Source organism: Gordonia sp. NPDC003585 (assembly GCF_040610755.1).
Taxonomy (GTDB): Bacteria; Actinomycetota; Actinomycetes; order Mycobacteriales; family Mycobacteriaceae; genus Gordonia.
Genome location: NZ_JBEXMX010000019.1, coordinates 1 through 56,438, shown reverse-complemented (window position 1 = coordinate 56,438; position 56,438 = coordinate 1). Strand labels below are relative to the sequence as shown.

Genomic DNA, 56,438 nt, shown 5'->3' with positions numbered 1-56,438 from the left:
CTCCTTTGGGCGCACACACGTTCATCTGGTATTACCGGGATCTGCCCGCCGAGGAACCCGTGCCGTTTCACGAAGAGATCCTGCATGCCGACGACGACCTCGTCGTGATCGACAAGCCACACTTCTTGCCGACGACGCCCGGCGGCCGGTACCTGCGCGAATCGGCGCTCGTCCGGCTGCGCATCCGCCTCGACAACCCCGATCTGACACCGATCCATCGACTCGACCGTGCGACGGCGGGCCTGGTGATGTTCTCCGCCCGACCGGCCACACGCGGCGCCTACCAATCGCTCTTCGAGAAGCGACAGGTGGCCAAGGTGTACGAGGCGGTGTCGGCCCGGCCGCCGGACTGGGACCCCGACCGTCCGATGCTGGCCGGACGGCCCCTTCCGCTGGTCTATCGCAATCACATCGAGGCACGACGCGGCGAGTTGCGCGTCGTCGTCGACGAGTCACGAGTGCCCAACTCGGAAACGGAGGTCGACGTGCTCGGTTACGGAGTGAGCGCGTCGGGACGGGCTGTGCTGCATACGATTCTGCGCCCGCACACCGGGCGGATGCACCAGTTGCGCGTGCATTTGGCGGCGCTCGGGGCGAGCATCCTGGGTGATCGGTGGTACCCGGATCTCCTACCCGAAGAGCCCGACGATCACTCACTCCCCCTCCAGTTGCTGGCTCGGCAAGTGGACTTCACCGACCCGCTGTCGGGGGCGCCCCGGCGATTCGTCACACATCGCACACTCAGCGAGGCGCCCATGCGCCCAACACCGTGAAATCCTGACACCATGGATGTACTACGCAGCGTCGTCGTGCTTGTGCACATCGTCGGTTTCGCGATCACCTTCGGCGCGCTCGTCGCCGAGGCAGTTGCGGCGCGCTGGCGCTTCACGAAACTGATGGACTACGGCCTGCTGCTATCGCTGATCACAGGGCTCGTCTTGGCCACGCCGTGGCCCGACGGTGTCCATCTCAACTACGTCAAGATCGGTGTGAAGCTGACGATCCTCGTGATTCTCGGTGGAATCCTCGGCATGGGTGCCGCCCGCCAACGCAGGACCGGCGTGGCTGTTCCGCGGCCACTGTTCGTCACCGCCCTGCTGCTGTCGCTGTCGGCTGCAGCCATCGCCGTGATCTGGTGATCGTCGGCGAGTCTGAACGTTTGGCGAATCAACCGCGATCGGCGCCGACCCGTGCTTACCGTGGGGATCCGTACGTGTCGAGGGCGTGCGTCCCAACAACCGAGGAGAAGTCATCGTGTCTGTGAAATCCGTCTGGAAGGGCGCACTCGCCACCGTAGGCGTCGCCGTCGGCGCAACCGCATTGACCATCGGGCTGGCAGCTCCGGCCAACGCGGCGGTCACGTCGGTCAGGATCATGCCCACGGGTCAGACAGTCAGTTCGTCGGACGCGATGGTCGGGACGAGTTGCACGTATGCCGTCAGCGCCAAGGTCACCAATGACCGGCCCGTCACGGTGGTCGCGGCCCGACGGCTGGGCCCCAATCAGGCAGCCACCGTGTTCCTGGCCACCAACAAGCGACCCATGAATGGCATGTTGACCGCCTACTGGACACCCAAGGTGCCGGGCACCTACTACGTGAGCGCCTTCCACTACGGCGACCGCTCACGGCCGCCGATCAAGACGATCAAGGTCGGCTCGGGCATCAACCTCTCCGGCACCTGCATCGTCCTCTGACGCCGTCGGACAGAGCACAACCAATCACCCCCTCCACCCACGGGTGGACATGCAACTCCATCCGTGGGCGGAGCGAGATTCCACCTGCAGCCCGCTGATCCGACCGGACCACCGCATTAGCGTCGATGCCAAGCGCCGCAGAAGTCGGCACCTTGGAAGGAGATCGGCTGTGTGGGTTCTCGTTATCGCCGTGTTCGTGCTTCTCGCTATGGCCGCCCTGCTGCACGATCGCCACGGGCTGGACATGAGGGCGCGAGAGTTCAGCGCCGCCCTGAACGCTCGTGACGCAAGGCGATCATGACCACCTACGACCTCCGAACCACTCTGTCGTTCACGAAGGCACCCCGACGCTGGCACCTCGCGGCCGCCGATTCCCCGTCGGGTATCACCGGTGCTGACGACGACGCCGGTCCGATCGACATTCCCCGTCGCTCCGCTCGCCCGGTCGCCGACGAGCCGGCACCGAACGCACCGGCCACCTACCTGCGGCCGAATACACTCTGGACCTCACTGCAGATCGTCACCCGTCAAGGCGACATGTTCTTCGCCGATGCGGCCGAGCACGGCGACCTGTTGCGCTACAAGTTCCCGGGAGGTCCGAATTCGGTTGCCGTGCTGACCAATCCGTCGCACATCAGGTCGGTCATGACCGCTGACCCGGACATCGCGCCGTCGGCCACCCGGCAGTCGCCGCTGCGGCCGATCGTCGGACCGAATTCCGTTCTCACCTCGATCGGGCCGCGGCATCGTCGTCAACGGACACTGCTCATGCCGCGTTTCCACGGCAAGTCCGTGGCGGCATACCGCGAGAGCATCGAGACCGCGACCGCCACACATATCGACTCTTGGCCCGTCGGCCAACCCATACGGCTCGCCGATATGGCACAACAGCTCACTCTCGACGTCATCATGGCCGCTGTCTTTGGTCTGCCCGACGGTGTCCCGAACACCGAAGCCGAACACGCGCTTCGGTCGTCGATGGTCCGGATGCTTCGGTGGTCCACTCATCCATTGGCGACGGTTGCCCAGTTGGCCAACAGTTTCAACGAGAATCCGGTCGGGATCACCAAGCTCATCTTGCGGCCGGTCGACGCGGCGATCGCCGCGCTGCTGGCCGAACGGCGCGCCGAATCGTCGTCGGTCGAGCGCACCGATATCGCAGCGCTCCTGCTCGCAGCACGGACCGACGATGGTATGCCGTTGCCGGACAGCGAAATCCGCGACGAACTACTCACCCTCGTCCTCGCCGGGCACGAAACCACCGCCAACACCGTCGCCTGGACCTTCGAACGCCTCACCCGTAACCCCGACGTCTACCGCGATGCGCGGGATGCCGCGAGAGCGGGCGACGACGACTACATCGAAGCGTTGCTCAACGAGTCAATGCGCGCGCGGCCGGTGGTACCGCTGGTAGCTCGGGAACTCTTGCAGCCGTGGCAGTTCGGTGCGTATCGCGTTGATCCGGGCACGGTCGCGTTGATCAGTATCCTGTTGCTCCACCACCGCGACGACATCTATCCGCGTCCCTTCGAGTTCACCCCGGAACGCTTCCTCGGCGTCCGGCCCGCGTCGCACACGCTGATGCCGTTCGGCGGCGGCAACCGGCGGTGTCTCGGAGCGACCCTTGCCATGGCCGAGCTCCGGATCGTGGTCACCGAGATCCTGCGTCGCGTGGACCTCGAACTCACCGACCGCGCACCCGAGCGGCCCCGGCACCGCAACGTCACCATGATCTCCCGCGACGGTGGACTGGTGCGCGCCAACGCCATTCGCTGACTCCTTCGCTGACATCCTGGGTCGTACCCGAGAATCTGCGTGCTGCAGCGTACAGATTCTCCGACAGAACACAGAGTGCTACCGACGCGTGGTCAGGCCGGTTGACGCATCACACCGAAGTGCCGCACCGATCCGGACAATCCGGGAAGCAACGTCCTGCTCGACCAGGTACGCATCCCGTCGGTGCTGTCGGAGTAATAGTACTTACCGTCGCGGTACGCGTCGAAATAGATGCGCCACGCGCCGCTGGGCAACTGAACCACAGCCGGCCCCTCGACAAAGGTCCCCCAATTCCCTGGTGGGATAAACCGGTACGGCCCGGCGAGTGATCTGGCGACCGCGTGCTGGATGAACTTCTTGGTCTCGTTCTTGGTGAAGGCGTGATACACCGAGCCGACCTTCACGACGGTGGTGTCGATGTGGTCGGCGCCGATCCCGGCGATCGGGGTCGGGATGCTCCACACGCGGAAGTCGGAGCTGAGCGCCGTCATGAGGTAGGGCACAAAGCCGCCGCCGGTCGACATCGACAGGATGACATGGACTCGCCCGCCTTCCACAAACCATTCGGGCGCCCAGGCCTTGGTGGTGAACGGCGAGAGCGACGGACCGTCGCTGGAGCCTGCCGACCCGGACGAACCCGGCCCGCTCGACGAGCCGAGTCCCTTACCGTCGCCGGTGCCGGGCAGGAACGCGCAACAGAACGGAACCGGATAGTTGTGCATGAACGCCCAGTGGATACGGTCGCGGCTGCGCGCGAAGCCGATGTTCGCGCCATCGACCGTGGTGTAGGTGACGTAGTACCAACCGTCGGCGTTGCGGAAGATGCTGGGGTCACGCACGCGCCCCGACGGCGGCCGATACGCCGGCTTCGCCAGCGGGCTGAACTGGGTGCCATTAGACGACTGGTAGACGTCCATGTAGACGTCGCTGGTGTTGCTGAACCCCACGAGGGTGTAGCGCCAGCCGCTCGGCGCGGCGTTGGCGCCGGGTTGGGTGGCCATCAATCCCGCGACCGCGATCAGCACCGCCGAAACGGCGAGCGCAGCGCCTCGCTTCAATACCATCATCGGTGCAGTATCACCGACAACGACACACCACGCATAACTTTGGCCACACGCGCACCACCTTTTACGCAATCTGTGCCTGGAGCTCACGAATCACATCGCCCAGGATTCCGCGCGACATCAGGCCCGGCCCCAGCGGTCCGGAGGAGTCGCTACCGACCGGCGGAAGCTGCCGCAAGATCGATTGTTCTTCGTCGGTCAACGCCGCCAACTGCCACGCAATCTCGTCGGTCACCGCCTCGGGTCGAGCCGGATTGGCCAACGACATGGCCTTGACCGCGTAGGCGGCCGCGCCCAACGCATGCGCACCCATGTGGGCGACCGAGGCAGCCTGGGCAACCGACCGGGCAGCCGCCGCCCCCTGCGGGGTGGTCGCGGCCTTGGCTGCCTTCACCGCGACAAGTCGCTTCCGGATCTCCTCGGCCGCAGTACTCGACCCGGCACTGAAGGCCCGGGTGCGCACGACCGCATCGCGAATCTGCTCCTGCGCCATCGGTTCGGCGTCGAACATCGGGAGTACGCGTTCGGCGCAGGTCACCGCCCATCGCGCAACGACGCGACGCTCCTCCTCGGTCAAGGTCTGAATCGATGCCACTCACGCACACTCCACCGTCGAACTCCACATGGCAAGCAGTCGGGATTCCCATTCCGGCATCTCCTCGGTGAAGACGGCAGGCAATCCGACGACGCAAGACGGGATTCGATCTCGTCGCGATCTCGACGGCGAGGAAATCGATTGCCTACCCCGACGATCCGCAAAGCGAATGATTTCGCCGCCCGGCAGAGTTCCGCGGATTTCACACGCGCGCACCGCGGATGTCGTGTTTCGATCGCGGACCCGCTTAGGGTGAGGTGGGTCCGCATCACCGCACCGCACACGACAGGACGAACGCATGACGGTGGCCGCCATCTATCTCGTCATCACCTTCGGGCTCGGTGGCCTGGCGATGGTGCTGCGGCTGCCCCCGTTGGTCGGATTCCTGGCGGCCGGCTTCGTTCTCAACGCGATCAACGTCGAAGACCTGCCGCAGTTGGAGACGCTCGCCGACCTCGGGGTCACCCTGCTCCTGTTCGCGATCGGTCTCAAACTCAACGTGCGAACCCTGCTGCGCCGCGAGGTGTGGCTGACGACGTCGGTACATATGCTGTGCAGCGTCGTCCTCGGCGGTGCGCTGATCTGGCTGGCAGCGGTGGCCGGGGTGTCGATGCTGGTCGGACAAAGCCTGCAGACCATAGCCCTGCTGGGCTTCGCGTTGTCATTCTCCAGCACCGTCTTCGTGGTGAAGATCCTCGACGAGCGAGGCGAATCGACCTCCCTCTACGGCCGCGTGTGTATCGGCATCCTGGTGATGCAGGATCTCATCGCCGTGATCTTCCTGACCGCGACCGCCGGGCACGCCCCCAGCCCGTGGGCGCTCACGCTGGTGGGCTTGTGGCCGCTCACGTTGGTGGCACGTCGGGTGTGGGGACGCCTGGGCCACGGCGAGATGCAGTCACTGTTCGGGATCGTGATGGCGTTGGTCCCGGGATACGTCTGGTTCTCGTCGGTCGGCCTCAAGGGCGATCTGGGTGCCCTGATCGTCGGCATGCTGCTCGCGTCGCATCCGGCAGCCACCGAACTGTCCCGGTCGTTGTTCCACATCAAGGAACTGTTGCTGGTGGCGTTCTTCGTGTCGATCGGGCTCACCGGCCTGCCCGACATGCCCACGATCGGCGTCGCCCTTCTGATGATGGTGCTGCTGCCGATCAAGGCGGCCGGCTACACGGCGTTGTTGACGTTGATGAAGCTGCGATACCGGACCGCAATCCTGGCCGGCCTGGGCCTGATGAACTACTCCGAGTTCGGCCTGATCGTCGTCTCGGTCGGGGTGAGTGCTGGGCTCTTGACTCATACATGGCTGGTCGAACTGTCCATTGCCGTCGCTTTGAGCTTCGTCATATCCGCGGTGGTCAACGGCCGTGGGAACCAGCTCGCGGAACGGATCGTCGCGCGCCTGCCCGTCCAAGACGAACACAACCTGCAGCCCGAAGAGCGGCCCGGGGACGCGGGTGACGCCGAGGTCGTCGTCATCGGAATGGGCCGGGTTGGATTTGCCACCTATCAGCGCCTGACCGAGCGGTATCGAATGCGGGTGGTCGGCGTCGACTACGACGAAAGTCGAATCCAGCGACTCACCGACCGAGGCGTCCGGGTCATCGAGGCCGACGCGACCGACCTGGACTTCTGGGTCCGTCTGCGACGTTCTGATTCGGTGCGGCACGCCGTGCTGGCGATGCCGAATCACAGCGCCAACGTCGTCGCGCTCGAATGCCTGCGCAAGTCGGGTTTCAGAGGTCAGGTCGCTTCGGCGGCACGCTATGAAGACGAAGTGCACTGGGCCACCGACAATGGCATCGGCATTGCGTTCAACGTCTACGCGGGCGCCGGGTTGGAGTTGGCCGACCAGGTCGCCGCTGCCGTTGAACCACCACCAGACGAACCCGGGGGCGACCCCGCGGAGGGCGATGCTCCGGAGCGGTGAGAGCGCTCTGCCGCGTCCTTCCCGAGGGTGAGACTGGTCACTCACCCCGGCTCGACGCTCCTCGGATTCGATGCGCGACAACGCTTCTCGACCGCGGAGACGACGCCCTGGGATCACTCAGCCTCGCGGTGCTGTGCCCACTGCCACCGCTATTCGCCTGCGTGACGGTGCTGATGGCCACACGACGCCACGTCGACGCGGACGTCGAGGCCGCGGCACGGTCGTGACTGCGTGACCGACTGGGTTGTCCTCACCAGATTGCTGCCCCACTTGTGACCTGGCCCTGGCGTCAGTCTATGCAGAGCCGTGAAACCCACGGTGCGACAGCGTGTGTCGGCCACGCCTGTGGTCGTCGACGACTCATCGCCGAACGTGTACTGGCGGCCGAGTCGATGACTGAGATCGGGCCCGTGAGGGCGGTCCTCCGGGAATATCCCGGAGCCGGGCACTGAGGAGCCGATCTCAGTCACGCGTCGAGCTGAGCCAGATAGTCGGCGTCGTCAATAGACCGCCGCGATTCGCCCGCGTCACGTTTCACCCCACGATCTCCTCTACCCGCGCACCCACCGCGTCGTAGGTAGGCCGTGCCCGGGCATCGCGCGTGATCAAGACGGCGTCGTTCTCTCGGGCCGCCAATGCGACCAAAGCATCGTAGGTCGCCCCACCGGCTATTCCGAATCGGGCAAGGAGCCGATGAGCCTCGGCCACAACACCTTCGGGGAGCCCAAGCGTCTCGACGAAGTTGTCGTCGATCAGCAGCACCGCATCCGGCGGAGCCACTCGCGCGTCGCCAGGCAGGCGAGTCAGCACTGAATAGGTCTCCAGCAGAGCATGCCCGCTGAGCGCAAGCGGCCGGCCGCCAATCCGGGATCTGACAACTTCATGAGCAGCATGGGAAGCCACGAGAAACGGCACCGCAACGCTTGTGTCGACGGCGAATCGTTGACTCACGCTCACCGTCTGCTGGAATCGATCAATCCGAACATGACCTCGTCGGTCACCGCGGTTTCAGACTCGGCGACCAGATGCCCGTCGGCTCCCTTGACCAGCCGCGCGGTTCGTCCACCCGGGGTCACCTGGAGACCCCCGCCATACAGCGAAATGTCGACGGTGGATCCGGGCGCGATTCCCAAGTGCTCGCGAAGGGCTTTGGGCAAGAGCAGTCGTCCGCCCGAGTCGATCGTGGCTTCCATGGGAACAGGCTACCAGTGGAATCCCATCATGGCCGCTGGTTGTCGAGCAGATCGACTCACGCGGACCACGGTTCGTCGATAACGTCACTCACGGACTGGTTGAACTCCCACTACCACGCACACCGTCCTCAGACGCTCGTCCCTCGTCCATAATGTGGCGCCCGAATCGATTGGGCCCCAACGCTGAAGATGTCATGGCGAGGGTGCGACGTACTCGCATTGCAAATCCGACACCCTCGCGATGTGCTCGAAGTCGTGGTCCGCGGCGAGCACCGTCGCATCGTTGACGATGGCGTAGCCGGCAATCAGGATGTCGAGCGAGCCCGCTGCACGGACCAGCCCTGTATTCCATAGTGCGGCTTGAATGTCGAGCACGAGCGATTCGTCAGGCGCGTGCTCAAGCGGAAATCCGAGGGAGATCTGTTCGCGGTAGCGCAGGTGCTCCTCGCGTGTCCGGGCGCTGTGGCAGAACTCGAGCGCCTGGGGCGGACACGTGACGAACAGGTCCGCCGGCGCTCGCTCAATGCGGCGCAGCCTCGCAGTGACGCCCGGGTCCCCGGTGGCCAGTCTCGCCCAGACCGAGTTATCGACCAGGTAGTCGGTCACACAGACTCGACATCACCTGGTGAGGCCACAGGCGCGCCGAGTTCGCCTTCAAGATCGGTCAGTCCTGCGATTCCTTCGATCATCGCGGCCTTCTGTTTCGAGGCGACGAGCCTGCGCAACGCGAGGTCGATCACGGCCCGGTTCGATCGCTCACCCGTGAGGGCTCGGGCACGCTCAATAAGCTTCGAATCCAGATCAACACTGGTGACGGCCATCACTGCCCTCCTAACTATATATCCGACTATATAGTCAAGCTCCCTGCGCGGCCACCCATCGCTCCACAGACCTGACACGCGACCATCAGCGAGCACTTTCGGTGTTGCCGAAACGAAACTCAGCTAAACGTTGAACCTGAACTCCACCACGTCCCCGTCAGCCATGACGTAGTCCTTGCCCTCCATCCGCACCTTGCCTGCGGCCTTGGCTGCGGCCATCGATCCGGCGGAGTCGAGGTCGTCAAAGGAGACGATCTCGGCCTTGATGAAGCCCTTCTCGAAGTCGGTATGGATGACACCGGCCGCCTTGGGCGCGGTGTCGCCGCGGTGGATCGTCCAGGCGCGGGACTCCTTTGGACCGGCGGTGAGGTAGGTCTGCAGGCCCAGGGTGTGGAACCCGGCTCGGGCCAGCGAGCGCAGGCCGGGTTCGGTCTGGCCGATCGAGTCGAGGAGTTCCTGGGCATCCTCCTCGTCGAGTTCGAGGAGTTCGCTCTCCACCTTGGCGTCGAGGAAAACGGCGTCGGCCGGTGCGATCGCGTCGAGCAGTTCCTTCTTGCGAGCGTCGTCGGTCAGCACCGACTCGTCGGCGTTGAAGACGTAGAGGAACGGCTTCGCGGTCATCAGGTGCAGCTCGCGAACCGCGGCGAGATCGAACGAATCCTTCTGCGAGAAGAGCGTTTTCCCGGAGTTGAGGATCTCTTGCGCCTTCTGCGTGGCCGCTACGGTCTCGGCGAGATCCTTGTTCTTGCGGGCGTCCTTCTCAAGACGCGGCAGCGCCTTCTCGATGGTCTGCAGGTCGGCGAGGATGAGCTCGGTCTCGATGACACCGATGTCCGACAGCGGGTCGACACGGCCGTCGACATGGACGACGTCGTCGTCGGCGAACACCCGGACCACCTGGCAGATGGCGTCGGCCTCCCGGATGTTGGCCAGGAATTGGTTCCCCATGCCCTCGCCCTCGGACGCGCCCTTGACGATCCCGGCGATGTCGACGAAGGACACCGTCGCGGGCAGGATGCGTTCGCTGCCGAAGATCTCGGCAAGCCGATGCAGGCGTGCGTCAGGCAGTTCCACCACACCGATGTTCGGTTCGATGGTCGCGAACGGGTAGTTCGCCGCCAGGACGTCGTTACGGGTCAGCGCGTTGAACAGGGTGGATTTGCCGACGTTGGGCAGCCCAACGATTCCCAGGGTGAGACTCACGGGCGACCAGTCTATCGGTTGGCATTAGCCGAGATCGCGGTGCGTCAGGCAGGCTGCGCACCGGCGGGTGTATCGGGTGGCGGCTCCTCGTCGGGCACACCCACTTGCTCGGTCACGGGCATACCCTCGGGCGGCAGGGTCTCGCCCGCTCGCGCCGCGATCTGCTCGTTCAGGTAGCGCAGCACGACGGCGATCGCCGACGCCGCCGGGACGGCGAGGAAAGCACCGGTGATCCCGAACAGGGTGCCGCCCAGGGTGACCGACAACAGGACGATCGTCGCGTGCAGATCCATCGACTTCGACTGCAGCCACGGCTGCAGGACGTTGCCCTCGAGCTGTTGCACCGCCAGGATCACACCGAGCAGGATCAGGGCCGAGGTCAGGCCGTTGGACACCAGCGCGATCAGCACGGCGAGCGCTCCGGCGACGAAGGCACCCACGATCGGTATGAACCCACCGAGGAACGTGACCACGATCAGCACACCGGCCAGCGGGACGTCGAGGATCACCAGGCCGACACCGATCAGCGCGGCATCGACGAAACTGACCAGCGCCTGGGTCCGGATGAAACCGCCGAGACTGGCCCACATCCGCAGCAGCACCTCGCCGACGTGCAGGCCGGAGGGCCTACCGAGGGTTCGATGGAGCCACGGCACGAACTTCGGGCCGTCCTTGAGAAAGAAGAACACCAGGACGAGCGTGGTGAAGATGGTGACCAACGCCGACGTCGCGGTGCCGACACCGCTGAACACACCCTGCGCGATGGTCGTTGAACTCGATTGCAGCTTCTGGGTGATCGTGTGGACGATGTTGTCGAGCTGCTCGTCCTGCACGTTGAGCGGTGGACCCTGAATCCAGTCCTGCAGCTTCTTCACACCGTCGGTGGCGCGGTTCGCGAGGTCGGGCGCCTGGTCGACGATCGACGGCACGATCGCGCCGATCACACCGGCGAACACCCCCACCGCGACCAGCATCATGACGATCGATGCCGCGGCCGCCGGAACCCCGCGTTGCCGCATCCAGCGCACGGGTGGCCACAGGATGGTGCACAGAATGATCGCGAAAAGGATGGGCAACAACACAACCCACAACTTGGCGAGCACCCACATCAGCACCCACACCGCGGCCACCACGAGGATGATCTCGAGTCCCACGATCGCGCTCGATCGGAGGCCGGACATCATCACTTTGCCGCGAGATGGGAACTCGGTGGTCGTCGACGATTCCGCACCCACTGCGGGTGCGGGATTCTCCGGTTGATCGGGGCTGTCTGAAGTCTCGGCATCGCCCGGTGTGTCTGTCACGCAATGATCCTCACACACCGGCGTCGATCCGACGACGCAGCTCACCGTTCATGTCGGTCGTTCAAGCGCCACACGCTTCGATCAGCGACGCACGCGCCGACGTCGTCGGCGATCGTGGAGGCGGGGAGAGCGCGGCCTCGTCGCAGAAACCGCACTTGTCGCCAGAAACCTCAGGCGTGGCCAGAAACCGCTGGTGCGCCTCGGGATTCTGACCAGACACGCGGTTTCTGAAACCGCGACACGCCGACGACGCGCCTCGGAGGTCGGCGAAACCGCCGCCGCGGTCAACCATCACAGAGGTCCCTGGCGAGCGCAGACCTCGGACTCCGAACATCGTCATCAAGCACAGAAGGCGCTCTTTGCCGCCCAAGTAACCAGGGGAAGAAAACTCGTCCCCTTCCCTTGGAGTCGTCCCCTATAAATTTCCAGGGGACGGCTGTGAACCCCGGGGAAGAAACTCTTCCCCTAGATTTTGCAGGCGAGGCGTATCCACATGGCCGCAGCTCAGAGGCCGAACTCTTCGAGGCAGCGACCCACCCGCCGGTCGATGAAGACCCAGCTCAGTGCCGACGGAACTTGCGTTCGAGGTAGCGCACCAACGCGTTCATCGCCTCGAGTTCGACGATCAGCGGACCGGGGTCGGCGGCCGGGCGCTGGACCTCTGGGTGTGCCACATCGACCGGCTTCTCGACGCAGCGCGTCTCCGAGTCCGTACCGCGTGCCGCAGGTACCAGGGGTCTGCGTTCCACCCCGACTGCCTGCTCCTCGGCGCACGCCTTTTTGATGGTGTCGGGCCCGTACAGGCCCATCATGAGCTCCAGTCCCCACGCCGGGAGTTCCGACAGCGGGGTTTCGTCACGCCGACCACGCAGTCGGTGTCCCTCGAACGACATGGCCCATATGGTGCCAGCGAATGTTACGTACGTCACGTTTTTCGCCCGATCAGTGGGACAACCAGCCATGTCCGATTCCCGCCAGCATGGACCCCCGCCAAAGTGTCACAGTGAATGGGTGAGCATCGATCTGGCGCCTGAGACCCTGACAGCCCAGTTGGACTTCGACCGCTGCTATCGAGCGCTGAGCGCCCGCGACACCCGCTTCGACGGCCAATTTTTCGTGACCGTCGCAACCACGGGTATCTATTGCCGACCGTCGTGTCCCGCACAGACCCCGAAACCCCAGAACGTCTCGTTCGTACTCACCGCGGCTGCTGCCCAGCTGCGAGGTTTCCGCGCGTGCCGCCGTTGTCTGCCCGACGCCGTTCCGGGTTCACCGCGTTGGAACGCCGGCGCCGACACCGCGTCGCGCGCCATGCGGCTGATCGCCGACGGGGTGGTCGAGCGCGAGGGCGTCGGGGGCCTCGCGGATCGTCTGCGCTACTCGCCGCGCCATCTCAACCGTGTCCTGACCGACAACCTCGGCGCAGGACCGCTTGCGCTGGCACGGGCACATCGGGCCACCAATGCCCGCATCCTCGTGCAATGCACGACGATGCCGATGGCCGACGTGGCGTTCGCCGCCGGTTTCAGCAGCGTCCGACAATTCAACGACACCATCCGCGCGGTGTTCGGGCTGACCCCGACCGAGCTCCGTCGACTGCGCTCGCGGCATACCGTGACACCCGCCACCGCCGACGGGGTGACGTTGCGACTGGCCTACCGCCGCCCGTACCGGTGGGCGTGGATGCGCTGGTTCCTCCAGTCGCACCTGGCGTCCGGCGTCGAAGCCGTGCTGGACGACGGAACCGGCTGGCGGTACTGCCGTGTCCTCACGCTCCCGCACGGACCGGCGGTCGCGGTGATCGAGCCGATGTCCGATCACGTACGACTCTCGTTGCACCACATGGACATGCGCGATCTCGGTGTCGCGGTCAACCGGGTGCGGCGCCATCTAGACCTCGACGCCGACATCGACGCCGCCGAAGACTCGTTGCGCAACGATCCAGCCTTGGCCGCGCTTGTCGACGAGGCGCCGGGCGTTCGGCTCGCCGGCAGTCTCGACCCCGCCGAGACCATCATCCGTACCATGATCGGCCAGCAGATCAGTGTCGCGGCCGCACGGACCCACATCGACGAGCTCGTCAACCAGCTGGGATCGCGGCTCGATCCGGCCGCGACGCTCGGCGAGGCCGGACGCATGCCCTCCACGCAGTTCCCCACTCCGGCCGCGATCGCCGAACACGGCGGTCGGGTGCTCCGCGGTCCGCGCCGACGAATCGACGCCATCGTGGCGGTCGCCGCGGCGCTCGCCGACAAGTCGGTGGAACCGCACACGGGGTTGGCTGCGTCTGACTTACGTGACCAACTTCTCGAACTGCCCGGCATCGGACCATGGACGGCCAATCTGGTGGCGATGCGGGTGACCGGCGACCCCGACATCGCACTCACCGACGACCTTGTCGTCGTCCGCGCGATGGCCGACCTCGGCATCGAACCTCGGCACGCCGACCGGTGGTCACCGTGGCGGTCCTACGCGTCGATGCACCTCTGGCGGCATCGCCTGGCATCCACCGGCGCACCCGTCTGACGCCCGACCACAAACCCGATCCGATCTCCACCGACCCCGATCCCGATCCCACCGACCCGATTCCCACCGACCAAGGAGCATGCCTTGTCCACAGCCGAGATCTCCGAAACGACACCATCGAGCCCCGCAGGCGCCGCAAACGCCGAGGTCGCCGACTGGGCAACAATCGCGACCCCCGACGGTCCCTTCACCGTGATAGCCGACGACGCGGGCGTCGTCCTGGCCTCCGGATGGACCGAAGACGCCGGATACCTCGCCGTGCTGATCAACCGCGCCATCCGCCCCACGACGCTGCGGGCAGGGCGTGATCTGGCTGCTGTCACCGACCCGGTCGAGGCGTACTACTCGGGTGAACTGACCGCGATCGATGCGGTCGCCGTCGCCCAGCGGTCTGGACCGTTCCTCGAGCGCGCCTGGGCTGCACTTCGGACCGTCCGCGCGGGCGGACAGGTCAGCTACACCACATTGGCCGAGATGGCCGGCGAGCCCGCGGCCGTGCGCGCCGCAGCCGCGTCGTGCGCCCGCAACGCAGCAGCGCTGTTCGTGCCGTGCCATCGGGTCCTGCGCAGCGACGGGACATTGGGCGGATTCCGATACGGGCTCGACATCAAACGGTCCCTTCTCGACCGGGAGTACGACGCGTAGGCGGTAGTTGTCGTAGGCCATGTGCACGGTCGTCGTGTGATCGCAGCAGCAGTCTCGTTGGTACTCGGTGTCCTACTCGGCGCCGCAGTGGGCTGGTTCGCCCATTCCGCGCGCACGAGTGGGTCCATTTCCGCGGCCCAAGCCCAGGTCGACGCTCTGCGGGAGTCCCGCGACAGCGTCACGGCCTCGATGTCGTGGGCCACCGAGGATGCCGCGCGCCGACAGTCCTCGGCGATCGGGTCGCAGGTGAACCACATTGTCGAACCCCTGCGGTCGACGCTGACGCAGCTGACCGACGAGTTGCGACGCGTCGAGCACAACCGGGTCGGCGCCTACGCCGGACTCGCCGAACAGGTGCGTGGGATGCACGCAACGTCGATGGCGCTCGGCGATCAGACGCGGCAACTGGCGAATGCCCTGCACAGTTCGCATGTGCGCGGCCGTTGGGGGGAAATCCAGTTGGAGCGCGTCGTCGAATTGGCCGGGATGACCCGGCACTGCGACTTCAGTACGCAGGTAACTGCGCGATCGGACGAGTCGGGCACGGTTCGTCCCGACGTCGTGGTGCACCTCGCGGGCGGACGGTCCATCGTCGTCGACGCGAAGGTGCCCCTCGACGCGTACCTCCGTGCGGCGGATACCGCCGACGACGCCGAACGCGACCGACGACTCGCCGACCACGCACGATCGGTGCGCGCGCACATCGGCAGGCTGTCGTCGAAGGCCTACTGGACGGCTTTCGACAACACACCCGAAATGGTCGTGCTGTTCCTCCCCGCGGAGGCCGTGCTCGAGGCGGCAGCTCGCATCGATCCCGAGCTCATCGAGTTCGGCTTCGGCAAGAATGTCGTGATCGCCACACCGACAACGCTGGTGGCACTGCTGCGGACAGTCGCACTCGGGTGGCGTCATGACGCGATGGCACGCGACGCCGCGGTCATTCACGAGCTCGGTACCACGTTGCACCACCGCCTCAACAGCGTTCTGCAGCATTTCGAGAACGTCGGAACGTCGCTGCGTAAAACGGTTGAGTTCTACAACTCGGCGGTCGGCGTGGTGGAGAACCGACTCGGCGTGACCGCGCGCCGCCTGGCCGACCTGGAAGCCCTCAGCACTTCCGGCGAACCGCCGACACCTGCCGTGATCCACACCACATGTAGAACCATCGATGCGCCGCCGACCACGACACCGACGCCGGGCGGTTAACCGTTTTCGGCCGATGAACCGGTAGCGTGACGTTGTGCCTTCCCCACAACTCACTGGAGCAGCGGTCCCCCTGGACCAGCAGTCCGTGCTCCCGAGCGTCCGCGGTGTGCCGTGGTGGGGTGCAGTTCTGCTTGCCACCGGCCTCACCGCGCTCGGCGCCATCATCGACGCCTACCGGATCGGTGACCTCGGCGGCGGCTACAAGTTCCTGTACCTCGTGGGATGTGTGGCTGCCGCGCTCGCCGTGCGTCGGCGCGGGCTGTTCACCGCAGCGGCGCAGCCACCACTGGTGGCGTTCGCGGTCAGTGTCGTCGCGCTCTACCGGATGAACTCCGACCAGGCGTCGGCGAATCCGCGCAGTTTCGTCTTCAAGGTGATGTTGCCGATCGCCGCGAACTTTCCGTGGATGGCGACTGTCTTCGTCATCACTCTCGCCCTCGTCGTGCTCCGCTGGTACCTGACTCGCGACAAGACCGACGACCGTCGGCGTGACCGGTCGAAGTCGCCACGCTCCGACTCCGGAAAGAAGACGAGCGACAGCACGGTTGACGCCGCGGCGAACCGCGACGACAAGAGCAACGCCGAGAAGCAGCGTCCACGCCGTGAACGTTCCGCCAAGCCGTCGACAACGCAGCGCTCGCGTAGCCAAACCCGACCCGCCCGCCCCAAGCAGACCAAGCCGCAGGCAGCAGCGAACGCCGAAGCGGCCACAGCGCAGCCGATCCCGGAAGCCTCGACCGTTGCGCGACGACCCAAACGAGCCACCGCCGGTCAGGTGCTGCGCGCCGAGGCCGGTGCGCAAATTGCCGCGAACGGGTCGAACGCGGACGGGACCGACGGAACGAATCCGCCGGCTCGCCCGTCGGTGGTCACCGATTTCGCGCCCTACGAATCGGTGACCGAGACGCCGGCCGGCGAGTATCCGAGCACCCGCTCGCGCAACCGCGGTTAACCGACGAGCCAGCCCCCTCCGCTCCCTGAGGTGCCCTAGCCGAGCTGATCGTCTGACGATCCCTCCGCTCCCTGAGGTGCCCGAGGCGCTAGCCGAGGCCTCGAAGGGCCTGGTGAGACGACATGCAGATCTCACCAAGGGCTTCGAGGGTCGTCACTTGCGCTCCTCGCACCTCAGCCGGCGGGTGGGGCACCTCTGCCACTCGCTGGTGACCTCCTCAGCCGGCGGTTGGCGGTGGCCGCAGGCGGGCCGGTGGATCGCCTCAGACCAGCCCTTCACTGTCGAGCCAATCGCCGAGTCGGCGTGCGGCCGCGTCGACGAGGTCCGGCCACTGCATCGCTTCCTCGTCGGCGCTGTCGGTGACCACCTTGACCACCCGGCATCCGACTCCGAATTCGGCGCTGACGTGGGCGATCGCGCACCCTTCCATGTCGACGAGGTCGGCCTGTTGAGCCAGTACGGCCCTATGTGCCGGGTCTGCGACAAAGGTGTCGCCGGATGCGAGCACGGTGCCGTCGCCGCCGGGCAGTTCCCAACGATCGGTCATGTCGTAGCCCATGGCACGCAGAGCGGCGCTGCTGATGTCGTGTTCGATCACCGCGGATGGCAAGAACAATCCGGCGTGGTGGTCGTGGAGTGCGCCTGCGGTGCCGATGCTGACGACCGAGGTCACGGGAGGCCCGGCGGCCAGTTCGCGGGCGAGCACCATGGAAGCGCGCACTTTGCCGATGCCGGTGATGAGCAGCCGCGCCCCGGCGGGAACGTAGCGGGCCTCGGAACGCGTGGCGGACACGATCAGGACACTGTTGTCGGGCACCGACCGATTATGTCCTGTCACGCTCGGTCCGCGAGCGTCAGCGTCGACCGCGCCGCGCGACCCAGCGCCGCACCGTAACTCGGTCCGTGTCCGGCGGCATGCACGGCCAGCGGATGCAGTTGATGCAGTGGGATGCGCTGCTCCCATTTCGCGGCCGGCGGATGCTCCGACCGGTAGCCCTCGACGATGTCGTCGAGCAGCGGGCACCCGAACAGCGCGAGCATCGCGAGGTCGGTCTCGCGGTGACCACCGTGTGCGGCCGGGTCGATCATCACGACGCCTTCGGGCGTCCACATCACGTTGCCGCTCCACAGGTCGCCGTGGAGGCGGGCGGGCGGTTCGGAATCGTCGAAGACCCCCGCCGCGATGAGTCCGCAGGCGGCCCGGACATCGGCGTCGTCCGCGGCGGTGAGATTGCCGGCGTCGAGTGCCGGGCGCAGGTACGGCAGCACCCGTTCCGCCGAGTAGAAGGCACCCCAGGTGTCGTGCTCGGTGGAACTCAGTGGCCGCTCGCCGATGAACTGCTCTCCGCGGTATCCGTCGGGTGGCGATCCGAATCGGGGCGCCCCGGCGTCGTGTGTGCGAGCCAGCGCCGCACCGAAACGCCGCGCGGCCTCGACGGTCGGACGGGCTGTGTCGAGCCGGGACAACTCGATCGAGTCCCTGGTGACCGCCAGAACCTCCACCACCGGCGCGCCGGCGTCGGCGAGCCACCGTAGGCCGGCGGCCTCGGCGAGGAAGAAATCGGGATCGACGTCGTGCCGGGCTTTTCGGAACGGCCGACTCAACCGGCGTCCGCCGCGTTGGGACTTCCGACATCCCCTACGCCCCCGGCGTCGACCGCCCGCGCCTCGAGCGCTCGGCCGGTCACTCGCGCCAGATGGTCGAAGCGGTCGTTGGCGATCCGCATCACGATCTCGTACGGCAGCGCGAACTTCCGCGCCCACCAGTAGCCGAACCGGATGTCGAACGACGTGTAGACCAGGAATCGATTCTTCCGAATTCCCTTGAGAATCGCCGATGCAGCGGTCTCCGGGCTGACCGCGACCTTGTGGAAGTGGTCGATCTGAGATTTCACGCGCGGATCCGTACGGTCGACGCCGACGATCTCGACCGTATCGACCAGTGGCGTGTCCACCCCGCCTGGGCATACCAGCGAGACGCCGATGTGGTGACGCCGCAGGTCGAATCGCAGCACTTCCGACACTCCGCGAATCCCGAACTTGCTCGCACTGTAGGCCGCGTGCCAGGGCAACGCCAAGAGCCCCGCGGCCGACGCCACGTTCACCAGATGACCACCGTGGCCGCGCCGAACCATCTGCGGCACAAAGCATTCGATGACGTGAATCGGTCCCATCAGATTGACGTCGACCATCTTCCGCCAGTGCCGGTGCTCGAGATTCTCGACCGTCCCCCACGCCGACACCCCGGCGATGTTCATCACCACATCCATCGTGCCGACCTCTGCGTCGACGTGGTCGGCGAAGCTGCGCACCCAGTCGTAGTCCGACACATCACCGGCGAGGTGGTAGACCACCGAGCCGTCGGAGCGATTGATGTCGGCGACGACCTCGTCGAGACGGTCGGCACGCAGATCGGTGAGGACGAGTTCGGCGCCTTCGGCGGCTGCGGCGCGAGCCGTCGCCTCGCCGATTCCGCTTGCGGCACCGGTGATGAGCACCTTGCGTCCGCGCAGCGTCGGCACCGGAGTGTCCATGACGATCAGATCCTTGAGATTCAGACCTCGAAGTCGCATGATCCCGACCCTAGCCTCCCGGCCGTCAGCCGATGGGCAGCTTGCCGCCGAACAGTCCGTAGATCACCGTCAGCATGGCCTTGAGCACCTGCGCGGACACGTCCTGCCCCTGCCCGAGCAGCAGTTGCACGACGGCGGTGGGGTCCTTGGTGCCCAACAACTGTTGGACGAACGGGATCACCGACGCGAGGCCGTTGTCGCCGCCCGGCGGAGGTGTCGCCGCCGACGGCGGTGCGGTGTTGTTGGGGTTCGCGTTACCCGGTACCGACGTGGTTCCGCGGACGTAGTTCAGGATGCCGTCGGTGATGGCCATCGAGTACTTGAGCTGTCCCTTGCGCTCGGACAGACTCGCGGCCTCCGTGGGATTCGACAGGTTGCCCATCTCGATGAAGACGGCGGGAACCTTGGTCAGGTTCACCGCGGCGATGTCCGAACGCGTCTGGATGCCGTTTTGCACCCCCGCGTAATTCGCCGCGGGGAAGCCGGCCTTTACGAATGCATCCCGCATGACGTTCGACGCCTTGCGACCCTCCCCCGACTGCACGCGGTTGACCGTCGCGTCGGGCACGGGCAGGGTCGGCACGATCATGTGGAAGCCTTTTTTGCCCTGGTCGGCTCCCTGCGCGGTGGAATCGGCGTGGATGCTCACGGCCACGGCGGCACCCGAACGACTCGCGGCCGCCGCGCGCTGATCCACGCAGCCACCCCACCCGGTGTCGTCTGGCCGGCTCAGCACCACTCGCGCGCCCTGGCTTTCCAGCCCCGCCTTCACGAGTTGGACGATCTGCCAGTTGACGGTGTGTTCCTTGGCACCGTTGACCGCGGTCGCGCCGCTGGTCTGACATGCCTTCTTGCCACCGCGCCCGTCGGGCACCTGGGCGTTGAGGTCGTGCCCCGCCGAACTCCCCTGGTGTCCCGGGTCGAGGAAGATCGTCTTGCCGGCAAGGGCGGTGCCGCGGGTAGGTGCGGCGTGCGCAGGCGCAGCTTCGGTCACCGACGCCACGAGGGTGGTCCCGGTCAGCAGCGCGACCGCCGCAGCGGTGAGCGAGAGCCTGATGCGTCGTTTCTGGGTCATCGCGGTATCGGGCGACGGACGCGGATGCGTCCCCGATCGCCCCACTCCCTTCCATTTAGCAACATTGGTCACTCTAGTCACAGAGTTAACAGTGAATCAGGGCGTGTCAGATTTGAAAAATCGTCGACCAGGCACTCTGTGATTTCGTTAGGGAGATGTGACCTGATGTCCGCTTCACTCGCCTGCGAGGTACCGCGTGATCGACAGAATGCCGTTGCTGTCCGTCGCGTCGTCGGGGACTGCGACCGCCGACGCGAGCCGGTCCCGCACCTGATCCGCATAGAGCCCGCTTCCGATCGCGACCAGCGTCGTCGACGGTGCGTCCGAACCCCACGATTCGCGCTGCACGCTGACGAATCCCCCCACCGCGTGGACGACGTATTTCTGGCGGTGACGCGGGACGTCGAAGTGCACGAGGCCCTTGATGCGGAAACATCCGTCCGGCGGGCGTTCGAGGAATGCGGCAAGCCGCCGCGGATTCATCGGTTCGGTGCTCTCGAAGGAGATCGAGTCGTAGTCGGCGTGCAGGTGGTCGTGCGGTTCGCCCTCGATCAGCAGCGCGTCCAATGTCAGTTGCCCGGTTCCCGGCCGGTCCTCGGCCCGACGCTGCGCTGCGTCGAACATCAGTGCCGGATCGATCGCGGCATGCGCGGCGGCCACCAGTGGCGCAGAGTGATTGAGTGCGTGCAGATCGTCGACCGCCCGGTCGGCGACCTCGCCATCGACGAGGTCGATCTTGTTGAGCACCAACAGGTCTGCGATGGCCACATGTCCGTCGAACTCCGGATGCTTGCGACGGGTCGCAGCCATGTGCACCGCGTCGACGACGTACACGAGTCCGCCGTAGCGCATCCGACGGTCGGCGACGCCGGTGACCATCCGGATGAGAGCCTTCGGCTCCGCTATGCCGCTGGCCTCGATCACGATCGCGTCGAGAGCAGCAGACGGTCGCATCAGTGTGGCCAGGGCCTCTGTCAGGCCGTCACGATCGACCGTGCAACACACACATCCGCCGCCAAGGCTGACCGTGCCGTCGGCCTGTCCGGCCACCAGGAGGGCGTCGACGTTGATCGCCCCGAAATCGTTGACCAACACACCGATCCGACTCCCGGAATCCCGTGCCGCGCGCAACAGGTGATTGAGCAGGGTCGTCTTGCCGGAACCGAGGTACCCGGCGAGCACGATCACCGGCACCGACGGCCGGCTCATGCGTCGTAGCAATCCGGGCAGATCACCGCCAGTTCGCGGCCGACGTGGTCGGGATGATTGGCCACATGTTTTGTCGACGCCCCGCATTCGGAACATGTGCCGATCACGGCGGCGTGGTCGGAGAAATCCACACTCATCCGGTCGTCGAAGACGTACAGAGATCCCTGCCACAGCCCGTCGTCGCCGAATTCCTCCCCATACCGGACGATGCCGCCGTCGAGCTGATAAACCTCGCGGAAGCCGCGGTGGCGCATCAGCGCGGTGAGTACCTCACAGCGCACTCCCCCGGTGCAATAGGTGACCACCGGGCGATCCTTGAGGTGATCGAATGCGCCGCTGTCGAGGAGCGGGACAAAGTCGCGGGTGGTTTGTGCCGTCGTCGTCACCGCGCCCGTAAAGCGTCCGACCTGCGCCTCGATCTCGTTGCGACCGTCGAAGAAGACGACGTCGGATCTGGTCTCGACGAGGTCGTGGACCTGCGCCGGAGACAGCCGAGCACCTCCGTCGACAATGCCGTTGTCGTCGACTTTCACCTCGTCGGGCACACCGAACGTGACGATTTCCGGACGTACCCGCACGCTCAGTTTCGGGAAATCCGACCCGGTGCCGTCGGACCATTTCACATCCACATTCCTGAAGCCCGGATACTCACGAGTTGCTCTCACGTACCGTTTCACCTGGGCTATGTCGCCACCGACCGTACTGTTGATCCCGTGTCGTGACACGATGATCCTGCCGCGTAAGCCGAGCGACGAGCACACATTGAGCTGCCAGAGCCGGATCGCCTCTGGGTCGGGCAGTGGCACGAAGGCGTAAAACAACACGATCTTGGGGGTCGACACAATGCAAGGGTACGGACCGCGCTCGAGGCTGTTGTTCTCGGCGTTCGCTGCCCTGGCAGCCGTGATGGCGCTGTCTTCCTGCGGTATCTCGACCGACAGCAATCCCTCTCGAATCGTCATCCCGCCCACCAATGCGTTGTCGACGATGACCGAACCGGAATCGTCGACGACCACGACCACCTCGACCCTCGATGAACGTGAACCCAATCTCCCGAATTGGACGATCGGACGCGTCGTCGCGTTGGCGCCACGGGTGGAGAACTCGCGCTACCACCAGGGCGCGGTCTCCGAGCAAGCACCTTTGCAGGACACGTCCGGATTCCATTTCTCCACGCCCGACGGCGCGGTCGCCTGCTCGACCGGACTCAATGGCGGAGCAACGCTCGCGTGCCGCTTGAACAACGAAACCAATCCACCTGCTCGGCCGTCCGACCAACCGTCGAGCTGCACCTGGGCCGGCAATTACGCAACCCTGACATCCGATGGCCCCGAACATGGTGCGTGCACCAATGAGTTCGAAGTCTTATATCGGAGTTCCATCGTCGACTACGGCCACACCATCGCGATCTCGCGATTCTCCTGCCTCGTGGAGACATCCGGAATTTTCTGTCTCGAATCCCGTTCGCAATCTGGATTCTCGGTTACCGCAACGGGTTATCACACGATCTTCGCGGCGGACCGCGCTCCGGAATCGATCCTGGGATTGTCGGATGACACGACTTCCGAGACACCCAGGAATACCACTACACCGACCCGGTGAATTGCCCGCAACCGATTTCGGATACGCTTTCTCAGCGGTTACACATGGAATAGGTCTATGCTGTTCACTGTACTAACGATCGCACTCGGGTAACCGGGCAGGTTCGACAACAGCCATCTGCAGCGCATTACAATCGCGCCGCAACACGGGAGGATAGGGAATTCATGGCGAAGAAAGAAATTGTTCAGGTCATCGACGACATCGACGGCAAGGTCCTCGACACCTACGAGACTGTCAAGTGGAGCCTGGACGGTAAGAGCTACGAATTCGACACCTCGGCCAAACATGCTCAACAGTTCCGCGACTCGCTGTCGAAGTACATCACCGTTTCGCGCACCTCGGGTCGCGCGACCAAGCGTGCGGCGACACCGGTGGCGCGCAACAAAGAAACCACCAAGGCCATCCGCGAATGGGCCATCAGCGAGGGATACGACGTCAGCGATCGCGGCCGCATCCCGCTGAGTGTCATCGAGGCATTCGAAGCCGCTCACTGATCAACACCGTCGCCCCACCATTGGTCACCGACCAGGGTGGGGCGGCGTCGTCTCTGGAGAGAATCGTCGTTTCTCGAGAAGGCCGAGATCGGATCGCTGCGGCTGCAAACCTGGGCGTCACGACGGTGGGCCAGTTCACTGAATGCGCACATTTCCGACGCTCAAAGGATCGCATTCGATGACCCGACAGCTCCACCTCGGTGGCTTCCTGATCGCCTCACCTGTCACGCACTCGCACGCCGCATGGCGTCACCCTGGTTCGGAGACAGACTATTTCGGACCGGAGCACTACCACCGAGTCGGACGCATCCTGGAGCGCGGCAAGTTCGACTTCGCGTTCTTCGCCGATCTGCTCGCCGCGCCCGTCCGCTTCGGCGGTGACCAGACCGAGCCGTTCCGACGCGGTACCCAGGCCGCGGCCACCCTCGACCCCAGCCTGGTGGCGGCGAGCATTGCCGCGGTCACGAGCCGGCTGGGCATCGCGGTGACCAAGTCCGCCACCTATTTCCACCCGTACGAGGTCGCGCGGGTCTTCGGTTCGCTCGACCATCTCACGCGCGGTCGTATTGCGTGGAACATCGTCACCTCGCTGTCGCAGGCCGAGGCGCAGAACTTCGGATACGACGCGCATGTCGAGCATGAAGAGCGCTACGCGCGTGCCGAGGAGTTCGTGTCCACCGCGGTCAAGTTGTGGTCGAGTTGGGACGCCGACGCGGTGACCGCCGACAAGGAATCGGGTGTCTGGGCCGACCCGTCGAAGATCCACAGCGTCGACCATGTGGGCGACCACTACCGCACCAAGGGGCCGCTCAATCAGCCACGCTCGCCGCAGCACCGTCCAGTCCTGATCCAGGCCGGCTCGTCGGACACCGGTAAGAACTTCGCCGCGCGGTGGGCGGAAGCGATCTTCGAGATCGATCCGACGCCCGAAGGTCGGCGCGCCTACTACGACGACGTGAAGTCGCGGGCAGTGAACTTCGGGCGAAATCCCCACCATGTCAACGTCTTTCCGTCGTTCATCCCCTTCATCGGCGAGACCGAATCGATCGCCCGCGAGAAGCATGCGTTCCACAACGAGCTCGCCGACCCGATCTCCGGGCTCATCACCCTGTCGGTCCACACCGACCACGACTTCTCGCAGTACGACCTCGACGCCCCCGTCGAGGACGTGAAGGTGAGTGGCACACAGGGATTGTTCGAGGTGGCACGACGTCTGAGCGAACGCGACAGCCTGACGCTGCGCGACATCGGCAAGCTGTATGCGCAGGGCGTCCTCCTGCCGCAGTTCGTCGGCACCGCGTCCGACGTCGCCGATCAGATCGAGGAGTCGTTCCGTGGCGGCGAGGCCGACGGTTTCATCGTCTCGAGCGCACAAACGCCCGGAACGTTCAACGATTTCGTCGACTACGTGGTCCCCGAGCTGCAACGCCGCGGACTGTTCCGGCGCGAATACGAAGGCACCACTCTCCGTGAGCATCTCGGACTCGGCGACGCCCACTCCGATCTGCCTGCCGACATCCGCGGGGAGGATCACCGACTGGCCGGCTAGGGCACGCAATCCGTATGAAGTTGTGCCCGGATTGCGGGCACAACTTCATACGGATCAGCGGACCGACGCCAGACCTCACCGTCGAGCAGCTCAACGTCCGGGCAATGAACGAACCGCTTGCCGCATCAGACCCGGTACCGAATTGGCAAGATCCGAGCGAGTATCCGCCACGCTCTTCATTGCCCGGTAGAAGGACAACATCTGCCGGGGCGACGGAATCCTGGGCACATGTGCCAACTCCCAGTGGATGCCGCTGACGGGGTCGTCGAAGAACACCGCGTAATAGCCGGGCCAATACTGGGGATACGGCTGCGGCTCGTCGGTCACCGGGACTTCGCGAGCAGCGAGGAATTCCGAACGAAAGCGGTCGATCTCCGCACGACTGCGAGCCCACAGTGAAATGTGGTTGATCCCCACGGCCTGCTCGTCGTGGCAGAGTTTGGAGCCGGTCCGCGCCGGTTGAATACCGATGTAGCTGTGTGGAGTCGTGGTCCGGGTCATGTAGTAGGTCGACTCGTACTCCATGTCGAGAGTCGAAAAGCTGCTGTAGCCAAGCCATCCGAACATCGCGTCGTAGAAATCGATCGACTTGTCGTAGTCGAGCACCGCGAACTCGACGTGATGTACCCCGCGCCATCGCATGGCATCTCCCCGTCTGCGCAACCGTGGACTCGGGCATCGAATCCTCGGGGCCATCTTGCCAGTGCGACCTTTCAGCCGCCCTGCACCCCGGCGGAACCGTTCGGCAGGCGACGCTACGCGCCGGAATCGCCATGGACGTCATCGATGCCGGAGTCGTGGTCGGTGCTGCGCGAAACGGGGTGCCGTCCCGCGCCGCCGGCATCGGAGTGATGCTCGCGGGTGGCACTGCCGCCCTGGCCCTTGCGGGGCCGCGGGCGCTCCGACTCGTCAACAGGTGAGCCGGCAGATCACCGAACGTCGTTGTACGACCAACAGAAGTTGCAGTGTGACGCAGGACTCGGGCTCACCTGCAACCTTTGTGCAGAGCTATCCGCGATTGAGCGCAATCGCCGATTGCACCAGGGCGACAAGCGCATCGGTGTCGAGCGTGTCGCCTTCCCTGATGTCGATCGCGCGTCGGGTGCCGGCGCTCAGGCTGGCGTTGAACACCTTCTCGGGGTCCGGAAGCGAAGCGCCTTTGGCAAAGGTCAGTTTGATCTTGTCCTTGTAGGTCTCGAGCGTGCAGATCAACCCGTCGGCCGAAAACGTCGGCACACCGTCCGGATTGGACGGCTTGCGCCATTTGATCTCTTCGACGATGTCCGGATCTGCTCCGAGGATCAGCGCGCGTACATCCGAAACCCGTGATTCTCGCCAGTCTGTGCCCACATGGTTCACGGTAATCGACCGCGCGCCGGCCTTCACCAACTTCGCAGACGCTGTGGTTCGACGCGCACTGTCACCGAGTAGGTGGCACGGAATTCGGCAGTCGTGGTGTTGATCCCGGCGAAGCTCTCGCCGTACTTCGCCAGATAGGCGCTCCACTCGTCGTCGGTCGGACCGTTGTCGTCGAGGTGGGCGTTGCCGGTGAACACGGCCACGTCTCCCCCGAAGGCATTCGAGTTCAAGTTCAGCGCGACTGCCGGATGGGCGGAGACATTGCGGAGCTTGGCCTTTCCGGGCTCACTGAAGATCAGGAACGAGCCGTCGTGCCAGAGGAACCAGACCGGAGTGGGGACCGGCGTGTGCTTTGCGTCGACGGTGGTCAGCCAAATGATGTGTTCGCCGTCGAGCCGTTCGGCGACGCGGTCGGGAATCTCAAGAGTGGTCATGGCTGTGTAACGCCACGTCCTGCTTGGCCATTCCGGCCGCGAACCATCTCTGAGTGCCGATCACTCCAGGAGTTGCTCTATGCGGAAGTCGACGAGCGTGCGCATCTTCAGCGCCGTTGTGCTGCGCTGCACACCGTCGACGTCGAGGATGCGCCCCGCGATGCGATACAGGTCGTCGGCGTCTCGGGCGACGACGTGGATCAGCAGGTCGGTCGCCCCGGTCAGGCCGTGCACCTCGATCACCTCGGGAATCTGGGTCAGCGCGGCGGCGACCTCGGCGAGCCTGCGCTGCGTGACCTCCGTGAACACATATGCCGCGATCGGGAATCCGAGCGATTCGGGATCGATACGACGGTCGAAGCCCCGCAGCGCGTCGGTGTCACTCCAGCGGGTCATGCGCGCCTGCACGGTGTTGCGGGAGAGCCTCGTCAGGTCCGCCAGCGCACTCGTGGTCGCGCGGGGCGACCGGATCAGTGCTCGCAGGATGCCTCGGTCGGTCGCGTCGAACCGAAAAGCCTTGTGCACTCTGACCACCCTTTCACTGGCTATGACACTCCCCAGTTGTCACTTTGCGCAACTATTGGCATTTCTCTTGCATATTCTAGTCAATCGGAGCCAGACTGCGAACCATTCTGCACATTCACGACGCACATCGCGATGAGCCGCGATATCGGCCCGCGCAGTGCGTCGACGCGGGATCATTGTGACCAGGAGGACTCCGATGACCACCAGTTCGGCGCCGAACACCGGCACGGTCCAGCGCGACGACGTGCTCACCGAGATCGCGCAACGGGTGCTGTGGACGTCGACCGCGATCGTCCATCACGCCAACCGAATCCGGCCCAACCCCTCGGGCCTCAAGGTCGGCGGTCATCAGGCGTCGTGCGCGTCGATGGTGTCGATCATGACCGAACTCTGGTTCGAGCAACTCCGCCCGGGCGACCGCGTGTCGGTGAAACCGCATGCGGCACCGGTCCTCCACGCCATCAACTACCTGCTCGGCGACCTCGACGCCGACCATCTCCCTCGTCTACGCGAGTTCGGCGGCTTGCAAAGCTACCCGAGTCGCACGAAAGATCCTGACACCGTGGACTACTCGACGGGTTCGGTCGGCATCGGCGCCACCGCTCCGATCTGGGGTGCCATCGCCCGCCGTTACGTCACAACAGCATTCGGCACTGCCGGCACCGGGCGGCAGTATTCGTTGGTGGGCGACGCCGAACTCGACGAGGGCGCGGTCTGGGAGGCCATCCTCGACTCGTCGGTCGGCGAACTCGGCGAGATCGTCTGGATCGTCGACATGAATCGGCAGTCGCTGGATCGGGTGGTGCCCAACATCGCCGCGCCCCGGCTGGAGGCGATGTTCGCCGCGGCCGGCTGGCAGGTGATCACGGTGCGCTGGGGTCGGCTGCTCGACGAGCTGTTCGCACGGCCCGGCGGCGACGCGCTGCGGGCCCGGATCACCGACATGTCCAACCCCGAGTATCAGCGGTTGCTGCGCTGCGACGTCGACGAGTTGCGCACCCGACTGCCCGGGGAGGGCGACGGTGCAACCGCGATCGCCGCATTGATCGCCGACCTCGACGATGCGGCCGTCCATGCGGCGATCCGCAACCTCGGCGGACACGACCTGTCGGCCCTGCGAGCGGCGTTCGACACCATCGACGACGCCCGGCCGACCGTGATCATCGCCTACACGATCAAGGGTTACGGTCTTCCCACAGAAGGGCATCCGCAGAATCATTCGTCGTTGCTGAGCGTCGAACAGTTCGCGGAACTCGGTGAGCAGATGGGTGAGGACCCGGCGGCACCGTGGCATCGGTTCCCCGAGGACTCACCCGCGGGCCGCGTGTGCGAATCGACAGCAGCGCACCTGCGTCGGGAACCAACCCCGGAGCCCGAGAAGCTGGCGGTTCCGGCCGACGTCGGTCGCACCCCAACCGCGGTCTCCACCACCCAAGCCGCACTCGGGCGCACCTTGCTCGACCTGACCCGGCAGGCACCCGATGTGGCGCGGCGAATAATCACCGTCAGCCCCGACGTGAGTTCCTCGACCAATCTGGCCGGCTGGCTGAACAAGGTCGGCGTGTGGTCGCCGACCGAACGTCGCGACTGGTTCGACGATGACCGTGACACCCTCATGCACTGGCGGGAACGACCCACCGGCCAGCACATGGAACTCGGGATCGCGGAGACGAACCTCGTCGGTCTGATCGGCGAACTCGGCGCCACGTGGAGCCGCTGGGGCGAGCCGCTGCTGCCCATCGGTGTGCTCTACGACCCCTTCGTGGAACGAGCACTCGAACCGTGGTCGTATGGCATCTACGCAGGCGGCCAGTCCATCCTGGTCGGCACCCCGGCCGGCGTCACGCTGGCGCCGGAAGGTGGTGCGCACCAATCGATCAAGACGCCGTCGATCGGTCTGGAACAACCCGGATGCGTCGGCTACGAACCGGCGTTTGCCGTCGATGTCGAATGGACACTGCTCGACTGCCTCGCGCACCTCGGCCGCCCGGGTGGACGTTCGGCATATCTGCGGTTGTCGACCCGACCGGTCGAGCAGACCCTCGCCGCGGTTCCCACCGATCTGTCGGCGCGTGAACGTCGACGACGACAGGTGGTGGCCGGCGGATACACGTTGCGGCGCACCGAGAATCCGGTCGTCACGATCGTGGCGGTCGGTGCGATGGTCACCGATGCGCTCTACTCGGCACATCGACTGTCGCAGATGGACATCGAGTGCGACGTGGTGGTGATCACCAGTCCCGGACTCGTGTTCGAGGCGTGGCAGTCGCGGCGCGGCCAGGGCGATGCCCCGACGTGGATACTGGATCAGATCTTCCCTGCCGATCGCGCCACGCCAATCGTGACCGTCCTCGACGGTCATCCCCACACCCTGTCTTTCGTGCCGACCATCAATCGTGTCACCTCGATTGCCTTGGGCGTCAGCCAGTTCGGCCAGTCCGGGTCGCTCGAGGACGTCTACCGACTGCACGGCATCGACTCGGACGCGATCGTGCGGGCCGCGCTCGATCTGATCGCGTGATCACGGACCGTGCAACGTCGATCACGGCACGACCCCAGTCCGGTTCCGCCGAATCTGCGCCCACACAGATCTACCATCCACACATGGGATCTCCTGTGTAGATGGTAGTTCTGTGTGTGGATACCGACGCCGGGCGGGCGGGGACAACCGAAGATGAATTTCTGACTCACGGCACTGGCATCAACAGTAGGTCACCACAAGCGGAGCATGATCCGAAAGGCGTTCGGCGGGTGAGGGTTCCTTGTCCACGACGACATGCGATGCCGTGCGGGCGAGGCCAGGAGTCGCGAGTTGATGGTCCACTCGCCAGCCCACGTTCTTGGCGAACGATTGGCCCGCCCAACTCCACCAGGCGAGCGGACCGGGCCGGTCGCCGTGTACCTGTCGCACCACGTCGACGAGCCGACGTCGGCCGAGAACCGAGTCGAACCACTCGCGGTCCTCGGGAAGAAATCCGTCCATGGTGCGGGCGGCGCGCCAGTTGGTCACGTCGTGCTGCGTGTGTGCGATGTTGAGATCGCCGACGAGAAGGAACTCGCGGCCTTCGCGCAGTGCGGCGAGACGACTCCGGTTCAACTCGCGTGCAAACGCGGCGAGGAAACGCCGCTTGCGCTCGTATTTCGCCCCACCGTCGGGCTCCTCACGCATCGACCCCGGGCGCTGACGGTGCGCAGGCAGTCCGCCCTTCGGAAGATAGACACAACCCACCGTCACGGGGCGGTCGGCGAGGTCGACCTCGAGGTAGCGGCCCTGCGCGGCGAACTCGGCGAGCCCACGTGCGCGCGGCGGATGGGTCACCCACGTACGCATGGCGGTCACCGGCGTTCTGGTCAGCACAGCAACGCCGTTGCGGCCGGCGACTGATCCGACGTCCACTGCGGAGGCGTAGCCCGGGAACTCCCCGACTTCGGACGCGGGACATCGGAGCTCCTGCAGCGCGATCACGTCTGCCGACCGCATTGCCAACCAGCGGTCGAATCCGCGACCACGCGCCGCGCGGATGCCGTTCACGTTGAAGGTGGCGACCGTCACGAATCGGCGCTGGATGGATCCATGAGCAAGACTGTGCCGGAGCTGCGGCGAGCCTCGCAACCGCCCCTTCGGCCGAGACGAACGTGAGGGCATCCTGCCCGGGTTGGGTATAGTCATCGACGTGATGACTCACTCTGATCAAAGATTGGGGGTCCCTGCCGTACACGGTGAGTGCTGATGCACCCTCCGATGACTGCAGGAATCACTCCGAGACTGTCCTTCTGGCTGCGCGTTCGCGAGTTCGCGGTACCGCCGACCATGATCCACAACGCCACCGATCGACGACTTGTCGGCGACTGGATGGGTGCGTGCGTCGCCGCGCATGTCGACGTGGACCTCGATCTATACGACATCCGATGTCGCCACGGCAACGAGATCGCCGAACAGATACGCGCAGACCTCCTCTGCCTGGCTCCTGACCTGCTGCGTTGGCACATGCCGCGAGTCGCACCCGACGGCCTTCTTCGATCGGGCCTCACCGTTGCGCTCGCGCGCTACGGCGACCTCGAATCACGTTTCGGCACAACAGGTTCGACCTATCTGGTGGCACGAACACCACCCGCCTGGGCCGATGCCGGTCAACGGATCAGCCTCACGACGTGGTGCGGGCCACCTACCGCCACGCCACTCGATCTGCGCCATCCGCACCCAAAACCCAATCCACGATTCCGCCTCGATCTGCATCGGTGCCTATGGGATGCGACGATGGTCGGCGATCTCCGGATGCTCTGCGGTGCAGGAACTTTCCCACGGCTCAACCTGACGTGGAGCGAGGTGGACCGTGCGGCGGGTTACGCCGTCGACCGGTGGCCGAGCGAGGCTGCCAATCTGCTCCGCGCACACGGCCACCCGACAGGGCGAGTGCGCATCCGGCTCGATCGGCGAAACGACTTGATCGTCGATGTCGATGGCCGTAATCGACAACCGAGACTCCGCCTCATCCACGACGAGCCTCGTGGCCGGGTCACCGGGCTGCCCGTACTCCCCGACGCGGCGACGAGAACACTGCCCGATCGCGAACTCCTCGAGACCGGCGCCCTCACCCCTGCCCGACTACATCCCTTGGTGGCCGACGCCCTGGCTCCCGGATGGACGTCGGAGAGTGGCGCGTCGTCGACCGATCGGAGCGCAAATACCCAGCGCGAGAATCACATTCACTACGTGAACTGCCGCGGTCGGCGGCATCGGATCGGCTTGGTGGACGGCGTCTTGTCCGCGCTCGACCACGATCCTGACGAGATCCGACGCGAGGAACTGCTGACCGCGCTGACCGGAACCCCGGTGCCATGTCTGCAGGCCATCGATCGCGCACATCGTCGGCCGGATTGTCTGACCGGGGTATCCGAACGCCTCGACCACGGGGATGTCGAGGGCGCGATGGAGATCGTGACCGACCTCCTCGGAGCCGAGTCGAGACTCCGCAGCGGCCCGCTCGACGACGCACTCCGCATCTTCTCCGACCAGCGTGATCGCTACGAGGCGTATCGATCCGGCACGGAAGATGCTGTGCCACTGCCCTGTCGCGATGCGGGCTCCCGCGGTCGCCGGCGTCGGAGTTCACGTACACGCCGTCGGTGACGGCCCTTCACACGCACCATACCTTCAACACTTCACAGGTGATTCATGTCTACGGAAGCCCCAAACACGTCGTACCACACCACCCAACTCGATCACGCGAATACGCTGTCGGCATCGCTGCGGGCATTCACGAGCGAACCACGAGCCAACGAGCAGCTCGAGGCCCTCACCCTGGCCGTGGCCGCCGACCTCCCGGTCGTGCTGTGGGGTGAACCGGGGATCGGCAAGACCGCCGCGTTGACCCAGCTCGCCGGCACCCTCGATCTGCCGCTCATCACGGTGATCGCAAGCGTCCACGAGCCCTCCGATTTCGCCGGTCTTCCCGTCATCGGTGATGACCCGATCAACCAGGGCGTACCGATGGCCCCACCGGACTGGGCAGTTCAACTCGTGCGCGGCGGACGGGGATTGCTCTTCCTCGACGAGCTCTCGACGGCGCCACCCGCAGTGCAGGCCGCCCTGCTCCGACTCGTCCTCGAACGCCGTATCGGTTCGTTGCAACTCCCCTCCGATGTCCGAATCGTCGCAGCCGCCAATCCACCGTCGTCGGCGGCAGATGGCTGGGAACTGAGCCCGCCTCTGGCCAATCGTTTTGTGCACCTGAACTGGACCCACGACCACGACGTGGTGCTACGTGGACTGGGCGGTACCTGGCCGAGCGCCACACTCCCCCTGCTCGATCCGAAGAAGTTCGGTTCTGCAATCGATTTCGCGCGTCGTGCGGTGTGCACACTGCTAGCGGCCCGCCCCGCCCTGGTGCATCAACTCCCCGGCTCCGGCTCACGTCGTGGCGGCGCATGGCCATCGCCACGTAGCTGGGAGGCGGCCGTCCGACTACTCGCATTCGCCACTGCCGCATCGGCATCCGCGGATGTGGTCTCGCTCCTCATCCGTGGGACCGTTGGTGACGGTCCAGGTTTCGAGCTGCTCGCGAGCATCGACCGTATGGATCTGCCCGACCCCGAGGTCCTGCTTGCCGATCCGACGGACGTCACCCTCCCAGCACGCGGCGACCTCCGTCAGGCGGCACTCGACGCCGTGGTGGCCGCCGTCCGACACAACGCCGATAAAGCTCGCTGGAATGCCGCGTGGGAGATACTCGCGGTTGCGGCGCGGACCGGCGCTCCGGATCTGGTGGTGGTACCGGCGAGCACGTTGGCCGCCCTGCGTCGCGAGGACTGGCAGATCCCCACCACCATCGACCATCTCACCAACGTGATCGGAGTGTCGCACGCGGCACAGCTTGCCGCGGACACCGTCCCGGCGGATCCGGCTCGATGACCGCGGCAGGTCCGCTGACCGTTCGGGACAAGGTCTGTGCGGCGCGCTTGTACGCGGTCCGCTCCCGCCCCTTCATGGCCACTGCGCTGTATGCGATGCAGATCGTTGAAACGCCTCGCGTCCCGACCATGGCGGTGGATCGGCACTGGCGGTGCTATGTCGCACCAGGTTTCGTTGCCGCGGAATCGGTGGACGCACTCGCTGCCGTCCTGGTCCATGAGGTGTCCCATCTGCTGCGCGATCATCACGCCCGGACCATTCGCCACGCCCGGGCCAACCCAGACACCGGGCACGGTGAGCAGCTGCGCATGAATATCGCCGCCGACCTGGAGATCAACGACGACGCCTATGGCGCCGGTCTCCCGGTCCCAGAAGGCACTCCGCTCCCGCGACATCTGGGACTCTCCACCGGGCAGGTGATGGAGGAGTACCTGCGTCAGTTCCGTCTTGGCTGGCTCACCGACGGCTGGTCGTGGCTGGACTGCGGGAGCGGGGCACACGGCGTCGAACGCGACTGGGAGCTGGGCTCATGTGAGGGAACATCGGACGACGGCGGGCTGAGTTCACAGCAGCGCGAAGCAGTCCGATTCGCTGTCGCACGCGACATCACCAGTCGGCGGGGTGATGTCCCGGCCGGATGGCGTCGATGGGCGCACGAGGCCATCCACCCGACCCAACCCTGGCGAGTGCTGCTCGGCACTGCGATTCGGGCTGCCGTGGCCGGCTCCGGGCCCGGGGACGATTACACCTACGGGCGGCCGTCCCGTCGGTCGACGGCGATGCCCGGAGTGATCCTGCCCAGCCTGCGTCGTACTCCACCTCGGGTCGGCATCATCATCGACACGTCCGGATCGGTGAGCGATGCCGATCTCGGCAGCGCGCTTCTCGAGGTCGCCGCGATCGGAAGGGCCGTGAGCGGGCGACGCGATCTCGTCAGCGTCGTCTCGTGCGACGCCGCGGCCAACGTCGCCCAGCCCATCTGTGCAGCCGAGCACATCGAGCTGATCGGCGGCGGCGGCACCGATCTCCGCGCCGGCTTCGCCATCGCGCTGCGAACTCGCCCGGATGTGGTGGTGGCACTGACCGACGGGTTCACGCCGTGGCCCGATCGCAAGCCGTCGTGCCGAACGGTGGTCGGATTGTTCGGACGTCGCGGAACGTTCGATGGCGAAGATCCACGCTGGGCAACGCCCCCAGCGTGGGCTCACGTCGTCCAGATCGGGGCGTCCTGACGATCAACGCGCCATTGCGGGGTTCAGCCCTTCACGCCGACAAAGGTCATGAACTGCCCTCCCCAACGGAGATCCACCGTGGGAGTGAGGTGGTTGTGGGCCAATTCGGCCCGGATCTCGGTGGGGGCGGCGAGCCGGAACGGAGATCCGTCGAGAACGTGAATGGTGTGCCACAGACGATTGCGGGTCGCGTCATAACCGAGAACCCGGCCGCCGGGCCGCAGCACCCGCGCGATCTCGGCGAGCATGAGATCCCAGTCGATGACGTGGTGCAGCATCAGTCGGCTGATCACGGTGTCGAAGGAATCGTCGGCGAATGGCAGGTTCGTTGCGTCCGCGACCTGAACGGACGCCGAAGGGAATCGATGGAGCCGGTCGGCAGCAGCCTGAACCATGTGCGGGTCGAGGTCAACCGCGGTGAGCGTGGCATCTGGTCGGTCAGCGAGCAGACGATCAGCAAACAAGCCCGCACCACAACCTATTTCGAGAACATTCCGGCCGATATCAGACCGGTCGAGCAGTGAATCGACCGCTTTCCCGGCGTACTGCCACGCCGCGCTCGCGCAGAATCGGCGCTCGATCCATGACATCACCGGCATGAGATCCTCCCTCGACTAGTAAGGGTGACCTTACTTACATAGGGGACTGCAGACAAGGCCCGCGTGACCGCGGCGGGGCGGCCGGCACCACCGACGACCGCTACTTGACCTCGGTGCGCAGCACCCGGATAACCCCCAGTACCAAGGGGATGGTGATCCAGATGGCTGTCGAGACAATCAGCCTCGTCCACTGTTCTCCGGTGCCCCAGTCACCGGATTGGAGCGGCACAGTCGTGGTGGTCAGGTCGATCCACCCGGCCAGGTGAGTCTTGAACCACGGCACCAGTTCCGAGAGCAACGACAGCACGGTCGGCAGTGCGAAGTAGGCAACGATTGCACCGGGCGTGTTGAGGATCAATGCGGCGAAGCCGAATCCGACGAGCAGCCAGATCATCTGCATCGTGAACGAGTTGACCAGTGCGGCGGCGGTGAACTCCCACCAGCCTGCCGGGTCGCCGTAGATCAGGCCGGCGACGACGTTGGCGACCGCGGCGAAAAGCAGCGACAGTCCGACCGCAGCGACACCGGCCACGAGCGCCACTCCCAGTTTCGCCAGCACGATTCGTTCGCGTCGAGGCTCCATGGTGAAGGTGCTCAACGCGTTTCGCTGACTCCACTCACTGGTGACGAGCAGGATCGCCATCACCGGCAGGATGGTCGAAATGGGGATGTTCATCATGGCGAAGAACTCCAAGAAATTCAGCTGACCGAGATTGCTGCGGTTGGCGATCAGCATCGCGATCACCACGATGGCCGAGATGACCCCGACGGAGGCGGCCAGCCAGAAGCCGGCTCGAGTGTCGACCAGTTTGCGGAGTTCGACGCGGGTCAGTCGGTGCAGCGGGATCGGTGCGTCGTCGCGTTCGTTGGTCGTTACCGACGGTCGCAGCAGAGTGATGGTCATGAGTGTGCTCCTTGCAGTGCGCCGGCACCGAACGCCGGAACGGATTCTCGTTGAGTTTGCTGAGTCAGTTGGAGGAACATCTCTTCCAACCGCGCCCCGTCGCCGACGCGCAGCTCGACGAGCGGAATCTGTTGCTGCAGGGCAATTCTGCCGATGTCCTCAGGTGCGGCGTCGGCGGTGAAGCCACCGTCGGACACCGGACGCGCGGCGATCCCGGACAGCGACAACGCGCGCCCCAGGGCATCGTCGTCGAGCGAGCGCACGCGTGTCCCCGTGCCGGCGAGGAGCTCGTCTTTCGTGCCCTGAGCCACGATGCGCCCCTGTCCGACAACCAGGATCTCGTCCGCGACGATCTCGATCTCGTGCAGCAGATGGGATGACAGCAGCACCGTTCCGCCGCGATTCGCGTAGTCGCGCAATAGACTTCGCATCCAGTGGATACCCGCGGGGTCGAGGCCGTTGGCCGGCTCGTCGAGGATGAGGATATGCGGGTCACCGATCAGCGCGTTGGCGATGCCAAGTCGCTGACGCATGCCGAGTGAGTAGTTGCGGACGCGCCGGTTCGCCTCGTCGGGGGTCAGGCTGACGAGGTCGAGCATCTCGCCGACGCGGCTGTCGGGCATCCCCAGCGTCATGGCGGTCAGCCGCAGGATCTCCCGGCCCGTGCGACCGGCGTGCTGCGCCGACGCGTCGAGCAGCACCCCGACCTGGGTCGCGGGATTCGGGATCTCGCGGTACGGACGGTCGCCGATACGGACCGAGCCCGACGTCGGCGGCGTGAGGCCGACCATGATGCGCATCGTGGTGGATTTGCCGGCGCCGTTGGGTCCGAGGAAGGCGGTCACGACGCCCGGCTTGCACTCGAACGAGACGTCGTCGACCGCGACATAATCGCCATATCGTTTGGTGAGGTTCTCGACTGTGATCATGGCTTCGATCGTGTCGCGCCCGGCACCCCGGACACATCGGGTGGAAGTCTGAGAACCTCCCCCAATACCTGACCGCCGAAGTAGGGGTTGACCCCGAGGCCGAGTTGGCGATGGCCGCTGTCGCGCTCAGTGCTCGACTACGCGACCATTGTCGATCTGCCACGCGCGGTTGGTCCGCACCTTGGCCAGCATCCGCCGATCATGGGTGACCAACAGGAGGACGCCGTCGTAGGAATCCAACGCGGATTCGAGTTGCTCGATGGCGGGGAGATCGAGGTGATTGGTCGGCTCGTCGAGGACGAGGACGTTGGTACCCCGGGCCTGCAACAGCGCAAGCGCCGCCCGCGTCCGCTCGCCCGGAGACAACTCCCCGACCGGACGCTCCACGTGGTCGGCACGCAACCCGAACTTCGCCAGCAGCGTGCGAACCTCGGCGGGCGTGAAGTCCGGAACCAGCGCGCCGAACCGTTCGGTCAGCGGTGCAGATCCGGTGAATTGTCCACGCGCCTGGTCGATCTCGCCAATCGCGACGTTGGCACCGAGTTGCGCGGTCCCCTCGTCCGGCGAGAGTCGTCCGAGAAGCAGCTTGAGCAGCGTCGACTTCCCAGCACCGTTGGGACCCGTGATCCCGATCCGGTCACCCGCGTCGACCTGCAACGACACCGGACCCAAAGTGAAATCTCCCTGTCGCACAACAGCATTGTTGAGCGTGGCGACCACCGAGCTCGAGCGGGGTGCGGCACCGATGGTGAATTCGAGAACCCATTCCTTGCGGGGTTCGGCAACTTCCTCGAGTCGTGAGATCCGACTTTCCATCTGGCGAACCTTCTGCGCCTGCTTCTCACTCGACTCGGTCGCGGCGCGGCGTCGGATCTTGTCGTTGTCCGGGGCCTTGCGCATGGCGTTGCGCACCCCCTGGCTCGACCACTCACGTTGAGTCCGCGCCCTCGCCACCAAATCCGCTTTCCGTTCGGCGAACTCCTCGTATTCTTCGCGACGATGCCGACGCGCGACCTCACGCTCTTCGAGGTAGCTCTCGTATCCGCCGCCGAACACGGTGTTGGTGTGTTGCGCCAGGTCGAGTTCGATGATCCGGGTCACGCTGCGCGCCAAGAACTCTCGATCATGGCTGACGAGCACCACGCCGCCGCGCATGCCGCGCACCAGGTCCTCCAGACGCGTCAGCCCGTCGAGGTCGAGATCGTTGGTCGGCTCGTCGAGCAAGACGATGTCGAACCGCGAACACAGCAGCGCGGCGAGGCCGACGCGGGCGGCCTGCCCGCCCGACAGACCGGACATCAGAGCCGACTCAGGCGCCACCGACCCGACGTCGAGCCCCAGGTCCGCGAGCACTCCCGGCAGCCTGTCCTCGAGGTCGGCGGCGCCGGTCGCCATCCAGTGGTCGAGTGCCGCAGCGTAGACGTCGGCAGGATCCTCGCCACCCGGCGCGGGGTCTTCGGCGAGTGCCGCCGCCGCGGCATCCATCGCCGAAGTCGCTGCCGCACAACCTGTCCGCCGCGCGACGTACTGGCCGACGGTCTCGCCGGGCACGCGTTCATGTTCTTGCGGCAACCAACCGACGAACCCATCTGCCGGGGACCGCGTGACCGACCCCTCCAACGGGGCGAGTTCGCCCGCCAGCACTCGCAGCAGTGTCGACTTCCCCGCCCCGTTGGCCCCGACCACACCGACGACATCGCCGGGCGCAACTGTCAGATCGAGGTGGTCGAACAGCACACGGTGCGCGTAGCCGCCGGAGACATTCTTGGCGACGAGGGTTGCGGTCATGCAGACCATCGTCGCACTCCCGCACATAGTGCCCGTCTGCAGACGACTTCCGAGCACAGGAGTCGCATCCAGAAGTTCCCCAAAGCGTCGGCTCGCCGGTCCTGGACTGCCCGGTTCCCGTCGTCTCAGATGGTCGAATGAGCGATGAACTGTTCGAACACGAGACCAAGACCGAACTCAGCCGCGAGGAGGTCGCACAGCGACTCCGTGAACTCGCCGATGCGATTGCCCGGCACAACGAGGTCTCGTTCGTCCAGAACAACAAAACCGTGCGCGTCGACATCCCGCCACGGGTTCAGTTGAAATTCGAGATCGAGCGTGGCGAGGAGTCGGAGATCGAAATCGAGATCTCCTGGTAGCGGGAACAGGTCACCCGGGTAATCGAAACCCCCTCCGACGCAGGTCGGAGGGGTTTCTACTTGTGGAGCTAAGGGGACTCGAACCCCTGACCCCCACACTGCCAGTGTGAAGTCGGGTGCACTCGGATGTCTAGTGCGTATCGCCTTGTCTTGCGCGACAAGGGATTACGTGATTGTAGGTCTAGGCCGTGTCGGGTGGTGGCTCGGAGGCATAGGACAGAGTTAGGACACATTTATCACTGTCCTAGCGTTGGCCGAGGTCGGATTCGTTCAGGCTCGACGGTGCCACCGATCCCGAACACGCGCCAGTGATCCACCTCTGCGCCGGGGATGTCGGGTAGGTCGGGACACCGTTGCATTGTGGCGAAGATGGTGTCGGCCGGTAGCGCTACCTCCCCGACTGCACGGAGATTCGTTCCGGGATCTGGCGGAAGCTTGATATACGCGACATCGGGTGAGGCGTAATGCGGACGGGTCGTGAAGCCACGGTTGACAAGTTGCTCCCTCATCCATGGGAGTGCCCCGCGAAACGCCTCCACAGTCTCGGGGACGACAACAAACGGGAGCAATTCGTGAGCGTTCGGCTCTTGTATGACTGCCGCAAACGCCGAGTACGCCGCTATCACGCCACGGTTGCCCTCGGCCTCAATTTGTGCGAAGGACCGTTCTTCCGATCCCTCCAGGTATCCCTCGCCCCATTCGTGAATGAAGTCGAGAGCCGCTATCGCGGCCGCTGGCTTGCGTACGTCTAGGCCTGGGTAGTCGAGTCGTAGGACTGCCTTGTCTCCGCTCACCAGCATTGTCGCGTCTGAATCCTGGAACAGAGCAACCAGATAGTTGTCGTCGGGGTCATCGCAGACAAGGGGGATCTCATTGTCGGGTCGGTCATCGACCCAGTCGGCCACGATGCTCACGGCGTCAACGAAGTCGCGAACGTCATCGAGTGACAACCAACGTCGGAACTTCTCTCGCTCCAGCCGGGTCTCCAACTCGTCGCACAGATGATCCGACATGATGAGCGAGATTCGACCCCGCCGAGCAAGGTCGATGAGTTGTGCAGAATGGCCACTTGGACTGAGGGCCGCGCTGATGAGAGCGTTGGTGTCCAGCACAAGGACAACGGTCAACTATCCGCTACCTCCGGCTACCGGGCGTAGACGCCCTGGCGACGCTCCCGCCGGATGCGCTCGGTCTCGGCTTCGACTTCCCCGAATGCCGTGTCCTCGGGCAGTTCGCCCCGCTCCCGTACCTTGCCGTAGACGGCATCGAGAACAGCACCAGCCAGTGCGGCGTCGTCACCCTTCACTCCATAGCGTGCAGACAACCGCTTGAGAGCGTCGGCGCGCCTATCTCGCCTGCTCATGGGTTCCTCCTCCGCGTGGTGTCCAGCAAGTCTACCTATCCGACGACAGATGCGTAACGCGAACGACCTCGATGCCCAGATAGGCGGTTGGGCATCGAGGTGGTTGGTCATGCGGTCCGCGGGTTACGCGGCCGCGCGGCCACGCTCTCGAAAGCGGTAGGACAGAGTTTAGGACAGATCGGCCGTGTGCGAGTTCGTCTAGGACAGAAAGAAACCCCCTCCGACCGATGTCGGAGGGGGTTTCTACTTGTGGAGCTAAGGGGACTCGAACCCCTGACCCCCACACTGCCAGTGTGGTGCGCTACCAGCTGCGCCATAGCCCCGTATGCGGTTGTCGAGCCGGCCGAACCGGTGCTCCGCCCTCAAGAAGGGCACTGGCGAAATTACACCATCGGGGCTCAGGCGACCAAATCCCCCGACCAGGCATCGGCGGTCAGCGATGGATGAGCTGGTCCCAATTCGCGGGCACCCGGTCGCGTGGACCCGGCACGGTTTGATCGGCCGGGTGTTCGGTGGGTGGCACGAGCGCGGGTCCGCGAGCGAAGTCGCCGCTCCCGTAGTCGTAGAACCAGTCTTCACCGGGCTCGAAACTCTGCACGATCTGGTGACCAGTGCCCTCGGCGTGGGCGGTCGCGTGCTGCGACGGCGAGGTGTCGCAGCAACCGACGTGGCCGCACGCGGCGCAGCGTCGAAGATGGACCCACCACCCTCCGGACTGCTCACATTCTTGACAGCCCGGCCCACTCGGTGGGACGTCGGCGTTGATCTGCTCAACCGGCTCGCTCATGACCCCACGCTAGACCTCCACGCAGGTGAATGTGTCCCTCCCGCCGGCATTCGTGGAGGTCGGAGAAGCGCCCATCCCCTGGCGAGGTGACGTTGTTGTCTCACCAGCCCTTCGAGGCTCGTCGCTTGCGCTCCTCGCACCTCAGGAAGCGGTGGGTGCCGGCGTCGCTTGCGCTCCTCGCACCTCAGGGAGCGGTGGGTGCCGGCGTCGCTTGCGCTCCTCGCACCTCAGGGAGCGGTGGGTGCCGGCGTCGCTTGGGCTCCTCACACCTCAGGGAGCGGTGGTGGCGACTCGCCGAGCGGTGTTAGCTCACGGAGCGGATGCGACTCTTCGGGTCAGGCGTTGTCCGATCCGATGATGTCGTTGAGCCAGTTGGTGTTGCTGATGTCGACGGCCTCGCCGTTGTGCAGGACCGTCGGGGTGCCCGCTTGGTCGCCGAGGACCTTCTGCAGTTCCTCGAACGACGCGGTCGCCTTGTCGCCCGCTTCGCCGACCTTGCCGCCATCGGCGATGCACTTGGTGGTCGCGGGTGATGCGCCCTGTTCACCGGCGATGCGGGCGAGATCGGCGTTGGTCAGGTCGGAGCTGCCGCCCTCCTGGGGTTGGTTGCTGAACAGCGCCGAATGGAACTTGAGGTACACGTCCGTGTTGCCCTCGGCGGCGACGCAGGTCAGGGCGCCCGCGGCACGCACCGAGTAGTCACCCGAGGCCGACTTCTGGTTCAGGAAGTCGAGCGTGTGGAACCGCACCCGGATCTTGTTGCCGGTGATCGCGGCGTTGATCTGCTGGCCGTACTGCTTCTCGAACTGCCCGCAGATCGGGCACAGCGGGTCTTCGAAGAGGTCGATCGTCGGCGCGGTGCCCGGCCCGGCGATCATGGTCGCGTTCGCGCTGAGTGCCGAGTCGTCGGCGCTGCCCTTGTCGCGCTGGCTCCAGAAGATCCCGCCGATCACCAGCGCAGCCACCACCAGAATGGCCAACCCGCCGAGGATGTAGGTCATGCGGCTGGAGTTCGCACTCGGCTGATACTTCGACTTCGTGGTCTTCGGCACCGACGCCCCGGACTTGCGCTTGTCGTTCACGACGCTTCTTTCTCTCGGATTTCCTGCACTCGACTCTATCGGTCCAAAGATAAGAATCGGCTGGTTGATTACGATCACACCGTGAGTGACCCGCCTGCCGAGGAGTCCGGCCCCGAAGAGGTCGGCCACGTCCACGCCAACGTGGCCGGCGGTCGGGTGCGCGCAGCCACCTTCGGCGCGATGGACGGCCTGGTCACCAACATCAGTCTGGTCGCCGGTGTCGGTGGAGCCGGCGCCGACGCGCACACCATCGTGCTCTCCGGCGTCGCTGGGCTCGTCGCCGGCGCGTTTTCCATGGCGCTCGGCGAATTCACCTCGGTGTCGACGCAGAACGAGCAGGTCGACGCCGAAGTGCGCGTCGAACGTGACGAGTTCACCCGCCACCCCAAAGCAGAGCTCGACGAACTGATCGACGAGTTCGTCGGAATGGGCATGACCGAGGAGACCGCGACGGCCGCCGCCACCGAGATCCATCAGGACACCGAGCGGGCGGTCGACTTCCACATCACCCAGGAGCTCGGCGTCGATCCCGTCGAACAGCCGTCCCCATGGGTAGCCGCGGTCTCGTCGTTCCTGATGTTCTCGATCGGCGCGGTGATCCCGCTGATCCCCTACCTGCTGGGCTTCTCGTCGTTGACCGCCGGTCTGCTCGTCGGCGCTGCCGGACTCCTCGTGGCGGGCGGCCTCGCCGCCTACGTGACCCGACATCCCATGTTGCGAGGCGCCCTGCGACAGTTGGCCTTTGGCGCCATAGCCGCGGGCGCAACCTATCTCGTCGGCTGGCTCATCGGGGTGCCGGGCGCCGGCTGACCCAGCTCATCCCTGCAGCGCTGCGTCGACGACCTGTTGCGCCTCGGTCTGCACTTGCGCGAGATGCTCTGCCCCCTTGAAGGATTCGGCGTAGATCTTGTAGACGTCCTCGGTGCCCGACGGCCGCGCCGCGAACCACGCGTTCTCGGTGGTGACCTTGAGTCCGCCGATGGGCGCGCCGTTTCCGGGCGCCTCGGTCATGATCGCCGTGATGGGTTCGCCCGCGAGTTCGGTCGCACTCACCTGCGACGCCGACAGCTTGGCGAGCACCGCCTTCTGCTCCCGCGACGCGGGGGCATCAACGCGTGCGTACGCACTTTCGCCGTACTCGTCGGCCAACTCGCGGTACCGCTGCGACGGCGTCTTGCCGGTCACCGCGAGGATCTCCGACGCCAGCAACGCCATGATGATCCCGTCCTTGTCGGTGGACCAGGGACTGCCGTCGAACATCAGGAACGACGCACCTGCGCTTTCCTCGCCGCCGAAAGCAATACTGCCGCTGAGCAATCCGTCTACGAACCACTTGAATCCCACCGGCACCTCGAGCAGCGGCCTGCCGATGCCGTTGACCACCCGATCGATCAACGACGAACTCACCAGCGTCTTGCCGACCGCCGCACTCTCGGCCCACCCCGGTCGGTGGGTGAAGAGATAGTCGATGGCGACCGCCAGATAATGATTCGGGTTCATGAGTCCGCCGTCGGGCGTGACGATGCCGTGCCGGTCGGAGTCGGCGTCGTTACCGGTGGCGATGTCGTAGGAGTCCCGCGCAGAGATGAGTGACGCCATCGCATTCGGCGATGAACAGTCCATGCGAATCTTGCCGTCGGTGTCGAGGGTCATGAACGAGAAGGTCGGGTCGACCGTCGGGTTCACCACCGTCAGGTGTTGCAGGTTGTACCGAAATCCGATGCCTGCCCAGTAGCCGACGGATGCACCACCGAGGGGATCGGCGCCGATGTGCACCCCGGCTTCGCGGATCGCCTCGAGATTCACGACGTCTTTGAGCCCGTCGCAGTAGTTGATCAGGAACGAGAACTCTTTGACGAACTCCCCGGATCGGGCCTGTTCGAACGGGATTCGCTTCACATCGGCCAATTTGTTCGCCAGGATCTCGTTGGCACGCGCGGCGACCACCGAGGTGATCGTCGTGTCCGCAGGTCCGCCGCTGGGCGGGTTGTATTTGAAGCCGCCGTCGCGCGGCGGATTGTGCGACGGCGTGACGACAATCCCGTCGGACAGCACGCCCGGATTGTCTCGGTTGAACGTCAGGATGGCCCGGCTCACCGCGGGAGTCGGTGTGAACGAGTCACTTTCGGCGGTGAGCGTGGTGACCTCGTTGGCAGCCAGCACCTCGAGAGCACTGCGCCACGCGGGAATCGACAACGCGTGCGTGTCGAAGCCGATGAACAGTGGGCCGGTGATGCCCGCGCCACGCCGATACTCGACGATCGCCTGCGTGGTGGCCAGGATGTGGGCTTCGTTGAATGCGGTGTCCAGGCTCGAACCTCGGTGCCCGGAGGTTCCGAACACCACTTGCTGAAGCGGATCACCCGGGTCCGGCACGTTGTCGTAGTAGGCCCGTTCCACGGCCGCTACATCGATGAGGTCTTCGGGCAGGGCCAACGTACCAGCGCGAGGATGTGCCATGGTTCGAATTCTGCCACCATGACACGCCTGCGCGCAGCAACGATAGCGTGTTGATCGTGTTGATGAAGTCGCCGAGCAATCCCCGGCTGATCGTCCTGGTGGCACCGGGTGGGACCGATCGCAGCTACCGCCCATTCAGCCCATGGCAGAGTTCGGCCCTGCGGATGTACCCGTTCACCTGGTCGATCCGTGCGCGCTTCGGCCGGGCCGTCGCAGTCCGCCAGCTGCGCTACCGCGTCTACGGCTGGAACGGCGACCAGGCCAGTCCGATGCTCTACGCCCGGGCGGCGCTCGAGGACATGTGCCGTCAACACCCCGGAGTGCCGGTAGTCGTGATCGGCCATTCGATGGGCGGCCGCGTCGCCGCCGGTCTTGCCGAGGATCGACGCGTCGTCGGGGTGCTCGGACTGGCCCCGTGGTGGCAGTACGCCGATTGGCGGTTCATCAACCCGGGTGCCCGCGTGGTCGCCGTGCACGGCGACGCCGACGAGCGCACGTTCGCACGCCGCACCCGCAAGGGCATCGAGGAACTGCGGGCGCAGGGATTTCGCGCCGAGTTCGTCCCCGTGCCCGGTGGGGGCCACTCGATGCTCGACCACATCCTGTTGTGGCAGGGCGCCGCTCTCGCGTTCGTCCGGCAGGCACTGTCGGATCAACGTGGCTGAACGCTTTGTCGCGCTTGCACCACACCGTCGAATTCGACGTAGGTATCGCCCCGCAGCACGTACAGCGGATCGTCCCCGACTTCGGAGTACGCCTCGCGACGTAGCTCGGTCCGTGTGCGCTTGAACGTCGACGTGTGTTCGAGATGGTCGACGATCCGGACGAACAGCGGCACCGCGTAGCCGGGCAAGTTCGCGCGCACGCGCTCGGCGAAACCGTCGGGATCGAATTCTGCGTCGGCCTTGAGGCTGACGGCAACCATGCCGGCCTTGCCGTCGGCATCGGGTATCGGCACCCCGAAGACAACCGCCTCGTCGACCTCCGGCTGAGCATCGATGACGGCTTCCACCTCGGTCGTCGCCACGTTCTCCCCCTTCCACCGAAAGGTGTCACCGATCCGGTCGATGAACTCGATGTGCCAAAAGCCTTGGTCGCGAACGATATCCCCGCTGTTGAACCAGCTGTCACCCTTCTTGCGCGCATCGGTGATCACCTTTCTGCGCGACGCGTCCGGATCGGTGTAGCCGTCGAACGGGATGAGTTTGTTGATCTCCGCGATCAGCAGGCCGGTACCGTGCCGTCCCACCGGGATCACCCGTCCGTCCGGGCCGCGCAGCGGTTCGCCGGTCTCCTCGTCGTACTCGACGATCGCGTACTTCATCGGCGAGAAGCCGGCCGTCCTGGACAGTCCGAAGATGTTGATGAAACCGATGTTGGCTTCGCTCGCCGAGTAGAACTCCACGACCCGGTCGATGCCGAAGCGCTCGGTGAACTCGTCCCAGATGTCGGGGCGCAACCCGTTGCCGACCGCCAGGCGCACCCGATGCGCGCGATCGGTCGGTCTCGGTGGCTGCGCAAGAAGGTATCGACAGAGTTCGCCGATGTAGCAGAACGCGGTCGCATCGTTCTCGATCATCTCGTCGAAGAATCGCGACGCCGAGAATTCTCGGCCGACCGCCAGACAGGCACCCGCCACCAGGACTGAGGACACCGAGACCGTCAGCGCGTTGTTGTGATAGAACGGCAGCGCCGTGTACATGACGTCATCTGATCGAAGCCGGATGCCGAATCCGCCGATGCCACCCATCGCGGCGAGCCAACGATAGTGACTCATCTTGCTGGCCTTGGGATATCCGGTGGTCCCGGAGGTGAAGATGTAGAAGGCGGTGTCGTCGGCCGATATCGTGTCGGTCACCGCCGGATTCTTCGACGAGCAGCCTGTGGCCCGACGATGCAGATCGGCGAATTCCATCTCGATCGGCGGCCGCGCGGTATTGGACACCGACTCCAGCGCTTCGAACAGATCATCCTGGTAGACAACAATCTTCGCGTCGATGAGCCCGAGACTGTGTTCGAGCACCTGGCCGCGCTGATGGAAGTTCAGCATTCCGGCGATCGCGCCGATCTTGACGATGGCCAGCATCGTGATGACGACGTCGGGATGGTTGCGGGAGAGCACGGCGACCACGTCGCCGCGCGAGATCCCCTGGCGTGTGAGGAGATCAGCGATTCTGTTGGCGTGCTCGTTGGCTTCCCGGTAGGCGATCGATCTGCCTTCGAAACGAAGGAAGTCGCGGTCGGCGAACTTGTGGGCGTTCTGCGCGAATCGCTTGCCGATGGACATCTTTGCCGTCGGCAGTTGCGGAATCGCCGACGGCAGCGCTCGCAGCATCGTCGGGATGTCGCCGCACAACGAGGCGATCCCGCACACCATGTCTCGCAGCCCGATACTCTGCCCTCCGCTGTTGTCCGGCATCGCTTCTCCTGCTCACTTGCCCGGTATCGGTGCCACTCCCCCGCTGATGTCGCTGATCCGCCAGCCGTTCTTCTCGATGGTGATCGGGTACAGCGCGGTGGTCTTGACCCCTTGAGGCGACTGTACGTTGCTCGTCGTGACGTCCACGAACACCTGAACCTCGTACTTGCCGTCGTGCTGCGCGGTGATGTCGCTGCCCACGAGCGACCCCGTCGACGTCCACTGCAACTGTCCGAGCAGGTCGCGCAACGCCGGTTCGCTGCTCGAGAACTGCCCGGCGAGGCGGTCGTTGACGCCGCGGCGCAGGCTGGCGAACCAGGGGTCGAAGTTGCGGTAATCGATGTGAGCGGCAGCCACCGCATAGTCCGCGGCCACCTGCTGAGCATGCAGTGCGTCGGCATTCTGCGATCGTTCGGCATCGAGCTGGGTTTGCAGCGATCGCATCTGCCAGAGCGATACTCCGGTGACGACCAGCAGCCCGACGATCACCACGGCCGCGGCCCACCGGATGACACGTGGCGACCGCAGGGTGCTGACAACACTCGAGCTGCCCGTGGTGCCGGCATCGGACGGCTTCGACTTCGCCTTGGACACCGCCGCTTCGGTTACGGGCGCTTCGGTAGCGGCTGCTTCGGTCTCGGTTTCAACGGCGTCGGGGATGGCAGTGTCGCTGTCGGCTACCTCGACGGCGCCGGGGTCGTTGTCCTGCGTCACTTCGGTGTCGTTGTCTTTCATGGGTTCTCCCGGGTCGGAGGATTCTCTTGATGAGCTTGTGTCTTCGGTGCGATCGGGGTTCATCGTGGCGGCACCACCCGTATCCGGAGCACGCCGTTCTCGTCGACCACCTGCAGGCCCGCTGCGGCAACCGCCGCCAGATTCACGCGCGCCGCGGGCGCGACCGCCGTCAGGGTGGGTTGCAGGACGCCGATGATGGCGGCCGCGTCGGGCATGGTGGCCGCGAGGTACTCGCCGATCTTCTTGGTGAACGGGATGATCACGTCATACCAGCCCACCGCGCCCTCGGTGGCGGTCGCCAGACCCGGCAGCAGGCTCCACAGCGTCGCGAACGGCACGTTCATGTGCGCAAGCTTCGGCGCGGTCTCGCGCAACACCGGCCCGATCCGATCGGCCCGTGAGCGCAAGAGAAGTTGTTGCACATGGTCGAACACCCCGGAGAACTCGGTCCGATAGGTGGTGACGGTGCGGGCGGTGCGCTCGGCGAAGTCGCCGATGCGGGCCAGGTCGGCATCCCGGCCCTGCCACCCCGACGTGATGGTGCGGGCCAGCTCTTCCAGCGTCTCCGGGTCGAACTGCCCGGTCAGACCCCGCATGTGTGCCAGCATGTCGGCCACCCCGATACCGGGATCGATGTTGTCGCTCAGCACATCTCCGTCCGAGATGTAAGGTCCGTCCGCATCGGTCGACGAGAACTCGACGTACTGTTCGCCGACCATCGACAGGTTCGCCACCCGAATGGATGCGCCGGCCGGGATGTCGGCATTTGCGTCGATGCTCAGGTGGGCGCGCAGACGGGTGCCATCGGTGTCGATCGACGTCACCTTGCCGACCTCGATCCCGTTGTACAGAACCGCCGAATTCGTCTGCAGCCCACCGGACTGCGCGAGCTCGACGATCACAGAATCCTTCTCCGCCAGCGGGTTCACCCGCAGCACACCGACCGAGAGATAGATCGTCAGCAGGATCGACACAATGACAAGCAGCACGAGGCCACCAATGGCGCGAGACTGCTTCATTTTACGGCTCCGATCATCCGCAACACCGCCGCGACGGTCGAGGTGTCCACGGTCGACGGACCGGTTCCCCGACCGTCGGCGGTGGTCACGTCGACGACGTCGACCGACGGACTTCGCAGCCAGGGAACGATCCGATCCCGCAGCAGGGCGTCGACCCGTGCGATGTCCGACGGCGCACCCGAATCGAGGCGTACCGCGGTGTCCACCAACGGATTGACCACAGCTATCAGGCCTTGCAGCGTTGCGTATCGCGGCACCACCAGGTCGCCGATCGGGACCACGTTGGGGCCCAGGGCATTCAAGACATTGGACAGTCCGAGGAAGGCCGACACCGCGCCACTCACGCGGCGCGGCCCGAATTCGAAGGAGAATCCGAGGGCAGCGGCGTTGGCGTCGAGAGTGCGCGAGATCTCGGCCACCGACGCGATGATCTGCCGGATCGACGCGCTCTCTGATGTGCTGCGCGCGATAAGTGCGCGCAGCACCTCGTTTCCGGTGTCGCGGTCGGTCACATCGGCCGGGAATGCGTTGTTGGCGTTGGTGATCAATCGTTGCAGTGTGGCGACCGTCCCGCCGTTGGCGAGCGCGGCGACGCCGCCGAGCAATTCCTCGACCTGGGGCGCGACCGAACTGTGCGCGAGATCGATCACGCCGCCGTCGGGCAGGTCGGAACCCGCACGTGATTGCGGCGGAGTCAGCGCGATGTAGAAGTCACCGAGCAGAGTGGCCTGCCGCAACTCGGCGGTGCTCCCGACTGGGATCGCAACGGCCTCCTCGACGTCGAGCATGGCGATGGCGACACGACGTCCGTCGCGTGTCCCCAACCGCACCTCGCGGAGCACGCCCACCCGAGTGCCGTTCAGCAGAACCTTGCTGCGCGCCGGAAGATTGAGGACAGAGGCGAATTCGACCGACAGGGTTCGGCTCGCGCCGTCCACCCGCGTTCCGGGCAGCGGCAGATCGGTCGGCTGCATCGAGCAGCCGGACACCATCACCACCACTGCCGCAATCAGAGTGAGCACGAGTCGTCGATTCCGACCGTTCATCTTCACCGCCCTCCCCGCGCCGTACCGAGCACCATTGCGACGAGCGCGAGATCGACGGTGTCGGTGCGTCCGGCGACCGGACGACACGCTCCCGGCATCGCGGCATTGACCGTGCGGCACACCACGGGCGACGACGCGGCAACCCGAACCCGCGGGGGCGCGACCGTCACGCCACCGGCCTTGGCACCCTGAGCGAGAATGCGCTGCAACCCTGCCGACACCGGCGGCAGCTTGCGCAGGATGCCCACGATGGTCTCGACCGGTACGCGGTCGAGCAACGGGACGAGCACGTCGAGCACCTTGAACACGTCTGGCGAGTAGGTGCGAATGAGACGCAGCAGTGACGGTGTCAGCTTGGTTGTGTCGACCACCGCCGGGTTCAGCACGGAGAACCATTCGTCGAAGGTCACTGCGAACTCGCCGAGCTTGGTCAGTCCCAGTTGCAAAGCAGGCCAACGCTCGACGAAGAATCCGGTGAGTTCGCCGACGTTGGTCAGCAGGGACCGGAGTTGTGCGTCGCGCAGTGCCGGATCACCCAGCGCCGCAGCAAGTCCCCGGACGGCATTGTTGAAGTCCGGACCGGTCCCGCGCAGCGACTCGTTCACCCGGTTCATCGCGTCACGCACGATGTCACGCCCGCGCCCCGACGTCGACGCGGCCGCGGTCACCTCCCGAGACAGTTTGTCGAAGGCGGCGTACGCCTCGCTGACGCTCTTCGGTGTGTGCGTCCGATCCAGGGGGATGCACTGGCTCAGATCCCACGCCGGACCGGTGACGCGACCCGACGGAAATTCCAGATGCCGGTCGGTGACAATGGAGTCCGACGTCGTCACCGCGGACACGTCGGCGGGCAGCTCGACACCGTCGTCGAGGTCGAATCGCACTTCGACATGGCCCTGCGACGGTGCGATCGACGTGACCTCGCCCACCCGAACGCCGCGCATGGTCACGTCGTTGCCGGGATACAGCCCGACGGCATCGGCCATCTGGGCGCAGCCGCTGCGACCGTCGGTTTCGTCGCCGAGGAACATCGCCGTCACCGACACCACGAGTGCGATCGCCACGAGTGCGCTCAACAGGATCCTCGGCCGTAAGAGTCGTGTCACTTCCTCAGCACCTCCGTCCCGCGCTGGGGACGCAGAGTCCGCCACGGGCCAGGCTTTGCGGCGTCACCGTGACGCCGGGCACCTCGACCACCACCGCCGACCTGTCCACGCCTGCTGCGCGTCCCGGAAGGCCGAGTGCGACAGCGACATCGGAGACCACGGTCCTCAACTTGGCCAGCAGCTCGTCGATTCGGCCCGGCTGCTGCTGCAGCGTCCGCACCATCCCGAGCACCTGTTGCAGCGGCGGCTCGATGGTTCCGGTGAATGCATCGACCGGCTTTCCGATGAACGCGAACAGGGCGCCGATCGATCGGACCGTCTCCACGCCTTCGGCTTTCACCTGGTACGCCTTGGCTCCGACGAAGCCGATGAGGCGCAACATCTCGACCAGGCGCGCCCGCCCGCTGTTGAGCCCGGCCATGTACTCGTCCGTCAGGGCGACGGCGGCGTCGAGGTCGCGGCCCCGATCGCCGATCGAGGTCGTCAGCTTCCGCATGTCGGCGATGATCTCGCGGATCGCGCTGGGCTGACCGTCGAGCGCCGCGGTCACCTTGTCCAGGGTCTGCGAGATGGTCACCCCGTCCACGCGGTCGACGACCTGTCCGGAGTCGGCGATGACGTCGGCAAGGGTGTAGGGAACGGTTGTCCGATCTACCGGTATCGGATTGCTGCCCAGCGGGTTACGACCCGCCGGGCGCAGGGCCACATAGTGGCCGCCGATGGCGGTGAGCAGTCGGACGTCGGCGGCACTCTGGTCGCCGATCGCGAGGTCGTCGTCGATGCGCATCGTGACGTCAACTCGGTCGGGATGCAGCGTCACCTTTGACACCTCGCCCACGGTCACACCGGCGATCCGCACCTCGTCGCCGATGCGCAGTCCGCCGCTGGTCTCCAGTCGCACCGCAATCTCGCGATGCCCGAAAGGATCCAGATAGATCACCCCGCAGACCACGGCCAGCGCGATGGCCATCACTATCCCGATGAGACCGATCCGCACCTGTCTGCGCTCGACCGATCGTTCGTCGCGTCGCACCTGCTGGGTCATCGGCACATCACCACCGGCACGCCGGCCAACAGCACCTTGGTCATCGGCGACGGAATCGCCTCGCCCTGTGAGCACGTCAGCTTCTTCTGCGCTGCGACGCGCAGTGACCCGTCGAGCGCGTCGATGAGTGACGGCACCTGCGCGAGCAACGCGGTCGCCGAGTTGACCCCCGGTACCCACGCGCGCAGCAGACGGTCGACGTCGGCATAGTTGCCGTAGTAGGCGCCCTCGAGTTGGCCGAGTAACTGTCGCACCGGACCCAGGCTGCGAGCCGCGAGCCGCATCGAAACCTGCGTCTTGGCCGCGGACGCCGCCAACACCCCGAAGGCGTCACCCATCCGCGCGATCAGATCGTTCAACCTCGGTGACTTGTACCGGATCTCGGCGGCCACGCGGCCGAGCTGGGTGATGATGGTCGCGATCATGGCGGAGCGGTCGGCGACCACGCCGGTGAGTTGTCGCAGCTGTTCGAGAACGGACCCGACGTCGGGACCGCGGCCTTCGACGACGGCAAGGATGTTGGTCATCAACGAGTTCAGCTGTTCGGGTTGCAGCGTGCCGAACAGCGGTCGCAGACCGTTGAACATCTCGGTGATGTCGAACGAACCGACCGTGCGCGCGACGGGGATGACCTCCGACGGCGGCGTCGTCCCCTGTCCGGCGCCGTCGGTGGTCAGGTCGATGTAGCGTTGCCCGACCAGGTTGAGGTAGCGAATGGCAACCTGGGTGTTGGCGTACACATGACTGGTCGTCGTCACCGAGAATCGCACCTGCGCAGTCATTCCCCCACTACTGCGACCGTCGGTGCCGGTCAGTTCGATGGACTCGACCTTGCCGACCCGCACACCCAGTTCGCGCACGTCGTTGCCGACGGAAAGTCCGGAGACGTCGGTGAACTGCGCTGTGTAGGTCTGCTGGTCACCGGACACCGATGGGTTCAGGGCCTCGACGATCACCCACCCGGCCACCAGCATGGCAACCACGAAGACCACGAAACCCGCTGTTGCCCAGGCACTCACTCGATTCATCGGGTACCGCCCATTCCGGCGAGCACGGAGGTGATCTGCGGGAGCGATGCGAGCGTGGCCCCCACCCGGAGACGAACCGCTCCGCTGTCCTTGGGGAACGCGCGCTCGAGCCGGCCGATCAGCTCGTGAATGTCGGCGGCCGACGCCGGCACGGTGGAGAGGGTGTAGCCCAGGGGCGCACCGAGAGTCAACGACGCGTCGAGGACGGTGGCGAGTTCACGCGGGTTGTGCCCGACTACCTGCCCGAGGGTGATGAAGGTCTGCACCAGGCCGGTGAGCGCACCGGTCACCTTGGCGGTTTGAACCGGATCGGCATACATCTCGGTCTTCTCCACGAGCGTGGTGAACAGGTCGACGAAGGGTTCGGCGAGACGGTCGGCACCGTGCAGGGTGTCCGCGGAGATACGCAGCACATCGGCGAACGGCATCCGCTGATGTTGTTTGGCCAGAACGAACAGTTCGAAGCCGCCGGATATCAAGGGAGACAACTGGTCCACCACCTGATCGAGGCGGTTGATCATCGCATTCACGTCGTTGCCCGTGAGTGTCGTGGTGATGGAACCGATGTCGCGGAGCACCGCAATCGCCGACACCCCAGCGGAATCCGCATCCACAGCGACGACGTCACCGGCGCCAACGGCCGGCCCCGGAGCGACCGGCGTCAACTCCACACCGACCACGCCGAAGATGTTCGAGGGCACAAATCGTGCCGTGAGTTGTCCGTCGATCCCCCGCGCCTGATCGGCGTCGAGTGCGACGGTCATGCGCTGCTGTCCATCGTCGGTCACCTCGACGTCGTCGACACGCCCGACCAGCAGTCCCCGGTACTTGACGTCGGCCCCGGCCGTGAGACTGTCGGCCACTTTCGCTGAGGTGAGGGTGATCTCGACGTCATCGTCGAACGCGCGCTGCGCATACAGCGCGATCGGGATGGTCACGATCGCGACGATCGCGACCATCGCGAGACCCCACACCGCATGTCGGCCGGTGCTGAGGCCACGGCCGGAGTGATCGACGGGCGGGCCGATCATCCGGAGAACCTGAATCCGACGTCGGTGCCCCAGAACACCAGGGTGAGCAGCATGTCGAGGACCACGATCAGGATGAAGCTGAACTTGATGGCGCGTCCGGTCGCCGCGCCCACGCCTTCGGGCCCGCCACGCGCGTAGAAGCCCTGATAGCCATGCACGAGGACCACCGCGACGATGAAGACGACCACCTTGATGACCGCGTAGAAGACGTCGATCGGCCTCAGGAAGGCGTTGAAATAGTGCTCGTAGGTGCCCGACGATTGGCCGTGGAATCCGGTCACCACCCAGGCGCACGTGAGGTACGCCAGCACCAGCGTGATCAGGAACAGCGGGATGATGGTGACCACCCCGGCAATCGCACGGGTGGTCACCACGAACGGAATGGGCGTCACCGCTTGGGCTTCGAGGGCGTCGATCTCCTCGGAGATGCGCATCGCGCCGATCTCGGCGGTCATTCGACAACCGGCCTGCGCGGCGAAACCGATGGCGGCGACGATCGGTGCGATCTCGCGCGTCGTCGCATAGGCCGAGAGGAATCCGGTGAGCGGTCCCATCCCGAACATGTCGAGAGATCCGAAGGCCTCCACGCCGATCGAGCCACCGACCGATGCGCCCAGCACCACGAGCACCGCGACCGTACCGCCGCCGACGATCACCGTCCCGCTGCCCCACATCATGTCGCCCAACACCGCGAGTGTCTGATTTCGGTAGTGGCGCAACGTATGTGGAACCGCTCCGATCACCTGAGCGGCGAACCGCAACTGATGGCCGAGCATCGCGAGCAACCGGCCGGGCAGACTTGCCGCGTCGGCCAGCCGGCGGGCGCGGGGATGCGCGTTAAGATAGAGGTCCAGACCCGTCATCGCCTCACCCGATTCATCGCCTCACCCGATCCGGTTCTCTACGAACATCGAAAGAATCTGCGTGGCAATCAGGTTGAGCACAAAGCTGGCCACCACGGACAGGACGACGGTCGCGTTGACCGCGTCGGCCACCCCGCGTGGCCCGCCCTTGGCCTCCAAACCACGCTGACAGGCAATCGCGACCACGACGATGCCGAAGATCTCGGCCTTCGCCAGCGCCGCCCACAGATCGGTCAGTCCGGCAAATTCGCCGAAGGAGCCGATGTAGCTGCCCGCGGCGCCACCCTGGAACGCCACGTTCACGAAGTAGCCGGTCGACACACCGACGAAGATGATCTCGATGCAGATGAGCGGTGCCACCACCATGACCGCGAGCAGGCGTGGGGCGATCACCCTGCGCGCCGGATCCATGCCCATGGTTCGCAGGGCGTCGATCTCGTCGCGGACGGTGCGTGCGCCGAGGTCGGCCGCCACCGCGGAACCCACGGCACCGCCCATCAGCAG

Annotated in this window: 59 protein-coding genes and 1 tRNA gene (1 of these 60 running past the window's edge); 20 read left to right on the top strand and 40 right to left on the bottom strand. The window is 65.4% G+C overall.

The window, feature by feature from the left end; translation table 11 throughout:
- From ABZW74_RS07410 to ABZW74_RS07395, 4 genes are all read left to right on the top strand, one after another.
- Positions 1-773, top strand: partial view of a pseudouridine synthase gene (locus ABZW74_RS07410; protein WP_355275294.1) — the 3' portion only. Its footprint begins 208 nt before the window's first position; 773 of the gene's 981 nt are visible here — the last part of the coding sequence; the start codon falls outside the window, past its left edge; the stop codon is at positions 771-773.
- Between the two features lie 12 nt (positions 774-785).
- Positions 786-1,139 carry a Fe-S protein gene (locus ABZW74_RS07405; RefSeq protein ID WP_240862146.1) on the top strand — a complete coding sequence of 118 codons (354 nt, stop codon included), beginning with the start codon at positions 786-788 and terminating at the stop codon, positions 1,137-1,139.
- Between the two features lie 115 nt (positions 1,140-1,254).
- Positions 1,255-1,695, top strand: a complete 441-nt coding sequence (locus ABZW74_RS07400; RefSeq protein WP_355275291.1) for a hypothetical protein — start codon at positions 1,255-1,257, stop codon at positions 1,693-1,695.
- A gap of 297 nt (positions 1,696-1,992) precedes the next feature.
- Positions 1,993-3,471, top strand: a complete 1,479-nt coding sequence (locus tag ABZW74_RS07395; protein WP_240862151.1) for a cytochrome P450 — start codon at positions 1,993-1,995, stop codon at positions 3,469-3,471.
- A gap of 92 nt (positions 3,472-3,563) precedes the next feature.
- On the opposite strand, the gene ABZW74_RS07390 is transcribed toward ABZW74_RS07395, so the two are convergent.
- Entirely contained in the window at positions 3,564-4,535 is a 972-nt protein-coding gene (locus tag ABZW74_RS07390) for an arabinofuranosidase (protein WP_355275314.1), read from the bottom strand.
- A gap of 64 nt (positions 4,536-4,599) precedes the next feature.
- Complete coding sequence (locus ABZW74_RS07385; RefSeq protein ID WP_355275289.1) at positions 4,600-5,130, bottom strand: putative immunity protein; 531 nt, start codon at positions 5,128-5,130, stop codon at positions 4,600-4,602.
- A gap of 298 nt (positions 5,131-5,428) precedes the next feature.
- Here ABZW74_RS07385 and ABZW74_RS07380 point away from each other — a divergent pair, with 298 nt between their 5' ends.
- The gene (locus tag ABZW74_RS07380) at positions 5,429-7,057 is read left to right on the top strand and encodes a cation:proton antiporter family protein (RefSeq protein ID WP_240862155.1); all 1,629 of its coding nucleotides are present in this window, start codon (positions 5,429-5,431) and stop codon (positions 7,055-7,057) included.
- 534 nt (positions 7,058-7,591) lie between these two features.
- Here the strand turns inward: ABZW74_RS07380 and ABZW74_RS07375 are convergent.
- The 7 genes from ABZW74_RS07375 to ABZW74_RS07345 all read right to left on the bottom strand — a co-directional run bounded on the left by ABZW74_RS07375 (position 7,592) and on the right by ABZW74_RS07345 (position 12,471).
- On the bottom strand, positions 7,592-8,008 hold the full coding sequence (locus ABZW74_RS07375) for a type II toxin-antitoxin system VapC family toxin (RefSeq protein WP_240862157.1): 417 nt from the start codon (positions 8,006-8,008) through the stop codon (positions 7,592-7,594).
- 2 nt (positions 8,009-8,010) lie between these two features.
- The gene (locus ABZW74_RS07370) at positions 8,011-8,250 is read right to left on the bottom strand and encodes an AbrB/MazE/SpoVT family DNA-binding domain-containing protein (protein WP_355275286.1); all 240 of its coding nucleotides are present in this window, start codon (positions 8,248-8,250) and stop codon (positions 8,011-8,013) included.
- Between the two features lie 192 nt (positions 8,251-8,442).
- Positions 8,443-8,856 (bottom strand): PIN domain-containing protein, encoded by a 414-nt coding sequence (locus ABZW74_RS07365; RefSeq protein WP_240862162.1) that lies wholly within the window; start codon positions 8,854-8,856, stop codon positions 8,443-8,445.
- Positions 8,853-9,071, bottom strand: a complete 219-nt coding sequence (locus ABZW74_RS07360; protein WP_240862164.1) for a type II toxin-antitoxin system VapB family antitoxin — start codon at positions 9,069-9,071, stop codon at positions 8,853-8,855. The genes ABZW74_RS07365 and ABZW74_RS07360 overlap by 4 nt, the downstream gene beginning before the upstream one ends.
- Before the next feature lie 123 nt (positions 9,072-9,194).
- Positions 9,195-10,274, bottom strand: coding sequence for a redox-regulated ATPase YchF (gene ychF, locus ABZW74_RS07355; RefSeq protein ID WP_240862165.1), 1,080 nt, complete (start codon positions 10,272-10,274; stop codon positions 9,195-9,197).
- Between the two features lie 44 nt (positions 10,275-10,318).
- Positions 10,319-11,509 carry an AI-2E family transporter gene (locus ABZW74_RS07350; protein ID WP_355275312.1) on the bottom strand — a complete coding sequence of 397 codons (1,191 nt, stop codon included), beginning with the start codon at positions 11,507-11,509 and terminating at the stop codon, positions 10,319-10,321.
- Positions 11,510-12,138: 629 nt separating this feature from the next.
- The gene (locus tag ABZW74_RS07345) at positions 12,139-12,471 is read right to left on the bottom strand and encodes a hypothetical protein (protein ID WP_240862166.1); all 333 of its coding nucleotides are present in this window, start codon (positions 12,469-12,471) and stop codon (positions 12,139-12,141) included.
- Between the two features lie 118 nt (positions 12,472-12,589).
- On the opposite strand from ABZW74_RS07345, the gene ABZW74_RS07340 reads away from it, so the two are divergent.
- The 4 genes from ABZW74_RS07340 to ABZW74_RS07325 all read left to right on the top strand — a co-directional run bounded on the left by ABZW74_RS07340 (position 12,590) and on the right by ABZW74_RS07325 (position 16,907).
- Positions 12,590-14,104 carry an AlkA N-terminal domain-containing protein gene (locus tag ABZW74_RS07340; protein ID WP_355275282.1) on the top strand — a complete coding sequence of 505 codons (1,515 nt, stop codon included), beginning with the start codon at positions 12,590-12,592 and terminating at the stop codon, positions 14,102-14,104.
- Positions 14,105-14,203: 99 nt separating this feature from the next.
- Positions 14,204-14,749, top strand: a complete 546-nt coding sequence (locus tag ABZW74_RS07335) for a methylated-DNA--[protein]-cysteine S-methyltransferase (protein WP_240862207.1) — start codon at positions 14,204-14,206, stop codon at positions 14,747-14,749.
- 36 nt (positions 14,750-14,785) lie between these two features.
- Complete coding sequence (locus tag ABZW74_RS07330; RefSeq protein ID WP_355275280.1) at positions 14,786-15,955, top strand: DNA recombination protein RmuC; 1,170 nt, start codon at positions 14,786-14,788, stop codon at positions 15,953-15,955.
- Positions 15,956-15,989: 34 nt separating this feature from the next.
- Positions 15,990-16,907 carry a DUF6542 domain-containing protein gene (locus ABZW74_RS07325; RefSeq protein ID WP_355275278.1) on the top strand — a complete coding sequence of 306 codons (918 nt, stop codon included), beginning with the start codon at positions 15,990-15,992 and terminating at the stop codon, positions 16,905-16,907.
- A gap of 262 nt (positions 16,908-17,169) precedes the next feature.
- Here ABZW74_RS07325 and ABZW74_RS07320 read toward each other — a convergent pair whose 3' ends face one another.
- The 6 genes from ABZW74_RS07320 to ABZW74_RS07295 form a co-directional block, all read right to left on the bottom strand.
- Positions 17,170-17,724, bottom strand: a complete 555-nt coding sequence (locus ABZW74_RS07320; RefSeq protein WP_240862174.1) for a nucleosidase — start codon at positions 17,722-17,724, stop codon at positions 17,170-17,172.
- A 17-nt stretch (positions 17,725-17,741) separates the two neighbouring features.
- On the bottom strand, positions 17,742-18,512 hold the full coding sequence (locus tag ABZW74_RS07315; protein ID WP_355275276.1) for a fructosamine kinase family protein: 771 nt from the start codon (positions 18,510-18,512) through the stop codon (positions 17,742-17,744).
- Positions 18,509-19,465, bottom strand: a complete 957-nt coding sequence (locus ABZW74_RS07310) for an SDR family oxidoreductase (RefSeq protein ID WP_240862210.1) — start codon at positions 19,463-19,465, stop codon at positions 18,509-18,511. Before ABZW74_RS07310 ends, ABZW74_RS07315 begins: the two co-directional genes overlap by 4 nt.
- Positions 19,466-19,505: 40 nt before the next feature.
- The gene (locus tag ABZW74_RS07305; protein ID WP_240862177.1) at positions 19,506-20,555 is read right to left on the bottom strand and encodes an N-acetylmuramoyl-L-alanine amidase; all 1,050 of its coding nucleotides are present in this window, start codon (positions 20,553-20,555) and stop codon (positions 19,506-19,508) included.
- A 174-nt stretch (positions 20,556-20,729) separates the two neighbouring features.
- The gene (locus tag ABZW74_RS07300; RefSeq protein WP_355275274.1) at positions 20,730-21,764 is read right to left on the bottom strand and encodes a GTP-binding protein; all 1,035 of its coding nucleotides are present in this window, start codon (positions 21,762-21,764) and stop codon (positions 20,730-20,732) included.
- Positions 21,761-22,606 carry a rhodanese-related sulfurtransferase gene (locus ABZW74_RS07295; protein WP_355275310.1) on the bottom strand — a complete coding sequence of 282 codons (846 nt, stop codon included), beginning with the start codon at positions 22,604-22,606 and terminating at the stop codon, positions 21,761-21,763. The genes ABZW74_RS07300 and ABZW74_RS07295 overlap by 4 nt, the downstream gene beginning before the upstream one ends.
- 145 nt (positions 22,607-22,751) lie before the next feature.
- Here ABZW74_RS07295 and ABZW74_RS07290 point away from each other — a divergent pair, with 145 nt between their 5' ends.
- The 3 genes from ABZW74_RS07290 to ABZW74_RS07280 all read left to right on the top strand — a co-directional run bounded on the left by ABZW74_RS07290 (position 22,752) and on the right by ABZW74_RS07280 (position 25,409).
- A complete protein-coding gene (locus ABZW74_RS07290) occupies positions 22,752-23,366 on the top strand; it encodes a hypothetical protein (RefSeq protein WP_355275272.1) in 615 nt (204 codons plus the stop codon).
- 164 nt (positions 23,367-23,530) lie between these two features.
- Positions 23,531-23,860, top strand: coding sequence for an Lsr2 family protein (locus ABZW74_RS07285; protein WP_355275270.1), 330 nt, complete (start codon positions 23,531-23,533; stop codon positions 23,858-23,860).
- Between the two features lie 178 nt (positions 23,861-24,038).
- Positions 24,039-25,409: an LLM class flavin-dependent oxidoreductase gene (locus tag ABZW74_RS07280; RefSeq protein WP_355275268.1), complete on the top strand. Its 1,371-nt coding sequence runs from the start codon at positions 24,039-24,041 to the stop codon at positions 25,407-25,409.
- Positions 25,410-25,499: 90 nt separating this feature from the next.
- Here the strand turns inward: ABZW74_RS07280 and ABZW74_RS07275 are convergent, their stop codons facing one another.
- Positions 25,500-26,051 (bottom strand): VOC family protein, encoded by a 552-nt coding sequence (locus ABZW74_RS07275; protein WP_355275266.1) that lies wholly within the window; start codon positions 26,049-26,051, stop codon positions 25,500-25,502.
- Between the two features lie 131 nt (positions 26,052-26,182).
- Here ABZW74_RS07275 and ABZW74_RS07270 point away from each other — a divergent pair, with 131 nt between their 5' ends.
- Positions 26,183-26,329 (top strand): hypothetical protein, encoded by a 147-nt coding sequence (locus ABZW74_RS07270; RefSeq protein ID WP_355275264.1) that lies wholly within the window; start codon positions 26,183-26,185, stop codon positions 26,327-26,329.
- Between the two features lie 88 nt (positions 26,330-26,417).
- Here ABZW74_RS07270 and ABZW74_RS07265 read toward each other — a convergent pair whose 3' ends face one another.
- The 3 genes from ABZW74_RS07265 to ABZW74_RS07255 are packed head-to-tail and all read right to left on the bottom strand — an operon-like array spanning position 26,418 to position 27,727.
- Positions 26,418-26,759 (bottom strand): DUF1801 domain-containing protein, encoded by a 342-nt coding sequence (locus ABZW74_RS07265; RefSeq protein WP_240862212.1) that lies wholly within the window; start codon positions 26,757-26,759, stop codon positions 26,418-26,420.
- A 32-nt stretch (positions 26,760-26,791) separates the two neighbouring features.
- The gene (locus ABZW74_RS07260; protein WP_240862194.1) at positions 26,792-27,202 is read right to left on the bottom strand and encodes a TIGR03667 family PPOX class F420-dependent oxidoreductase; all 411 of its coding nucleotides are present in this window, start codon (positions 27,200-27,202) and stop codon (positions 26,792-26,794) included.
- Between the two features lie 60 nt (positions 27,203-27,262).
- The gene (locus tag ABZW74_RS07255) at positions 27,263-27,727 is read right to left on the bottom strand and encodes an Lrp/AsnC family transcriptional regulator (protein ID WP_240862196.1); all 465 of its coding nucleotides are present in this window, start codon (positions 27,725-27,727) and stop codon (positions 27,263-27,265) included.
- A 196-nt stretch (positions 27,728-27,923) separates the two neighbouring features.
- On the opposite strand from ABZW74_RS07255, the gene ABZW74_RS07250 reads away from it, so the two are divergent.
- A complete protein-coding gene (locus ABZW74_RS07250) occupies positions 27,924-30,248 on the top strand; it encodes a pyruvate dehydrogenase (protein ID WP_355275261.1) in 2,325 nt (774 codons plus the stop codon).
- Between the two features lie 180 nt (positions 30,249-30,428).
- On the opposite strand, the gene ABZW74_RS07245 is transcribed toward ABZW74_RS07250, so the two are convergent.
- Positions 30,429-31,280 (bottom strand): exodeoxyribonuclease III, encoded by an 852-nt coding sequence (locus ABZW74_RS07245; RefSeq protein WP_355275259.1) that lies wholly within the window; start codon positions 31,278-31,280, stop codon positions 30,429-30,431.
- 189 nt (positions 31,281-31,469) lie between these two features.
- On the opposite strand from ABZW74_RS07245, the gene ABZW74_RS07240 reads away from it, so the two are divergent.
- From ABZW74_RS07240 to ABZW74_RS07230, 3 genes are read left to right on the top strand one after another with little or no spacing between them, the layout of a single operon-like run.
- Positions 31,470-32,858: a hypothetical protein gene (locus ABZW74_RS07240; protein WP_355275257.1), complete on the top strand. Its 1,389-nt coding sequence runs from the start codon at positions 31,470-31,472 to the stop codon at positions 32,856-32,858.
- A 45-nt stretch (positions 32,859-32,903) separates the two neighbouring features.
- Positions 32,904-34,139: a MoxR family ATPase gene (locus ABZW74_RS07235; RefSeq protein ID WP_355275255.1), complete on the top strand. Its 1,236-nt coding sequence runs from the start codon at positions 32,904-32,906 to the stop codon at positions 34,137-34,139.
- Positions 34,136-35,371, top strand: coding sequence for a VWA-like domain-containing protein (locus ABZW74_RS07230; protein WP_355275253.1), 1,236 nt, complete (start codon positions 34,136-34,138; stop codon positions 35,369-35,371). Before ABZW74_RS07235 ends, ABZW74_RS07230 begins: the two co-directional genes overlap by 4 nt.
- 23 nt (positions 35,372-35,394) lie before the next feature.
- Here ABZW74_RS07230 and ABZW74_RS07225 read toward each other — a convergent pair whose 3' ends face one another.
- The 4 genes from ABZW74_RS07225 to abc-f form a co-directional block, all read right to left on the bottom strand.
- A complete protein-coding gene (locus tag ABZW74_RS07225) occupies positions 35,395-35,970 on the bottom strand; it encodes a class I SAM-dependent methyltransferase (protein WP_355275251.1) in 576 nt (191 codons plus the stop codon).
- 100 nt (positions 35,971-36,070) lie between these two features.
- Positions 36,071-36,874, bottom strand: a complete 804-nt coding sequence (locus ABZW74_RS07220) for an ABC transporter permease (RefSeq protein ID WP_355275249.1) — start codon at positions 36,872-36,874, stop codon at positions 36,071-36,073.
- Positions 36,871-37,803 (bottom strand): ATP-binding cassette domain-containing protein, encoded by a 933-nt coding sequence (locus tag ABZW74_RS07215; RefSeq protein ID WP_240861129.1) that lies wholly within the window; start codon positions 37,801-37,803, stop codon positions 36,871-36,873. Before ABZW74_RS07215 ends, ABZW74_RS07220 begins: the two co-directional genes overlap by 4 nt.
- Positions 37,804-37,929: 126 nt before the next feature.
- The gene (gene abc-f / locus ABZW74_RS07210; protein ID WP_355275246.1) at positions 37,930-39,591 is read right to left on the bottom strand and encodes a ribosomal protection-like ABC-F family protein; all 1,662 of its coding nucleotides are present in this window, start codon (positions 39,589-39,591) and stop codon (positions 37,930-37,932) included.
- 137 nt (positions 39,592-39,728) lie between these two features.
- On the opposite strand from abc-f, the gene ABZW74_RS07205 reads away from it, so the two are divergent.
- The gene (locus tag ABZW74_RS07205; RefSeq protein WP_355275244.1) at positions 39,729-39,950 is read left to right on the top strand and encodes an amphi-Trp domain-containing protein; all 222 of its coding nucleotides are present in this window, start codon (positions 39,729-39,731) and stop codon (positions 39,948-39,950) included.
- Between the two features lie 236 nt (positions 39,951-40,186).
- Here the strand turns inward: ABZW74_RS07205 and ABZW74_RS07200 are convergent, their stop codons facing one another.
- The 5 genes from ABZW74_RS07200 to ABZW74_RS07180 form a co-directional block, all read right to left on the bottom strand.
- On the bottom strand, positions 40,187-41,062 hold the full coding sequence (locus ABZW74_RS07200) for a putative toxin-antitoxin system toxin component, PIN family (protein WP_355275307.1): 876 nt from the start codon (positions 41,060-41,062) through the stop codon (positions 40,187-40,189).
- Positions 41,063-41,094: 32 nt separating this feature from the next.
- Positions 41,095-41,313 carry a hypothetical protein gene (locus ABZW74_RS07195; protein WP_355275242.1) on the bottom strand — a complete coding sequence of 73 codons (219 nt, stop codon included), beginning with the start codon at positions 41,311-41,313 and terminating at the stop codon, positions 41,095-41,097.
- A 250-nt stretch (positions 41,314-41,563) separates the two neighbouring features.
- Positions 41,564-41,636, bottom strand: a tRNA-Ala gene (locus tag ABZW74_RS07190).
- Between the two features lie 110 nt (positions 41,637-41,746).
- The gene (locus ABZW74_RS07185) at positions 41,747-42,100 is read right to left on the bottom strand and encodes a UBP-type zinc finger domain-containing protein (RefSeq protein ID WP_355275240.1); all 354 of its coding nucleotides are present in this window, start codon (positions 42,098-42,100) and stop codon (positions 41,747-41,749) included.
- A 335-nt stretch (positions 42,101-42,435) separates the two neighbouring features.
- A complete protein-coding gene (locus ABZW74_RS07180; RefSeq protein ID WP_355275238.1) occupies positions 42,436-43,182 on the bottom strand; it encodes a thioredoxin domain-containing protein in 747 nt (248 codons plus the stop codon).
- Between the two features lie 81 nt (positions 43,183-43,263).
- Between ABZW74_RS07180 and ABZW74_RS07175 the strand changes: the two genes are divergently transcribed.
- On the top strand, positions 43,264-43,992 hold the full coding sequence (locus ABZW74_RS07175; RefSeq protein ID WP_240861120.1) for a VIT1/CCC1 transporter family protein: 729 nt from the start codon (positions 43,264-43,266) through the stop codon (positions 43,990-43,992).
- A 6-nt stretch (positions 43,993-43,998) separates the two neighbouring features.
- On the opposite strand, the gene pgm is transcribed toward ABZW74_RS07175, so the two are convergent.
- Complete coding sequence (gene pgm, locus ABZW74_RS07170; protein ID WP_240861118.1) at positions 43,999-45,642, bottom strand: phosphoglucomutase (alpha-D-glucose-1,6-bisphosphate-dependent); 1,644 nt, start codon at positions 45,640-45,642, stop codon at positions 43,999-44,001.
- Positions 45,643-45,704: 62 nt separating this feature from the next.
- Between pgm and ABZW74_RS07165 the strand changes: the two genes are divergently transcribed.
- Positions 45,705-46,307 (top strand): alpha/beta hydrolase, encoded by a 603-nt coding sequence (locus tag ABZW74_RS07165; protein WP_240861141.1) that lies wholly within the window; start codon positions 45,705-45,707, stop codon positions 46,305-46,307.
- Here the strand turns inward: ABZW74_RS07165 and ABZW74_RS07160 are convergent.
- From ABZW74_RS07160 to ABZW74_RS07115, 10 genes are all read right to left on the bottom strand, one after another.
- The gene (locus tag ABZW74_RS07160) at positions 46,295-48,061 is read right to left on the bottom strand and encodes a long-chain-acyl-CoA synthetase (RefSeq protein WP_355275235.1); all 1,767 of its coding nucleotides are present in this window, start codon (positions 48,059-48,061) and stop codon (positions 46,295-46,297) included. The two genes, ABZW74_RS07165 and ABZW74_RS07160, sit on opposite strands and share 13 nt — an antisense overlap.
- Positions 48,062-48,073: 12 nt before the next feature.
- Positions 48,074-48,796, bottom strand: a complete 723-nt coding sequence (locus ABZW74_RS07155; protein WP_240861115.1) for a hypothetical protein — start codon at positions 48,794-48,796, stop codon at positions 48,074-48,076.
- Between the two features lie 59 nt (positions 48,797-48,855).
- Positions 48,856-49,815: an MlaD family protein gene (locus ABZW74_RS07150; RefSeq protein ID WP_355275233.1), complete on the bottom strand. Its 960-nt coding sequence runs from the start codon at positions 49,813-49,815 to the stop codon at positions 48,856-48,858.
- On the bottom strand, positions 49,812-50,861 hold the full coding sequence (locus tag ABZW74_RS07145) for an MlaD family protein (RefSeq protein WP_355275231.1): 1,050 nt from the start codon (positions 50,859-50,861) through the stop codon (positions 49,812-49,814). Before ABZW74_RS07145 ends, ABZW74_RS07150 begins: the two co-directional genes overlap by 4 nt.
- Positions 50,862-50,863: 2 nt before the next feature.
- Positions 50,864-51,937, bottom strand: a complete 1,074-nt coding sequence (locus tag ABZW74_RS07140; RefSeq protein WP_355275229.1) for an MlaD family protein — start codon at positions 51,935-51,937, stop codon at positions 50,864-50,866.
- A 34-nt stretch (positions 51,938-51,971) separates the two neighbouring features.
- Entirely contained in the window at positions 51,972-53,012 is a 1,041-nt protein-coding gene (locus ABZW74_RS07135; RefSeq protein WP_355275227.1) for an MlaD family protein, read from the bottom strand.
- Complete coding sequence (locus ABZW74_RS07130; RefSeq protein ID WP_355275225.1) at positions 53,009-54,040, bottom strand: MlaD family protein; 1,032 nt, start codon at positions 54,038-54,040, stop codon at positions 53,009-53,011. Before ABZW74_RS07130 ends, ABZW74_RS07135 begins: the two co-directional genes overlap by 4 nt.
- A complete protein-coding gene (locus tag ABZW74_RS07125; RefSeq protein WP_355275223.1) occupies positions 54,037-55,071 on the bottom strand; it encodes an MlaD family protein in 1,035 nt (344 codons plus the stop codon). Before ABZW74_RS07125 ends, ABZW74_RS07130 begins: the two co-directional genes overlap by 4 nt.
- Positions 55,068-55,934, bottom strand: a complete 867-nt coding sequence (locus ABZW74_RS07120; RefSeq protein WP_355275221.1) for an ABC transporter permease — start codon at positions 55,932-55,934, stop codon at positions 55,068-55,070. Before ABZW74_RS07120 ends, ABZW74_RS07125 begins: the two co-directional genes overlap by 4 nt.
- 21 nt (positions 55,935-55,955) lie before the next feature.
- Positions 55,956-56,438 (bottom strand): ABC transporter permease (locus tag ABZW74_RS07115; protein ID WP_355275219.1); only part of this gene is annotated, 483 nt, incomplete at its 5' end.

Excerpts from the sequence above, each read along its gene's own strand:
- ABZW74_RS07370 (WP_355275286.1), bottom strand. The coding sequence starts at position 8,250 with ATGGAAGCCACGATCGACTCGGGCGGACGACTGCTCTTGCCCAAAGCC.
- ABZW74_RS07240 (WP_355275257.1), top strand. The coding sequence starts at position 31,470 with ATGACTGCAGGAATCACTCCGAGACTGTCCTTCTGGCTGCGCGTTCGC.
- ABZW74_RS07275 (WP_355275266.1), bottom strand. The coding sequence starts at position 26,051 with ATGCGATGGCGCGGGGTACATCACGTCGAGTTCGCGGTGCTCGACTAC.
- ABZW74_RS07130 (WP_355275225.1), bottom strand. The coding sequence starts at position 54,040 with ATGAATCGAGTGAGTGCCTGGGCAACAGCGGGTTTCGTGGTCTTCGTG.
- ABZW74_RS07225 (WP_355275251.1), bottom strand. The coding sequence starts at position 35,970 with ATGCCGGTGATGTCATGGATCGAGCGCCGATTCTGCGCGAGCGCGGCG.
- ABZW74_RS07205 (WP_355275244.1), top strand. The coding sequence starts at position 39,729 with ATGAGCGATGAACTGTTCGAACACGAGACCAAGACCGAACTCAGCCGC.
- ABZW74_RS07120 (WP_355275221.1), bottom strand. The coding sequence starts at position 55,934 with ATGACGGGTCTGGACCTCTATCTTAACGCGCATCCCCGCGCCCGCCGG.
- ABZW74_RS07280 (WP_355275268.1), top strand. The coding sequence starts at position 24,039 with ATGACCCGACAGCTCCACCTCGGTGGCTTCCTGATCGCCTCACCTGTC.
- ABZW74_RS07230 (WP_355275253.1), top strand. The coding sequence starts at position 34,136 with ATGACCGCGGCAGGTCCGCTGACCGTTCGGGACAAGGTCTGTGCGGCG.
- ABZW74_RS07305 (WP_240862177.1), bottom strand. The coding sequence starts at position 20,555 with ATGACCCAGAAACGACGCATCAGGCTCTCGCTCACCGCTGCGGCGGTC.
- ABZW74_RS07235 (WP_355275255.1), top strand. The coding sequence starts at position 32,904 with ATGTCTACGGAAGCCCCAAACACGTCGTACCACACCACCCAACTCGAT.
- ABZW74_RS07195 (WP_355275242.1), bottom strand. The coding sequence starts at position 41,313 with ATGAGCAGGCGAGATAGGCGCGCCGACGCTCTCAAGCGGTTGTCTGCA.
- ABZW74_RS07300 (WP_355275274.1), bottom strand. The coding sequence starts at position 21,764 with ATGAGCCGGCCGTCGGTGCCGGTGATCGTGCTCGCCGGGTACCTCGGT.
- ABZW74_RS07185 (WP_355275240.1), bottom strand. The coding sequence starts at position 42,100 with ATGAGCGAGCCGGTTGAGCAGATCAACGCCGACGTCCCACCGAGTGGG.
- ABZW74_RS07220 (WP_355275249.1), bottom strand. The coding sequence starts at position 36,874 with ATGACCATCACTCTGCTGCGACCGTCGGTAACGACCAACGAACGCGAC.
- ABZW74_RS07360 (WP_240862164.1), bottom strand. The coding sequence starts at position 9,071 with ATGGCCGTCACCAGTGTTGATCTGGATTCGAAGCTTATTGAGCGTGCC.
- abc-f (WP_355275246.1), bottom strand. The coding sequence starts at position 39,591 with ATGACCGCAACCCTCGTCGCCAAGAATGTCTCCGGCGGCTACGCGCAC.
- ABZW74_RS07390 (WP_355275314.1), bottom strand. The coding sequence starts at position 4,535 with ATGGTATTGAAGCGAGGCGCTGCGCTCGCCGTTTCGGCGGTGCTGATC.
- ABZW74_RS07135 (WP_355275227.1), bottom strand. The coding sequence starts at position 53,012 with ATGACCCAGCAGGTGCGACGCGACGAACGATCGGTCGAGCGCAGACAG.
- ABZW74_RS07155 (WP_240861115.1), bottom strand. The coding sequence starts at position 48,796 with ATGAAAGACAACGACACCGAAGTGACGCAGGACAACGACCCCGGCGCC.
- ABZW74_RS07405 (WP_240862146.1), top strand. The coding sequence starts at position 786 with ATGGATGTACTACGCAGCGTCGTCGTGCTTGTGCACATCGTCGGTTTC.
- ABZW74_RS07290 (WP_355275272.1), top strand. The coding sequence starts at position 22,752 with ATGACCGAACCGGAATCGTCGACGACCACGACCACCTCGACCCTCGAT.
- ABZW74_RS07285 (WP_355275270.1), top strand. The coding sequence starts at position 23,531 with ATGGCGAAGAAAGAAATTGTTCAGGTCATCGACGACATCGACGGCAAG.
- ABZW74_RS07165 (WP_240861141.1), top strand. The coding sequence starts at position 45,705 with ATGAAGTCGCCGAGCAATCCCCGGCTGATCGTCCTGGTGGCACCGGGT.
- ABZW74_RS07215 (WP_240861129.1), bottom strand. The coding sequence starts at position 37,803 with ATGATCACAGTCGAGAACCTCACCAAACGATATGGCGATTATGTCGCG.
- ABZW74_RS07380 (WP_240862155.1), top strand. The coding sequence starts at position 5,429 with ATGACGGTGGCCGCCATCTATCTCGTCATCACCTTCGGGCTCGGTGGC.
- ABZW74_RS07150 (WP_355275233.1), bottom strand. The coding sequence starts at position 49,815 with ATGAAGCAGTCTCGCGCCATTGGTGGCCTCGTGCTGCTTGTCATTGTG.
- ABZW74_RS07160 (WP_355275235.1), bottom strand. The coding sequence starts at position 48,061 with ATGCCGGACAACAGCGGAGGGCAGAGTATCGGGCTGCGAGACATGGTG.
- ABZW74_RS07260 (WP_240862194.1), bottom strand. The coding sequence starts at position 27,202 with ATGACCACTCTTGAGATTCCCGACCGCGTCGCCGAACGGCTCGACGGC.
- ABZW74_RS07145 (WP_355275231.1), bottom strand. The coding sequence starts at position 50,861 with ATGAACGGTCGGAATCGACGACTCGTGCTCACTCTGATTGCGGCAGTG.
- ABZW74_RS07395 (WP_240862151.1), top strand. The coding sequence starts at position 1,993 with ATGACCACCTACGACCTCCGAACCACTCTGTCGTTCACGAAGGCACCC.
- ABZW74_RS07270 (WP_355275264.1), top strand. The coding sequence starts at position 26,183 with ATGGACGTCATCGATGCCGGAGTCGTGGTCGGTGCTGCGCGAAACGGG.
- ABZW74_RS07125 (WP_355275223.1), bottom strand. The coding sequence starts at position 55,071 with ATGATCGGCCCGCCCGTCGATCACTCCGGCCGTGGCCTCAGCACCGGC.
- ABZW74_RS07250 (WP_355275261.1), top strand. The coding sequence starts at position 27,924 with ATGACCACCAGTTCGGCGCCGAACACCGGCACGGTCCAGCGCGACGAC.
- ABZW74_RS07345 (WP_240862166.1), bottom strand. The coding sequence starts at position 12,471 with ATGTCGTTCGAGGGACACCGACTGCGTGGTCGGCGTGACGAAACCCCG.
- pgm (WP_240861118.1), bottom strand. The coding sequence starts at position 45,642 with ATGGCACATCCTCGCGCTGGTACGTTGGCCCTGCCCGAAGACCTCATC.